Source organism: Paenibacillus sp. 32352 (assembly GCF_002042965.1).
GTDB classification, from domain to species: Bacteria; Bacillota; Bacilli; order Paenibacillales; family NBRC-103111; genus Paenibacillus_S; species Paenibacillus_S vulneris.
Genome location: NZ_MZNT01000004.1, coordinates 461,372 through 502,254 on the forward strand (window position 1 = coordinate 461,372; position 40,883 = coordinate 502,254).

At 50.8% G+C, this 40,883-nt stretch carries 38 protein-coding genes and 1 other annotated feature (1 of these 39 cut by a window edge); of the genes, 5 read left to right on the forward strand and 33 right to left on the reverse strand.

The window, feature by feature from the left end; genetic code table 11:
• Positions 1–160, reverse strand: the 5' portion of a protein-coding gene (locus tag B1728_RS12760) for an RNA polymerase sigma factor (RefSeq protein WP_079910582.1). 398 nt of this gene lie to the left of the window's left edge; the window shows 160 of its 558 coding nt (coding positions 1–160); the start codon lies at positions 158–160; its stop codon lies beyond the left edge, outside the window.
• Between the two features lie 298 nt (positions 161–458).
• Here B1728_RS12760 and B1728_RS12765 point away from each other — a divergent pair, with 298 nt between their 5' ends.
• Entirely contained in the window at positions 459–1,601 is a 1,143-nt protein-coding gene (locus B1728_RS12765; protein ID WP_079910583.1) for a DUF2264 domain-containing protein, read from the forward strand.
• A gap of 176 nt (positions 1,602–1,777) precedes the next feature.
• Here B1728_RS12765 and B1728_RS12770 read toward each other — a convergent pair whose 3' ends face one another.
• Positions 1,778–2,680: an EamA family transporter gene (locus B1728_RS12770; RefSeq protein WP_079910584.1), complete on the reverse strand. Its 903-nt coding sequence runs from the start codon at positions 2,678–2,680 to the stop codon at positions 1,778–1,780.
• A 256-nt stretch (positions 2,681–2,936) separates the two neighbouring features.
• On the opposite strand from B1728_RS12770, the gene B1728_RS12775 reads away from it, so the two are divergent.
• Positions 2,937–3,176: a DUF3951 domain-containing protein gene (locus B1728_RS12775; protein WP_079910585.1), complete on the forward strand. Its 240-nt coding sequence runs from the start codon at positions 2,937–2,939 to the stop codon at positions 3,174–3,176.
• A gap of 24 nt (positions 3,177–3,200) precedes the next feature.
• Here the strand turns inward: B1728_RS12775 and B1728_RS12780 are convergent, their stop codons facing one another.
• The 6 genes from B1728_RS12780 to B1728_RS12805 all read right to left on the reverse strand — a co-directional run bounded on the left by B1728_RS12780 (position 3,201) and on the right by B1728_RS12805 (position 10,627).
• Positions 3,201–3,713, reverse strand: coding sequence for a P-loop nucleotide/nucleoside kinase family protein (locus B1728_RS12780; protein WP_256865340.1), 513 nt, complete (start codon positions 3,711–3,713; stop codon positions 3,201–3,203).
• A gap of 44 nt (positions 3,714–3,757) precedes the next feature.
• Positions 3,758–5,266 carry a pectate lyase gene (gene pelA, locus B1728_RS12785; protein WP_179135991.1) on the reverse strand — a complete coding sequence of 503 codons (1,509 nt, stop codon included), beginning with the start codon at positions 5,264–5,266 and terminating at the stop codon, positions 3,758–3,760.
• 120 nt (positions 5,267–5,386) lie between these two features.
• Positions 5,387–7,984: a ComEC/Rec2 family competence protein gene (locus tag B1728_RS12790; RefSeq protein ID WP_079910588.1), complete on the reverse strand. Its 2,598-nt coding sequence runs from the start codon at positions 7,982–7,984 to the stop codon at positions 5,387–5,389.
• A gap of 90 nt (positions 7,985–8,074) precedes the next feature.
• Positions 8,075–8,587 (reverse strand): deoxycytidylate deaminase, encoded by a 513-nt coding sequence (locus tag B1728_RS12795; protein WP_079910589.1) that lies wholly within the window; start codon positions 8,585–8,587, stop codon positions 8,075–8,077.
• A 16-nt stretch (positions 8,588–8,603) separates the two neighbouring features.
• Positions 8,604–9,896 (reverse strand): homocysteine synthase, encoded by a 1,293-nt coding sequence (locus tag B1728_RS12800; RefSeq protein ID WP_079910590.1) that lies wholly within the window; start codon positions 9,894–9,896, stop codon positions 8,604–8,606.
• An 86-nt stretch (positions 9,897–9,982) separates the two neighbouring features.
• The gene (locus B1728_RS12805; protein ID WP_079910591.1) at positions 9,983–10,627 is read right to left on the reverse strand and encodes a ComEA family DNA-binding protein; all 645 of its coding nucleotides are present in this window, start codon (positions 10,625–10,627) and stop codon (positions 9,983–9,985) included.
• A 146-nt stretch (positions 10,628–10,773) separates the two neighbouring features.
• Between B1728_RS12805 and comER the strand changes: the two genes are divergently transcribed.
• Positions 10,774–11,607: a late competence protein ComER gene (gene comER / locus B1728_RS12810; RefSeq protein ID WP_079910592.1), complete on the forward strand. Its 834-nt coding sequence runs from the start codon at positions 10,774–10,776 to the stop codon at positions 11,605–11,607.
• A 69-nt stretch (positions 11,608–11,676) separates the two neighbouring features.
• Here comER and leuS read toward each other — a convergent pair whose 3' ends face one another.
• From leuS to mntR, 11 genes are all read right to left on the reverse strand, one after another.
• Positions 11,677–14,127: a leucine--tRNA ligase gene (leuS, locus tag B1728_RS12815; protein WP_079910593.1), complete on the reverse strand. Its 2,451-nt coding sequence runs from the start codon at positions 14,125–14,127 to the stop codon at positions 11,677–11,679.
• Positions 14,128–14,190: 63 nt separating this feature from the next.
• Positions 14,191–14,454: a binding site (T-box leader), on the reverse strand.
• A gap of 265 nt (positions 14,455–14,719) precedes the next feature.
• Positions 14,720–15,505: a class I SAM-dependent DNA methyltransferase gene (locus B1728_RS12820; protein ID WP_079910594.1), complete on the reverse strand. Its 786-nt coding sequence runs from the start codon at positions 15,503–15,505 to the stop codon at positions 14,720–14,722.
• 205 nt (positions 15,506–15,710) lie between these two features.
• Positions 15,711–16,604 (reverse strand): CvfB family protein, encoded by an 894-nt coding sequence (locus B1728_RS12825; protein WP_079910595.1) that lies wholly within the window; start codon positions 16,602–16,604, stop codon positions 15,711–15,713.
• A complete protein-coding gene (rsfS, locus tag B1728_RS12830; protein WP_079910596.1) occupies positions 16,601–16,948 on the reverse strand; it encodes a ribosome silencing factor in 348 nt (115 codons plus the stop codon). Before rsfS ends, B1728_RS12825 begins: the two co-directional genes overlap by 4 nt.
• Before the next feature lie 49 nt (positions 16,949–16,997).
• Positions 16,998–17,600 carry a bis(5'-nucleosyl)-tetraphosphatase (symmetrical) YqeK gene (gene yqeK / locus B1728_RS12835; RefSeq protein ID WP_079910597.1) on the reverse strand — a complete coding sequence of 201 codons (603 nt, stop codon included), beginning with the start codon at positions 17,598–17,600 and terminating at the stop codon, positions 16,998–17,000.
• On the reverse strand, positions 17,590–18,177 hold the full coding sequence (locus B1728_RS12840; protein WP_079910598.1) for a nicotinate-nucleotide adenylyltransferase: 588 nt from the start codon (positions 18,175–18,177) through the stop codon (positions 17,590–17,592). Before B1728_RS12840 ends, yqeK begins: the two co-directional genes overlap by 11 nt.
• 75 nt (positions 18,178–18,252) lie before the next feature.
• Positions 18,253–18,543: a ribosome assembly RNA-binding protein YhbY gene (yhbY, locus tag B1728_RS12845; protein WP_079910599.1), complete on the reverse strand. Its 291-nt coding sequence runs from the start codon at positions 18,541–18,543 to the stop codon at positions 18,253–18,255.
• Between the two features lie 88 nt (positions 18,544–18,631).
• Positions 18,632–19,486: a shikimate dehydrogenase gene (locus B1728_RS12850; RefSeq protein WP_079910600.1), complete on the reverse strand. Its 855-nt coding sequence runs from the start codon at positions 19,484–19,486 to the stop codon at positions 18,632–18,634.
• A gap of 25 nt (positions 19,487–19,511) precedes the next feature.
• Positions 19,512–20,633 carry a ribosome biogenesis GTPase YqeH gene (yqeH, locus tag B1728_RS12855; RefSeq protein ID WP_079910601.1) on the reverse strand — a complete coding sequence of 374 codons (1,122 nt, stop codon included), beginning with the start codon at positions 20,631–20,633 and terminating at the stop codon, positions 19,512–19,514.
• A 13-nt stretch (positions 20,634–20,646) separates the two neighbouring features.
• On the reverse strand, positions 20,647–21,144 hold the full coding sequence (locus B1728_RS12860; protein ID WP_079910602.1) for a YqeG family HAD IIIA-type phosphatase: 498 nt from the start codon (positions 21,142–21,144) through the stop codon (positions 20,647–20,649).
• Between the two features lie 138 nt (positions 21,145–21,282).
• Positions 21,283–21,705, reverse strand: coding sequence for a transcriptional regulator MntR (gene mntR / locus B1728_RS12865; RefSeq protein WP_079910603.1), 423 nt, complete (start codon positions 21,703–21,705; stop codon positions 21,283–21,285).
• 228 nt (positions 21,706–21,933) lie between these two features.
• On the opposite strand from mntR, the gene splB reads away from it, so the two are divergent.
• The gene (gene splB, locus B1728_RS12870) at positions 21,934–22,995 is read left to right on the forward strand and encodes a spore photoproduct lyase (RefSeq protein ID WP_079910604.1); all 1,062 of its coding nucleotides are present in this window, start codon (positions 21,934–21,936) and stop codon (positions 22,993–22,995) included.
• On the opposite strand, the gene B1728_RS12875 is transcribed toward splB, so the two are convergent.
• The 14 genes from B1728_RS12875 to B1728_RS12940 form a co-directional block, all read right to left on the reverse strand.
• Positions 22,992–23,699, reverse strand: coding sequence for a cytochrome c biogenesis CcdA family protein (locus tag B1728_RS12875; protein ID WP_079910605.1), 708 nt, complete (start codon positions 23,697–23,699; stop codon positions 22,992–22,994). The two genes, splB and B1728_RS12875, sit on opposite strands and share 4 nt — an antisense overlap.
• Before the next feature lie 81 nt (positions 23,700–23,780).
• A complete protein-coding gene (locus B1728_RS12880) occupies positions 23,781–24,584 on the reverse strand; it encodes a metal ABC transporter permease (RefSeq protein WP_079910606.1) in 804 nt (267 codons plus the stop codon).
• 39 nt (positions 24,585–24,623) lie between these two features.
• Positions 24,624–25,403, reverse strand: a complete 780-nt coding sequence (locus B1728_RS12885; protein ID WP_079910607.1) for a metal ABC transporter ATP-binding protein — start codon at positions 25,401–25,403, stop codon at positions 24,624–24,626.
• 34 nt (positions 25,404–25,437) lie between these two features.
• Positions 25,438–26,400, reverse strand: coding sequence for a metal ABC transporter substrate-binding protein (locus tag B1728_RS12890; protein ID WP_079910608.1), 963 nt, complete (start codon positions 26,398–26,400; stop codon positions 25,438–25,440).
• A gap of 186 nt (positions 26,401–26,586) precedes the next feature.
• Positions 26,587–27,054 carry a hypothetical protein gene (locus tag B1728_RS12895; protein ID WP_306293521.1) on the reverse strand — a complete coding sequence of 156 codons (468 nt, stop codon included), beginning with the start codon at positions 27,052–27,054 and terminating at the stop codon, positions 26,587–26,589.
• Entirely contained in the window at positions 27,032–28,069 is a 1,038-nt protein-coding gene (locus B1728_RS12900) for a DUF3231 family protein (RefSeq protein ID WP_079910610.1), read from the reverse strand. The genes B1728_RS12895 and B1728_RS12900 overlap by 23 nt, the downstream gene beginning before the upstream one ends.
• A 120-nt stretch (positions 28,070–28,189) precedes the next feature.
• Positions 28,190–29,263 carry a Gfo/Idh/MocA family protein gene (locus B1728_RS12905; RefSeq protein WP_079910611.1) on the reverse strand — a complete coding sequence of 358 codons (1,074 nt, stop codon included), beginning with the start codon at positions 29,261–29,263 and terminating at the stop codon, positions 28,190–28,192.
• A 64-nt stretch (positions 29,264–29,327) separates the two neighbouring features.
• The gene (gene metG / locus B1728_RS12910; RefSeq protein ID WP_079910612.1) at positions 29,328–31,319 is read right to left on the reverse strand and encodes a methionine--tRNA ligase; all 1,992 of its coding nucleotides are present in this window, start codon (positions 31,317–31,319) and stop codon (positions 29,328–29,330) included.
• 391 nt (positions 31,320–31,710) lie between these two features.
• Positions 31,711–31,989, reverse strand: coding sequence for a membrane protein insertion efficiency factor YidD (yidD, locus tag B1728_RS12915; RefSeq protein WP_079910613.1), 279 nt, complete (start codon positions 31,987–31,989; stop codon positions 31,711–31,713).
• 158 nt (positions 31,990–32,147) lie between these two features.
• Positions 32,148–33,455: an ABC transporter substrate-binding protein gene (locus tag B1728_RS12920; protein WP_079910614.1), complete on the reverse strand. Its 1,308-nt coding sequence runs from the start codon at positions 33,453–33,455 to the stop codon at positions 32,148–32,150.
• A gap of 110 nt (positions 33,456–33,565) precedes the next feature.
• Positions 33,566–34,945, reverse strand: a complete 1,380-nt coding sequence (locus tag B1728_RS12925; RefSeq protein ID WP_079910615.1) for a sulfatase family protein — start codon at positions 34,943–34,945, stop codon at positions 33,566–33,568.
• Between the two features lie 23 nt (positions 34,946–34,968).
• A complete protein-coding gene (locus B1728_RS12930) occupies positions 34,969–36,630 on the reverse strand; it encodes a DUF4091 domain-containing protein (RefSeq protein ID WP_079910616.1) in 1,662 nt (553 codons plus the stop codon).
• 156 nt (positions 36,631–36,786) lie between these two features.
• Positions 36,787–38,307 (reverse strand): sulfatase family protein, encoded by a 1,521-nt coding sequence (locus B1728_RS12935; protein ID WP_079910617.1) that lies wholly within the window; start codon positions 38,305–38,307, stop codon positions 36,787–36,789.
• A 64-nt stretch (positions 38,308–38,371) separates the two neighbouring features.
• Positions 38,372–39,760 carry a sulfatase family protein gene (locus tag B1728_RS12940; protein WP_079910618.1) on the reverse strand — a complete coding sequence of 463 codons (1,389 nt, stop codon included), beginning with the start codon at positions 39,758–39,760 and terminating at the stop codon, positions 38,372–38,374.
• Positions 39,761–39,914: 154 nt separating this feature from the next.
• Between B1728_RS12940 and B1728_RS12945 the strand changes: the two genes are divergently transcribed.
• Positions 39,915–40,757, forward strand: coding sequence for a helix-turn-helix transcriptional regulator (locus B1728_RS12945; RefSeq protein ID WP_079910619.1), 843 nt, complete (start codon positions 39,915–39,917; stop codon positions 40,755–40,757).
• The last annotated feature ends 126 nt before the right edge of the window (positions 40,758–40,883 follow it).

Genomic DNA, 40,883 nt, shown 5'->3' on the forward strand with positions numbered 1-40,883 from the left:
TCCGTATTAACGCTTCCTGTGCGGCATCCATAGCGTCCTGCTCATTGCCCAGAATATAATAAGCAGTCCGATATACATGATTCTCTATTTCACGCAGTAGGGTAATTAGAGCGTCGCGATCGCCCGACTGGGCAGCCTTTATCAGTTCTGGCGCTACCACTGGGATCCCCCTCTCTTGCAACTATATAAACGAACGCAATGAATAAAATGTTGCACCTCATGAACTCTACTTAGAATATCAAATTTTGGCTTGCAGGTATACTAGGATCACTTCCCTTACGTCCTGCAACAACAGGTCCGATCCTGGCTATTTTTCTAGAAGAACTTATTTCTGCCAAGAACCGCTTTTTCCCACAAAGAATATTGTCAGGTTCACCAATGACCCTTGTCGTAAATTGATGTAAAATGATGTGAAAATGAGATGGATGCTTGTCTTATAAGGAGAGGGGATTGTGGCTATGTCCGTTGGAAGTGAAGACCGCATTTTTTGGCTCGATACTATGAGCAGAATTGCACAGCCTGTGCTTTATCATTTAAATCAACGGCAGTTAAAGGATAAAATGCCAATCGAGCGCAAGGTGGACGACAGACACCTGTTCACTTATTTGGAGGCGCTCGGACGTCTATTAACGGGAATGGCTCCCTGGCTGGAACACGGGGCTCGTACCGGAGAGGAAGGCAGATTGCGTGAGCGTTATGCCGAGCTGGCCCGAGGGGCGATTGAAGCTGCCACGGATCCATCCTCGCCGGATTTCATGAATTTCTCCGAAGGCTATCAACCGATCGTTGATGCGGCTTTCCTGTCGCATGCTTTGCTTCGCGCACCGGAGGAGCTGTGGAACAAGCTGAACCCGGATGTGAAGCAGAATGTTATCCGGGCGCTGCAATCCACACGTACACGTAAACCTTTCTTTAATAATTGGCTGCTGTTCTCCGCCATGATTGAGACGGCATTATATCGTGCCGGGGCGGAGTGGGACCGAATGCGTGTCGATTATGCACTCAAACAGCATGAGCAGTGGTATAAGGGAGACGGCGTCTATGGGGACGGACCGGACTTCCATGCCGATTATTACAACAGCTTCGTTATCCAGCCTATGCTGGTCGATATTATAGCCGCGCTTAAGGGTGAAGACCCGACTTGGGCTGATATGGAAGAGAACGTTATTCGTCGTGCAAGGCGCTATGCCGTTCAACAAGAAAGATCCATCTCGCCGGAAGGAACCTTCCCTGCTATCGGGCGTTCGTTGGCATACCGTTTCGGAGCCTTCCAGCTGCTCAGTCAAATGGCTCTGCAGCATCAGCTGGACCCCAGCCTGGAGCCCGCTCAGGTGCGATGCGCGCTGACAGCCGTTATAAAGCGAATGATTCAAGCGCCAGGGACTTTCGACGAGAATGGGTGGCTTACCATCGGTTTTTGCGGGCATCAGCCTGAGGTCGGGGAAACTTACATTTCTACCGGAAGCCTCTACTTGTGCTCTGCTGTATTTCTGCCGCTGGGCTTGCCCGAGGAGGACCCGTTCTGGCAAGGAGCAGCGGATTGGACGAACAAGAAGGCATGGGGCTCTCAAAGCTTCCCTATTGATAAAGCACTTTATTAATTATGTTGCAACATAACCCCCTGGAAGAATGGGCGTTGGCTTATAAAGCTGAATCCAAATAGTTGGCTGGGTACCCCGAAATATAACAATGTAAAAAAAGCAGCATCCTGTCTATTGTACAGGTGCTGCTTTTTTGTATAAGTCGTTACATCAAAGCCCCTATGAATAGTGGCTAATCAAGCTTTTTCACCGGACGGTGATGCCGTCTTTCGTTCTGAAACGAATACTCCGAGCAGAATGATCGCTATTCCGATCCACTGCAGCAGATATGTCTGCTCATGGAGCAGCAGGGCGGAACAAATTATGACCACAGGCAGCTCAACAGAACCCAGCACGGCCGCTAATCCGGTCTCGATAAAAGGCGCGCCCTTGGCATACAGAAACGGAGGCAGAATCATACCAAACACGGCTAGTAAGATTCCCCATTTCCACAGTCCTTGGGCAAGCGAGCCGTTCCAAAGAAATTGCGGCGGCATCAGGATCAGCACAATCAATGCAGCCCCCGTGATCATCCACGTACTGCGGAACAGTGCCGGCAAATGTGTCGCCACTCTGCCGCTGAAGAAGATAAACATCGTATAGCAGCAGGCCGCCAATAATCCGAGTCCGATCCCGCTGGCGCTTGGACGCGATACCGTACCCGAAACAATACCAGAGGCAAGCACCGTGCCTGCCAAGGTCAGCACCATGGCGATCCATTGAAACAGAGTCGGCAACCTTTTCTCTACCAGCCAATCCAGCAGCATCCCCATCCAGGTAAACTGGAACAAGAGCAATACGGCGAATGATGCATCAAGCACCTGCAGCGATTGGTAGTAAAAATAGCCTGTCAGTCCTGTAAACGTTCCACCTGCCACGAGCTTCAGAATAATCCCTGGTGTAATTCCCTTCATCTGCCGAAGCTTCGTCAGGCTTAAGAGCCAAAGGACGATTAAGCCAATAGAAACCTGGCTGCCGGTAATTTCCGCTGCCGAGAATCCGCTCTGGTAACCGAGCTTCACGAAAGTTGACAACACGCCATAAGAGGCGGCGCCCAACAAGACGAACCAAATGGCTTTCCAACGGTTCTTGGATGTCATGTCTTTTCCTTCTTTTTCAATTCCCTCACCCACCCATGAAGTCTTTTGCAAGACTCACACAATCTTACACTATAAGGGAACGGTCGAAAATATTCAAGCGATTGTTTCATTTTTCAACAACCGCCATATATTGGCCCCCCCGTTTTTTTGAATGACCGGAACGAATTTGCATGCTGTACGTATTATAGAGCATTTTATTTGGTATAGTGATGTGCTAGCTGAGCTCACCCATTTTCTGCCGAAAGGACGTTTTCCTATGGACTTTGCCTTATACGCCACCCTCTCGCTTATCGTGCCCATTCTTGTGTTATTAGGAATCATCACAGCAAAAATAATTTCAGGAAAAGGCATTCCAAACAGTGACTACACCCCTTTCGATGCCATAACAGGGCATACTCCCGTTGAAATTCATGAAGAGAAGCAGGAGAAGGAGGAGCGGGATGATCAAGGGGATGACAAGGATAAACACCTAATCCGCCAAAAAGATAAACCTTGAGAGGAGAAGCCTCCTCTCGGCGAGTTACTGGCCGCGGTTTAGGAAGGTTAAGATCTTTTCCATAATCAGATCCAGAGGTTCGGTGGTGTCTACGACTAGCTCCTCCGGAAGGGGAAGAATGCTCAAATCGCCATAATAAGCTTTCAGCTCGGCAAAATCCGTAATAAGCTGATTCGGCAGCGGACTTCGTTTTCTCTGGTTCAATCGGTCCGCCCAGACCGTTTCATCCCTGCAGACACACAACACACTGAAAAGCAGGTATCCGCGTTCCTCTAACCAAGCGCGGAAGCGCAGTATTTCATCCTGGCGGTTGAATGGGAAATCCAGTATCCAACTGCCATCCGCTTTGCTGTTGGTTTCAAGAAATTGAAACAAAATGCCGTAGCTTATTTTGTTTCTATGCTCATGTTCTTTAACATACAATGCGGCTGCATCGTAGAAATCGTCCTTGCGTAATATCGGAAGATGCAAATGTTTACTTAGCCGGTTCGAGATAGCTGTTTTGCCGACACCAGGCCGTCCTCTAACTAAAATCACCTCAGGCAATAAGCTCTCCTCCTGTCTAGGCTGCATAGTGATAATTATTTCAAATCCGGAGCCGTAACGACCGATAGCTGACCTTGCTGTAAGGTTTGCCCCGTCGGGGACTTGGAATCCGTCTGGACGACCTGCACATAAACATGATTTTCAAAATAACCTGTCGTCCGGGCGGTCTGCAGCAGCTTGTCGGGCCATGTTCCCGCCCATGCGTAGCCATTTCGTCTTTCTTCATCAATCTCATTTAAATCATGCCTGATGACCGAGTCACGACCGGAAAAAATCGGAAGATTAGTGCCGATCTCATAAAAACGGTACCAGGTTGAGCTTTTGGCATCAGGAACAAAGTACACTTTGTTAGGATCACGCGGAACGTATTTAATCCCTTTTAAGCGGACTTCTTCGAACCAGTTCAGAGCACCTTCTATCGCGTCCTTCACTTCCTCCGAAGGCTTCTGCAGCGACATCAAATATTGAACGATTGCAACCGATTCCGACCCTGAAATGGATGGAAATTCATAGGCACGCGCCGGCCTTGGCTCATACGTGACCGGATCATGCTGCGCGCACCAGGCGGTTCTTTTGCCGTCGACTATGATCTGAGACTTCAGAATATATTCCAGCCCCCGGTCAAGCGAATGCTGAATGGCCTGGCTCCTGTCATCGTCAATCAAGTCGGTATCGAAAGGATATTTCTTCTTAACCGCAAGTGCAAGTACATTCATGACTCGCATCATGGCATTGTCATTGAATGTTACATAATCGGAATAATTGCCTCTCGCCGGGTATACCTGCGGCCACCCTCCGCTTGAATACTGCATTTTCAATAAAAAATCGATAGCACGGAGAGCCGATGCTTTGTATTTCGAATCCCCTGTATCCTTATATACCATGGCCATGAAGAGCAGCTCGTTCGTCGTACCTTCGTTATCGATCGTCCCGATATCCTGTCCGTCCTTCGTGCGCCATTCGGAGCGAAGCACTTTCCCGTCCCAAGGCTTTTTGTATTCTTTGGACATGTTTTTAAACCAGCCGCCGTTGTCCATCTGCCAGGAGATCAGGTGATTCGCCTGCTCGATATTTTGCTCCCTGCTCCCCGTATAATAATCTGCTGTGAAATAAGGGGCTTTTCCCGGCAGGATAACCTCCTCTTTGCTAAACGTCGCATCCGGGTTCAACGCTTGTTCCAGCTCCATGACGGCAACCGTTTGGTGGCTTTTATTCTCCTTGGTCGTTACTTTGTTAACCGGGAGACTGGAGCTTAATAGCGGTTCCAGCCCGTACCAGGTTCCCTGGGCTTTTTTGATGGCCAAATCGGAGGCACTGAAAGGGCTGAGCTTACCGCCGAATGTAATCTCTACTGTTGACGGGTTAGTTAATACACTGCTGACGATAGGCAATTCTTGAGTGGACTTGTCCGAACCGGCGGAAGGGAGTGCTGCAGCCGTCTGATCATTCCGGTGCTTATCCATAACGAACAGCAAAGCGGCTATTCCCAGGCAAACAGCAGCTCCCGCCGCAATAAGAGGCTTGCGTCTAAATTGTCTTATCATGCTTCTTCCCTTTACTATGAAATTGTTGTAGCTGGCATGGTCGTAAGTTGCAGATTTTATTGTAAACCCTGCCATTTCCAATTTCTATGCGATTCGATGCTCATTAACAGCAAATATTTGTCATTTTTGCTCTGAGTCTTCAAGAAATCTCGTTCGCATCCGGATAGCGCCATCCTTGATCCGCATTTGAACCTCGCCGTGGCCATCCGTACGCAAAATACGAATGTCCCTCGCTTCTAATCGGCCTAATATAGTTGGATGAGGATGACCGTATACATTATTGGGGCCGACGGAAATAACCGCGTACCTGGGCTGCCATGCATCCAGCCATGCTTCGGTCGTCGAGGTTTTGCTGCCGTGGTGCGCGACCTTCAAAACATCAATCGGACCTATAGATTCCGACTTTTGCCGCCCCCCTGAAGGGATAACGTCCAATCCTGAAGCACTCGCTCCTTCCAGCATTCGAAGCACAGCTGCTTCTGAGGCTTGCTCCATATCCCCCGTAAACAGCCACCTCGTTCCCTGCATGTCCATTAAAAAAACGACAGACTCCGCATTCTGCTCCTTCTCTACCCGAATCCCTGCATTGCCCTGCTGCGAAGGAAGAGGAAATAAAAATTGAAGACGCGTCTCCTCATCGACCTTAAGGACGTCGCCCGCATAAGCTTTAACCAGCTGGACACCGTAATCCAATGCTGTCTGAAATAAAGTCTCGGCCCCGGTTGTCGGCTTAGCCGTTCCGTTAAAAATAAGCTGCTTGACCGGAATTTGCTCCAATACTGCCTGGAGTCCTCCAATATGGTCCGCGTCCTGATGCGTCACGATCAAGTAATCGATCTGCTGAACCCCTCTTTTCTTCAGCATGGGCACCAGCAGCTTGCGTCCTACCTCATACGGATCCGAGCGCTGCTTCCATTCCTCGCCCGGCTTGCGGAAGGTGACCGTCCCACCTCCATCGACTAAAATAATGCTGCCGCTCTGCGGAGAGCGGATCATGATGCTGTCACCCTGCCCCACATCCATAAAGTTGACCTGCCCCTCCCGGCTCCATCGATCCGGCTGATAGGCATAAAGCAGCAGCAGGATGAGACCTGCGGAAGCCGCTGGAAACAGAAGGGCTTTGATTGACTTCACGGCTTTTTCCCTTGAAAAGCGGAAGGACTTGTTCCCTATAGGCACTCCGGTAAGCATGGGTCCGGCCTTCGCCTCTCCCGTCTGGTCAAGCCCGCCCCCCTTTCTATTGAGCCAGCCGTAAATAACCAATGCCCAGGCCGCATAATAAGCGATAATCCATACAATACCCGGAGTAGGCCATATCGTCTGAAATAGATGCCATGGACTCACCGCAGCAACAAGCATAAAAATCCATTCATTTCCTTTGGCAACCAGCCAAGCCAGTGCTTGCCCGACTGTTGAAGACAGAAAGCTGATTAACAAGGCTGCCGTTCCCGCAGGCATCGTAAACATACTAAACACGGGTACCAAGGCGAAGTTAGCTGCGAGGGAAAGCAGAGAAAATTGATTGAAATAATAGATCGAAACCGGAAAAGATATGCACTGGGCCACTATCGTTATGGACAATGCATCCCTCAGGGAGCGTGAACGAATGGGCAGCAGCTTGTTAGCGTACGGAACGCCAAGAATAAGACCGATCGTTACGAGAAAAGAAAGCTGGAAGCTTACATCCAGCAAATAATAAGGCTCCCACAGCAGCATCACCCACCCGACAATCAACACGGTATGAAGCCCGTCCTTCAAAGTATGCCGGTAGGCTGCGTACAACCCCAGCATGGCCATTAGGCCTGCACGGATGATGGAAGGAGATGCTCCGGTGACGGCAATGTAAACGGGCATCATGATCATCCCTGTGATCAGATATGTCTCGCGGGTGAAGCCTAATCGGCGCATAATCCACAATAAACAAGCCAAAAAAATAGCCACATTCAGCCCGGAAATGGCTATGATATGGGTTAGTCCAAGCTGGGAGAACTGCTGGAACTGCTCGGGATCTATATCGTCCGTTAAACCAATCAGCATGCCTTTCATAAACCCTGCCTGCTCCTTCGGAAACAACCGTTCTACCCCATCCCCCAGCATGGAGCGAAACTGGTCATTCCATCGAAGCACCTGAGTCCATGTCCAGGCCTCGGGTTCTGTTCTCTCGACATTGGAGGTCCCTTTGACGGTTACCTGCCAATGAATGTGCTGATAACGCAAGTAATGGCGGTAATCAAATCCGCCAAAATTACGTGCCTCATTCGGAGCCTGCAGAGCTCCCTGCAGCCGGACGTGATCTCCACGCCGCCATGTCATTGCCTCCTGCTGTTCCTGCTTCGAGAGAAGCTTGACGGATACAGCGAACCTCTCCCCAGCCTTATCGTCCATTCGTACGGTAAAAGCGGCTTTATCGCCGTCTACCTCGACTTGATTACTGATAACCCCCTTTAGCTCGAAGCTTGAGCTTGCAATGTTGTTAGGCTCTATGTCCAGCGCGCTCCGATTGCGTCGGTCATAATCCTCGTAATATCCTGCGGAGATCCCTATGACCAGCAGCATACATACGAGTGGAGTCCAGGGACGGCGCGTCATCCATAGGATTATGGCGGCAATGGCTCCAGCAAGGCTGGTATACAATGAAAGCCATGGAATATCCGCCGTATAGCCCACAATATAGCCGAACGTCCAAAGCAGCGTAAAAAGTACAACAGGACGGTTCACACGCTCTTCTCCTTTCCCGATAAATGGCCATAAAAAAAGAAGAACCCCCTTCGATCATCATCGAAAGAGGTTCTTCCCCCTTGTTTCAGCTTATGGCTGAACTTCCGTCATAGTCCCCGTCGGAGGCTCGTAGGCCTCCAATTGTCTCAGTGTGATTCCTTTTTGCGCCATGAGTGACTTTACCTTTTCGCTGTCCTTCGGATAGGAACGATGGTAGACAATTTCACTGATTCCGCTGTTAGCCAGCATGTTGGCGCAGGTCCAGCACGGCTGGTCGGTAACGTACACGGCGGAGCCTTCCCTGTCCTTAGGATCGGTGAATAACAGCAGGTTTTGCTCGGCGTGAATCGTGCGGATGCAGCGCTGTTTTTTGACAACCTGCTCGGCACCGCCCTGTTCTACCATTTCGTACTCTTCAACCAGCATGCATCCGGCCTCCGAGCAGTCTGGAACTCCCATAGGCGCTCCGTTATAGGCGGCACCTAACAGCTTCTTCCCTTGCACGAGCACGGCTCCAACATGCCTGCGGCTGCATTGGGATCGTGTCGATGCCATATACGCCATATCCAAGAAGTAAGTATCCCAATCTTTGCGAGTTGTCATGTCTTATTAACTCCGTTTATTTCTGGCTTGCTTGAATCGCTTGATCCAAGTCATAAATAATATCATCGATGGATTCGGTTCCGATGGACAAGCGGATCATTCCCGGAGTTACGCCTGCAGCCGCCTGTTCCTCCTCGGACAGCTGCTGATGCGTAGTGCTCGCAGGATGGATAATCAACGATTTGGAATCGCCGACATTGGCGAGGTGCGAGAACAGCTTGACGTTGTTAATAACCTCACGTCCGGCTTCAACTCCGCCTTTAATGCCAAAGGTCATGATGGCGCCTTGGCCTCTAGGCATATATTTTTGCGCGAGCTCATAGGAAGGGTGGCTTGGCAGACCAGCGTAGCTTACCCATTCTACCGCTTCATGCTCCTCGAGGAATTGAGCCACCTTCAATGCATTCGAGCTGTGACGCTCCATACGCAGGTGAAGTGTCTCCAGCCCTTGAAGAAGCTGGAAGGAGTTGAATGGAGAGATCGCTGCTCCCATATCTCTCAGCAGCTGCACGCGGGCTTTGATAATGTAGGCGATGGGTCCTACGGCATCGGTATAAACTACGCCGTGATAGCTTGGATCCGGTTCCGTCAAACCCGGGAACTTGCCGCTTGCCTTCCAGTCAAATTTGCCGCCGTCCACGATAATACCGCCGATGGAGGTGCCATGGCCGCCGATAAATTTGGTTGCCGAATGAACTACGATATCCGCTCCGTGCTCAATAGGACGAAGCAGGTACGGGCTTGGGAACGTATTATCGACAATAAGAGGTATTCCGTTCTCATGCGCGATTGCCGCTACGGCTTCGATATCGAGAACGTCTCCTTTGGGATTGCCGATCGTTTCCGCAAACAATGCCTTCGTTTTGGGCGTGATGGCGCTGCGGAAATTTTCCGGATTGGACGGGTCCACGAACTTGACGGTAATGCCAAGCTTCGCCAATGTGGTGGAGAACAAATTGTATGTACCGCCGTACAAGCTGGCTGCAGATACGATCTCATCGCCGGAGCCCGCGATATTCAAAATCGAATAAGTGATCGCAGCTTGTCCGGAAGCTGTTGCCAGAGCAGCAGGAGCACCTTCCAATGCCGCAACCCTTTTCTCAAAAACATCCGTTGTCGGATTCATTAAGCGAGTGTAGATATTGCCGAATTCTTTCAAAGCGAACAAATTAGCCGCATGATCCGTGTCGCGAAAGCCATAGGAAGTCGTTTGATATAATGGCACTGCGCGGGACAGGGTAGCGGGATCAATTTCCTGACCGGCATGAACTGCCAGCGTTTCCAAACCAAGCTTACGTTCATTAGACATTCGTTAAATCCTCCCTAACTAAATAATGTATGAAGTCTATCCTATTTTCTCATATATTGTAAGAAAACAAAAGAGGATTCATAGGACTAAGGCTCTACGGTAATATAAGGCTTCATTTTGGCCAGCATCTTGTCCCCTATCCCTTTGACTTCCTTCAGCTGATCGACCGATTTGAAGCGCCCTCCGATCTTCTCGCGGTAAGCAACGATCGCCTTCGCCTTGCTTTCTCCTATGCCTGGCAGCGCATCAAGCTCCTTCTCTGTAGCATGGTTTATGTTCAACTTGCTTTCTTTGGATGACGATGACCCGCTGCTATTGGCCGCCGCTGCAGGAGCCGGAGCAGGCTGAGCTGCGGAGCCCGACACGTTACCGGGCCGCTCACCACCCTGACCGCCGTTCGTTTGATCCAGGATTCCGGAACCGGGTTGTACGTTTGAATCAGGATTCTTTGATCCCGAACCCGCCTCCTTGCTCTCGGTATTTGCCGGACTACTCTTGGATGGCGATGCGTTGTTCTCCTTGCGTCCGGCATCCCCGTTCGGCAGCTGTCCCTTCTCCGATTGCTCCGTTAGCAGACGCTGCATATCCTCATTCGCCAATCGCCACTGTCCCGCTTCACGGGCCGCTTCCTTCCAAGCGGTATAACCAAACCATCCTCCCAGCGCAACCGTTAATGATACGACTAGGAGAACCGTCCCGGATTTTGTTTTATTCACAAACGGGAGAGCCACTCGCCGTTCCCTCCTTTACGTACTTATTCATAAATTGTTGTTGTACTTTGTTCAAACGAATAGACATCACGATAATCCCGGCAATCATATTTATTGACTACCGTGCATAAGGATTAAGAAGGCTGCACTTTTCAGGGGGGATAGTCATGAAAGTAGGATTCATAGGAACAGGCAGCATGGGCAGTATTCTGATAGAAGCATTTATCCAATCCGGGGCTTTGAATCCGGATCAAATCGTCGCTACTAACCGGACCATTACTAAAGTGGAGCATTTAGCCGCAGCTTATCCGGGTCTTCATGTGGCCCATTCCAATATAGAAGTCGTTACCTCTTCTTCTCTTATTTTCTTATGCGTAAAGCCTGCCGACTACAAGGTGGTTTTGTCAGAAATCAAGGAATCAACCGACCCGGATCGGTTGCTGGTTTCGATCACGAGCCCCGTACAAATACGCCTGCTGGAAGAGCAGCTGCGCTGCAAGGTGGCCAAGATCATCCCAAGCATTACCAATTACGTTTTTAGCGGAGCGACCTTATGTATATTCGGAGACCGTTTGGAAATCGAGGATAAGGAGCTGCTGGAAAATTTGCTGTCCTATATCAGTGCACCGATACGAGTCTCCGAGAATTACACGCGCATTTCCTCGGATTTGTCCAGCTGCGGCCCGGCGTTCCTGGCATATTTCATTCAGAAGTTCATTCAGGCCTCCGTGGAGGAAACCGGAATTTCGGAGGAAGAGGCGACACAGCTGGCCAGCGAAATGACGCTCGGCACAGGCAAACTCCTGACAACCGGCGGCTTTACTCCTGCCTCCCTGCAAAAAAGAGTATCAGTCCCCGGCGGTATTACCGCAGAAGGACTCCGTATAATGGAAAAAGAGCTGCACGGGATGTTCAACAGCCTCATCCGTACAACTCATTCCAAGTACCAAGAAGATCTGGAAAAGGTGGAAGCCCTGTTTCATGAATCGAAGGACGATTAAGAACGTGATGCTTTCACGCTTTTCCCTATGAACCGCCTGCCGCAGCAGAGCGGTTATTTATTTGAATGATTATCCTACTACGATGTTAACCAGCTTGCCTTTGACGGCAATCACTTTGCGAACGGCTTTGCCGCTCATCGCTTCCTGCACCTTGCTCATCCCGAGCGCCAGCTCTTGAAGCTCAGCTTCGTTGGCATCCTTGGAAACCAATGTGCGATCGACGATTTTGCCGTTCACCTGAACGACGATTTCCACCTCGTTATCGACCGTCCAAGCTTCGTCGTATTCAGGCCATTTCGCATAAGTAACCGTATCGGTATGGCCCAGCTTCTCCCACAGCTCCTCAGCCAAATGCGGAGCAATCGGGGACAGCATTTGCACGAAATGCTCCATCGCTTGCTTAGGCAGCGTGTCGGTTTTGTAAGCCTCGTTAACGAAAATCATCAGCTGGCTGATCGCCGTATTGAAGCGCAGCGCCTCGAGGTCTTCCGTAATTTTCTTAATCGTACGGTGCCAGGTCCGTTTGAAGCTGTCACTTCCCAGCGTCTCGTCGGCGCTGATTTTCGGATGAAGCTGACCGTTCTCCCCGACAAACAAACGCCAGATCCGGTTCAAGAAACGGTAGGTTCCTTCAACTCCGTTCACGTTCCAAGGCTTGGTTGCTTCCAAAGGTCCCATGAACATTTCGTACATCCGAAGCGTATCCGCGCCGAATTCATTAACAATGACATCCGGATTGATGACATTGCCGCGGGACTTACTCATTTTCTCATTATTTTCACCCAGGATCATACCCTGGTTTACAAGCTTATAGAACGGCTCCTTCGTCGATACGACGCCCAGATCATACAGCACTTTATGCCAGAAACGCGCATACAGCAGGTGAAGCACCGCATGCTCCGCACCACCGATGTACAGGTCGACAGGAAGCCATTTTTGCTGAAGGTCCTTGGAGCACAGCTCTTTGTCGTTCTTAGGATCGATAAAGCGCAGGTAGTACCAGCAGCTTCCCGCCCATTGCGGCATCGTGTTTGTTTCGCGGCGGGCTTTCATACCGGTCTCCGGATCAACGGTTTCCACCCATTCCGTTACGTTCGCCAGCGGAGATTCGCCTGTGCCCGACGGAGCGATTTGGTCGACATCCGGCAGCAAGAGCGGCAGCTGATCCTCCGGAACAGTTTTCATAGTGCCGTCTTCCAGATGCAGGATCGGGATCGGCTCGCCCCAATAACGCTGACGGCTGAACAGCCAATCGCGCAGACGGTAGGTCACCTTGCCTTGACCCTTACCGTTTGCCTCCAGCCATTCGATCATCGCGGCGATAGCCTGCTCGTTATTCAAGCCGTTCAGCTGCTCGGAGTTCACATGCTCTCCGTCTCCCGCATAGGCTTCCTTCGTCACGTCGCCGCCCTTCACGACTTCGATGATCGGCAGGTCGAATTGCTTCGCGAATTCCCAGTCGCGCTGGTCATGGCCCGGCACGGCCATAATCGCCCCGGTACCGTACCCTGCAAGCACATAGTCGGCAATCCAGATCGGAGTTTTCTTGCCGTTCACCGGATTGATCGCATACGCTCCCGTGAATACCCCGGTCTTATCCTTGGCCAGATCGGTACGCTCCAGATCGCTCTTGCGAGCGGCTTTCTCCTGATATTCCTTCACGGCAGCCGCCTGGTCTGCAGTCGTGATGGCGTCCACCAGCTCATGCTCAGGAGCCATCACGCAGTAGGTTGCGCCGAACAGAGTATCCGGACGTGTCGTAAATACTTTCAGGCTTGCATCCGCATGGCCGTCGATCGCAAATACAACCTCCGCACCCTTGGATTTCCCGATCCAGTTGCGCTGCATATCCTTGATGGATTCGGACCAATCCAGCTCCTCCAAATCTTCAAGCAATCGCTCCGCATATTCCGTAATTTTCAATACCCATTGACGCATAGGCTTACGGATTACCGGATGGTTACCGCGCTCGCTCAAGCCGTCAATGACTTCTTCGTTAGCCAATACCGTGCCTAATGCCGGACACCAGTTCACCGGAACCTCGTCTACATAGGCAAGACCCTTTTTGTACAGCTGGATAAAGATCCATTGCGTCCATTTGTAATATTCGGGATCGGTCGTGCTGATCTCGCGGTCCCAATCGTAGGAGAAGCCCAGAGACTTGATCTGGCGGCGGAAATTATTGATGTTCTTGATCGTAATATCCCGCGGATGCTCTCCGGTATCCAACGCGTGCTGTTCGGCAGGCAGGCCGAATGCGTCCCAACCCATCGGATGAAGCACATTATATCCGCGCATCCGCTTATAGCGGGATACGATATCCGTAGCCGTATAGCCTTCCGGATGTCCTACGTGCAGACCTGCGCCGGATGGATAAGGAAACATATCCAATGCGTAAAATTTAGGCAGACTGTCGTCGTCCAGCACTTTGAACGTTTTATGGTTTTCCCAATATTGTTGCCATTTCGGCTCGATGAAGAGCGGGTTATAGCCCTGCTGTTCTTTTGCTTCCTGTGTCATTCGGTTGTGCCCCCTTCAATAGATCAACATCTCAATATAAAAGCCCCTCATCGCTAGCGCAACGCTAGGGACGAGAGGCATGATTCCCGTGGTACCACCCTAGTTAGCAACAGACATGCTTTGTCTGTGCTCACTCTTCCCCTTAACGCGGGGGCGACGATCCGGCTAAGCTCAGCTGACCGAGTGTGAAAAACCCCGGCTGCTCATGCATGAACTTCACCTTCTGGCTCCAAGACGAGTTCGCTCTTCCCCTACGCCGGCTCTCACCAACCGCCGACTCTCTGAAAAGCAGGGGATGGAGTTACTACTTCTTATCCCAGCCGTTAGCAGCATATAAAGCGATTATATGTAAAAAACGGCAGCGGTGTCAAGTATGCATGCGCTGACCTGACAATCGAGTCCACTGGAGAAGTACTATGATTAAATTACACCGATGCTGGAAATACTAGGTTCATAGAATGCGCCGATGGCAGAGGTGAGAACATGACAGGTCTTTTGAATGGCATTGCATTATCCCTTCCTTTGTGGGGGATTATTTTGGGCGTCGTCCAGATATTGCTCAGGTAGCTTCCTGAACTCTATAACTAGGACATTATTTTCGCGCTACGAAAAAAGCACGCTGCGTCGTATCCGTAACGGATTTCCACATAAAATCCGCATAGCAGTCCACCTCACGGAAGCCCGCCGCCAGCACCTGCTCTTTGATCCACGCCAACGGGTACGCCCGCTGCACGTGCACCTCATCGACTCTTCGAAACCTTTCCGGCGAATCACTGGCGTCTTCCCGTCCGCTCTCACGGACAAATATGGTTAAGGCGTGCTCTATCTCGCACCGGTCCGTATCCAGTTCACTTGTCCAAATATAGGCAATATCGTCTTCATTCAAAAAAAACGGCTGCTCCTCCGCGTAGGACTCCAGCTGATACGGGGTATGAACATCGAATACGAAGATACCCCCTTCTTTTAAACCGCCATAAGCTTGTCCCAGAGCTTCTACAATCTCTTCTTCTTCCAGCAAATAGTTCATACAATCGCAGAGCGAGATCACCGCGTCGACCGGCTGAAGCAGGCCCCAATCCCTAAGATCCTGCTGCATCCAGGTAACGCTCCCTTTGCCTGGAAAAGCAAGGGCGCGTTCCGCTTCATGAGCTTTTTGCTGCGCGACAGCCAGCATATCCTCCGACAGATCGATGCCATACACCTCATAGCCCTGCTGCGCCAGCGGTATGGCTATATTACCGGTCCCGCACCCCAAATCCGCAATCGTTCCCGGCCGTCCATATCGGTCCCAGCATCGATTTAAAAAGTCAAGCCATTCTGCATACGGCATATCTTCCATCAAGCGATCGTAATGATATGCAAACAGCTCGTAAGCCATAACATTCAACCTCCATGTTGAAATAGGTAAGCTCACCGTAAAAGGGAATGCCCCTGGTAAGCCTGTCATCTTCCTCTATGTCTCGCACCCGGGTCAAGCTACCCGCATCACTGTTCCTAAGCGTAAAAAAAGCCGGCATTCCTGCAGCTTGCGGACAGTTGAAGTCTAACCCGCATGGAATGTCCGGCTGCTGCCGGTTGGAGAATTATTCTCCGCCTTTATGTTCTTCCTTCAAGTGAGTCCAGCTGCCTTCCTGGTATACCAGGCCTTCCTTCATCAGCTTGCCGACAGCACGCTTAAAGGCCGATTTGCTTATTTTGAACCTCTGCATAATGACATCCGCCGGAGTTTCATCCGAATACGGCATGGAACCATTGGGTCTTTCGCGTAAAAATTGCAGCAGCTTCTCTGCATCCTCATCGCGTCCTACTTCTTTGGGGGCACGCATCGAGAGATTGACCTTGCCGTCTTCCCGGATAAAGCTCACCCGAACATCTACTTCTTCGCCAAGACGCAGCAATCGGGTCCGCTCGGAAGCATGAATCATGCCGATCACGCCGAAGCCGACTACACCGCCGTCACAGACGACGAAGGTGCCCATTTGCAGCGTTTTGTACACCCTGCCCTTAACCCATTTATTTCTCCAGGCAGCCGGGGCATCGAAGCATAGCGGACCCAGATCCGCCTCTCCAGCAAGCTTGGCCACCAGCCGTCCCTGCCGGTCATGGTCCAGCAGGACGAATACTTTATCCCCAATTTGCGGTCTGAGCTCAGGCAGCTCGGGTAGCTCCCGGAAGGGGAGCAGCAGGTTGCGGCCCAGACCCATTTCTAGAAAGCAGCCGAAGCGGCGATGGATATCCACCACTTCCAGCAGCGCCACCTCGCCAAGCTGAATGAGCGGCTCGCGCATCGTAGCGGCCAGGCGATCCTCCGTATCATAGAACAAAAACACGTCTACACGGTCTCCTGCCTTGATCTCCCCGATCACTTCGCTGTAATGCAGCAGAACATCCTGATGGCCGTCTGTCAGAAAATATCCGTTAGGCGGGACTTCTCTTGCTACCTCCAGATTGATACGCGTTCCCGCTTCAAGCCTCATACCCGCTCAACCACTTTCGCGTCAGACCATAGTCTCTCAATATTGTAATACTCCCGGTCGTCGCGGTGAAATACATGAATAACCACGTCGCCTAAGTCAACTAGTACCCAACGCGCCGTATCCATTCCTTCCATACCGCGAACTCGTATGCCCTTCTCTTCGGCACGCTTGCGAATTTCCGTAGCGATGGACTGTACCTGGGTCTCCGAATTCCCGTGGCAGATCACAAAATAATCGGCGATCAGGGAGATTCCCTGCAGATCCAGCGTCACCACATTCATCGCTTTTTTATCTTCAGCTGCCTCAACAACAAGGGCCATCAATTTATCCGGGGTTAAACTCATTCATTTTCCTCCTCTATATGTGAACCAATAATAGTAGACCAATGTATTCCTACTGTACTTTATCCAAATTTCCGGCAGCTTGCTCCTGCCTTTTGATTTCATCAATAAGACTATTTCTTGAAAGCATGGTTAAAGGATACACCTTTTTCCCCTTTTCCAATAAAAAACGGATCGTACCGTCAAATGCGGCAACTAATGCCTTCTCTACACTATGTTCGGCGATTTCACGGATATTATTCACACCCGGAAAATCGCGTCCCGGCTCGATATAATCGGCGAGACAAACCACCTTCTCCAGCAGGGTCATGCCTGCTCTGCCGGAGGTATGATAGCGGATCGCATCCAGGATTTCCTCGTCGTCGATGCCATAATCTCTCTGGGCGACAAAAGCTCCGGCAAAGGAATGCCACAGCTCTTTATCGTAATCGAGCAGATCGGCGGGCAGGCCGTTGTCCCTGATGATGCTCTCCTGATCCTTGACCGGCCAAAATTTGCATACATCGTGAAGAATGGCCGCTAGATACGCCTTATCGGGATCACATCCGTATTGACGCGCCAGCATCACTGCGGATTCCATTACACCTAGCGTATGCTCCCAACGCTTGGCAGGCATTTGGGCTTTCACCGACTCCATCAGCTGTTTACGATCCATAAATCCCGCTCTCCTCAATATAATCGTATACACGGTCCGGAACCATGTACCTTATTGTTTTTCCTGCCGCCACCCGTTCCCGGATGTAGGTCGAAGACAGCTCCATAAGCGGCATCGTCACAAAGGTAACAGAGCCTTTCACCGGCTCGGGAAGCTCCCCGATATCCAGGGGGTAACCAGGCCGCTGCAATCCGATAAAGGAAATCAGCTGCAGCAGCTCTTCGAATTTATACCATTTGGGCAAAAATTGGACCATATCGGCACCGATAATATAGGAGAAGCGGATGTCCGGATGCTGCTGCTTTAACAGCTTCACCGTATCGATACTGTAGGACACACCGCCCTTTTGCAGCTCTATATCGAGAGGGCGAAAGGAAGGATGTCCTTCAACGGCTCTGCATACCATTTCCCATCGTTGCTCCGGCGTTGCGCCGGGAGCCTGCCGTTTGTGAGGGGGAACGTTGGTCGGCATGAACCAGACCTGATCCAGCCCCCCCTGTTCGAATGCGCATTGCGCGGCAATTAAGTGGCCGATATGAATCGGATCAAAGGTGCCTCCCATGATGCCAACCTTCATGCTTCCACCTCGTTTTCGCTCCATTTATGAAAAATGCAAGAAAGCCCCTGGCAGCGAGGCTTCATGTCTGCCGATCTACGGCAGCTCGATCGTTTTGTTATCCCTGGATTCCTTATACAACACGATAATTTTACCGATAACCTGTACCAGCTCGGCTCCCGATTGTTCCGCCAGCTGCTCGGCAACCTCGCCGCGATCCTCCATACAGTTGTTCAAAACCGTAACCTTAATCAATTCGCGGACCTCTAGAGCTTCCTCGATATGACGGATCAGATGATCATTGACGCCGCCTTTTCCCACTTGGAAGATAGGGTTTAAATGATGCGCCAAAGAGCGCAAATACCGTTTCTGTTTGCCTGTTAACATATGCTTGCCTCAATTCTAGTGTAATGCGTGCTGAGCGATGGTTTGAACATAGAAAGGAAAAAATCAAAACAATCGCTCAACCCGTGTGTTATTTAAAAGATTGTTCGACCACCTGACGCATAGCGGTAATCGGCGCAGGAGCTCCTGTCCAGTATTCAAACGCGTAAGCTCCCTGGTAGATGAACATGCCTAGACCGCAATGAATCTTCGCACCTCTGGCCTCCGATTCGCGCAGGAACCTGGTTACTAATGGAGTATAGACCGTATCGCTGACGACGAGCCAATCGTGAATCAAAGAAGTATCCATCGGCACCGTATCTACATTGGGATGCATGCCGGCAGGCGTTATATTGACCACAAGGCTAACATCGCCGATCACATCCGGAATCGCGTCCGTTCCCATACCCGTCGTTTCGGTAAATTGGGACAGCGAATGCGCCAAATCCACCGCCTTCTCCGGGTTCCGGTTGGAAATATATATGTGGGAAGCGCCCTCCTTGGCCAAAGCGTAGCCTACGCCGCGCGCGGCACCCCCTGCGCCCAGTATAAGCACCTTTTTCCCCTTCAAATCCAGTCCGGTCTCTTCCTTTAAGGAACGAACATAGCCGATGCCGTCCGTGTTATACCCCGTGAGGCGTCCGTTATCATTGACTATGGTATTGACGGCGCCGATAACACGAGCCCCTTCGTCAATAACGTCCATGTAATCCATGACTTCCACTTTATGAGGAATCGTCACGTTGACGCCCCGGAACTGCAAAGCTCTGATGCCCGCCACGGCGTCCTTCAGCTGACCGGGCAAAATGTGAAACGCCGCATAAGCAGCGTTAATTCCAGCCACTTCAAAAGCACGGTTCAGCATAATCGGCGATTTGGAATGACGAATCGGATCACCGAAAACCCCGTACATGATCGTGTGACTGTCCAAATGACTGTTCCCCATGCTCTCTTACTCCCCGTCCCCCAGATTATATCATCGACTCGCGTACGGCTACTTTAACGCCCTTGGGCACATGAATCATAAGATCGGCCCCAACGTCGCTGTTCACTTTCACCCATCCCAGCCCGGAAATCGAAACATCATAATGTTTCCCTTTGGCAATCCTTACAGGATGCTTGGACAGCTTCGGCAGCAATTCCAGCTCTTCGAGGCTAGGCGGAGCCAAGAGCTCTCCCTTATGCTCCTCATACAGCTCATCGGCGCGCTCCAGCTTGGTACGGTGCGGCGATAGCGCGTTGGAGACATAGAAGGTGAACGATTGACGCTGCCCCTGAACGAAATCAAACCGGACATAGCCGCCAAAAAAGATCGTCTGCCCCTCGTTCAACTGAAAGACCAAAGGCTTGACCGGCTTCTCCGGCATAAGCTTCTGCAAATCCTTCTTGCTGACCAGCTCCGTCAGGCGATGCGAATAAACAATCCCTGGCGTATCAATAATGAACGTGCCATCATCCAGCGGAATTTTCACCAAGTCGAGCGTGGTTCCCGGATATTGGGAAGTCGTAAGCTCGGCGTCAAGGTCGCTGTAGTCGCGGATGAGCCGGTTGATCAGCGTCGATTTGCCGACGTTGGTCGCCCCGACGACATAAATATCGCGTCCGTCGCGATGCTTGTCCAACGACTCGATAACCCGGTCAAATCCCATATTCTGCTTAGCCGAGCATAGCACGACGTCAACAACCTTAAGTCCAAACTCCTTGGCCTGCCGCTGGACCCAGTTGACAATTCTATTGAAATTCGTCACCTTCGGCAGCAGGTCGATTTTGTTCACGACTAGCACTACAGGATTGTTTCCTATAAAACGGGGAAGTCCGCTGATCAGCGTCCCTTCGAAATCAAATATATCGACGATATTGACGACCAGGGATTTCGTGCTTCCAACGTGGCCCAGAAGCTTCAAGAAATCGTCCTGATTGAGCGTAATCCCCGCCATATCGTTATAGTGCTTGATCCGGAAGCAGCGCTGGCATATGACCGGCGTGCGCTTTAGCGCCTGGTCCGGGACGTACCCCAGCTTATCGGCACTCTCGGTTTGAAGCTTTACTCCGCAGCCTGCACAGGCTTCTTGTTCCAAATGCAATTCTGTCATCTTGTGTGTGTACCTACTTTCTCATCCAGGTTAAAGCGGCCTTTTCCAACGAACGGTTGACCACTTTGGTAAACAAGCCTTCATCCCGCCGTTCGATCGGCAATACCAAGATCGTATACAAGCCCATCCGGTTCCCGCCAAGAACATCGGTCATCATTTGATCCCCGATCACGACCGTTTCCTCCGGCCCGAGCTTCATGAGATGCATGGCTTTATGAAATGCAGCTCTGGTCGGTTTCTTGGCCCGGTAAATAAAAGGCAGCGATAACGGCTCGGCAAATTTGCTTACGCGCAGCTTATTGTTGTTGGATACAATGACAACTTGAAAGCCGATTTGTCCAACTACCTTCAGCCAGTCGATTAACTCAGGCGTTGCCAGCGGCGCCTTGGCTCCGACCAGCGTGTTGTCCAGATCCGTAATGATGCCGCGTTTGCCTTCATTCCATAATTTCTGCAGATCAATATCGTAAATGGTATTCACTTGTAACCGTGGAACCAGCTTCTTCAGCAACCATATTCACCTCAAAACAAGCATATATACGCAAACTATACCATAATTGACCTTTTTGTTGCAAAAAGATTAACGGCTGTCCTGCCATCATTTCCTGAACAAAAAAAGCACCCGATTCTATTCGTCGGATGCCCGCTTTTACGATTCGTCCATTTCCTGCTTCAGCTTCATCAGCTCTTCCTTACGAGAAGGGTCTTTTCTGAAATATTCAATTAGAGTCTCGATACATGTGATGGAATCCCAGCTCAAGTGATGTTCAATACCCTCTACATCTTTATAAATGGTATCCTCCGAAACGCCGATTAACGTTAAAAACTCTTCGAGCAATTGATGCCGGTCGACAAGTCGTTTTCCCATCTTCTGGCCCTTGGAAGTCAATACGAGACCGCGGTATTTTTCATAAACCAAATAATTGTCTTTATCCAATTTCTGGATCATTTTCGTAACGGAAGAAGGATGCACTTCCAGGCCTTCGGCGATATCGGACACACGAGCATATCCCTTCTCGTCGATCAGCTTGTAGATCCTCTCCAGATAGTCCTCCATACTTGGTGTAGCCATTTGCTTTCCTCCCGTACCTCTTAAACCATACGTATGCAGCCCGGTAAAGATGGGTCACCATTGCAAAAAGCGCTCATCGATTCTGTTATTTCCCACGAGTGAGCGTCAACGTTCAGGTTCAAACTATGGTCATTATAAGCGCCTTTTACTATATCACAGCCGGATGTCCGAAGCAAGTTAAGGTTGGAAAATGAAACCGATCTTTGCCACCTGAAAAGGAGAACTGGTATGACATTAGAAACATTAACGCCCCCTCTTCGGCAGACCGAGGTGTTCGTCCCGGAGCTTGTATATTTTGAGCCGGACGCATTGCAGTATCCGAAAGGCCAGAAAATTATGGAATGGGCCAAGCAGCAGGGGCTGCCGATCCGAATGACGACTTCCCACAACCGGATAACGAATCTGCCCGGAGACAGCGATCTGGAGAAGTACCGCATAGCCAAACGAACGCTCGTTGTCGGAATCCGCAAGACATTAAAGTTCGATACATCCAAGCCCTCGGCCGAGTATGCAATCCCGATAGCGACGGGGTGCATGGCACATTGCCATTACTGCTACCTGCAAACGACACTTGGAGCAAAGCCCTATATTCGAGTGTATGTCAATACCGATGATATATTGAAAGCAGCCAAGCAATATATTGAAGAACGGGCTCCGGAGATCACCCGGTTTGAGGCAGCATGTACATCGGATCCGGTCGGTTTGGAGCACATAAGCGGTTCTTTGAAGGAGCTTATTGAGTTTATGGGGAAAGAGCCACTCGGACGGCTGCGTTTTGTGACCAAATTCCATCATGTAGAGCCGCTGCTGGATGCCAAGCATAATAAGCATACCCGATTCCGCTTCAGCGTCAACGCCGATTATGTCATCAAAAACTTCGAGCCTGCAACCTCCAGCTTCTACGAGCGGATTACCGCGGCAGGTAAAGTGGCCAAAGCGGGATATCCTTTAGGATTCATTATCGCTCCTATCATATGGCATGAGGGCTGGGAGGACGGGTACCGGGAGCTTCTGGAAAAATTAAAAGAGGCGCTTCCCGAAGAAGCTGCCTCTGATTTGACCTTTGAGCTTATTCAGCACCGCTTCACCAAAACAGCCAAGAACGTCATTCAGCAAAGATACCCGAAGACGAAGCTGGAGCTAGACGAAACGAAGCGCAAATATAAATGGGGCCGCTGGGGCCAAGGCAAATATGTATATCCTGATGAACAGGCAACGGCGCTGCGTGAATTTATAACCGAACAAATTTTCGAGAAATTCCCTACATCCAGCATCGACTATTTCACTTAAAATTTCAGATAATCGGGGGTAATGGAGTTCAGCCAGATCGTGATCCGGGTCATCTGATCCGTGTATAACAGAACGGCCATGACAATCATCAGGCCCCCGCCTATCTTCATAATCTTTGAGGAGTACCGAAGAATCCATTTGGTGCTGCCAATGAAAAAGGCAAGGATAAAAAACGGAATGGCAAAGCCCAAGGAATATGCCGTAATTAATGGCAGCCACGAATCCGGACTGGTCGCAGCCAAAGCCAAAATAGCCGACAGGATCGGACCGATACAGGGACTCCAGCCTGCTGCAAAGCCCATGCCGATCAGGACGGACCCCAAATACCCCGCAGGCTTAAACTTCCACTGCAGCTTGCGTTCCTTCATCAGCCATTGCGGCTGAAATATCCCTACCAAAAACAATCCCATCGCAAAAATTAAAATCGCTGCAATCTGACGAAGCAGATCTTTATAATCGATGAATAGATTGGATACGAGTCCGGCACCCCAGCCGAGGCTGTAAAAGATAATGGAGAAGCCCACAATAAAGCATAGGGTGTGAAGAACGGTTCTTTTGCGGACGCCGGCATCCGAGCCTTCCTTCAGCTGGCTGACGGAGATTCCGGTTATATAGGATAAATAAGATGGATACAAGGGTAAGCAGCAGGGCGATATAAACGATGCCACGCCAGCCCATAGCGCGATCCATAGATTAACTTCCATGATGACTCCCTTCTTACGGCTTTCTATGTACTAGGTCCTTTTTACAAGGCATCCATTAGACAAGCTCTGGCGGAATCGCGCTTACATACGAAAGCCGCGCTTGATGAACATACTGATAATCAGCAGTACAATAAGGCACAAGACAATAGTGGCGCCCGGCGCCGTGCTCCAGATCCCTGCGGCAACCAGGCCTCCGACCACGGCAATCTCAGAGAACAGTACGGACCAGAACAGCGAGTTGCGAAAGCTTTTGGCTACAAGCAGGCTGCAGGCGACCGGTATCGTCAATAACGAGGATACAAGAAGCGCGCCGACGATCTTGATAGCCACCGTTATGACCAGCGCCGTCAATATGGTAATCATCATGTTGTAGAAGCGAAGCGGCAAACCGCTGACTCCTGCAGCGTCCTCATCAAAGAACATCAGGAACAGCTCCTTGTAGTTTGCCAAAATGACAGCTACTACGATAACCGTTACCCCTAGAACGACCCATAAATCCATCGAGTCCAAAGTATAAATGCTCCCGAAAAAGTAACTCATAACGTTGATATTAAAGCCCTTCCCCAATGTGAACAACAGGGTGGCCAAGGCAACGCCGCCGGACATGATGATAGCAATGGAAAGCTCCGCATAAGTCTTATAAGCCTTGCGGAGCCATTCGATCGCGAAGGATGCTAGTACAGCGAATAAAAGCCCTACGCCGATCGGATATACATTGATCAGGAAGCCCAGAGCAATCCCTGCTATAGATACGTGCGCAAGGGTGTCTCCGATCATCGAGAGCCTTCTCAGCACCAGAAAGACTCCCATCATAGGGGCCGCAAGTCCGATGAGCAGACCGCCCAATAAAGCGCGTTGAAAAAAATATTCCGTAAAAATATCCACCTGTTTCTCTCCTAGCTTCAGCTTCCGTGCATGTCTTTCTTACGATAATACCTCAATTTGCTCCCTTAGCTGCTGGATGGAATGAGTCAAATTCGTCTCCTTGCAATTTTCGGGCTCGTGAGTATGCTTTACATAGAATGAAAGCGAGCCGTTTTTTTGAATCGGCTCCTTACCAATATAAGATTGTACCATATCCATATCGTGGGATACCATAATAAACGTAATATGGTGATGCTCATGCATGTGACGGATCATTTTGAAAAAGCCGGCCTGCGTCTCCGCATCAATCCCCACTGTAGGCTCGTCTAGGATAAGAAGCTCCGGATTGTTGATCAGCGCCCGCGCCAAAAACACACGCTGCTGCTGTCCTCCTGACAGCTGGCCGATACGCCGGTCGGCCAAATCCTCGATCCGCATGACGTACAGCGCATCCTCGCATTTCTGGTAATCCTCTTTGGTCAAGCGGCGGAACATTTTCTTTTTCCCGTACAAGCCGGAAAGGACGACCTCGCGCACGGTGGCCGGGAACAGCGGATTGAACGCATTTTTCTGCGGCACATATCCGATTCTCTCCCAATCCCGAAAGGTGGAGAGGGGCTCCCCGAACAACCGGATTTCGCCTTGTGTAGGCTTCAACAATCCGACAATCATTTTGAGCAAAGTGGTTTTCCCAGCTCCGTTCGATCCGATCAAGCCGATAAAATCACGCTCCAGGATGGTAAAACTGAGGTTTTCAATCACCTTTTTATTTTCGTAGAAAAAAAAGACGTCATCCATCGAGACAATGCTCTGATGACATCCTGCATTCACTGGCTTCATAGCGTAAGCTCCTTCTTTTTGCAGGTTCCTACTTCTATTGTAATGCTTTTATTAAATTATTCAAATTGGCTTCCATCAGCGAAATATAGTCCGCTCCGGATTTCAGCTGCTCTTCCGTCAAGCCCTCTATCGGATTCAGCACCATTGTCTCTACTTTGGCATCTTTCGCTAATGTCTTGGCCAACCTGTCGGAGACAAGCTCCTCGAAGAAAATGTATTTAATGTTGTTCGCTCGAATAAATTCGTTAATTTCTTTCAAGTCCTTGGAGGTCGGCTCGGAGTCTGGAGATAAACCCATGATCGCCTTTTGCGTCAAGCCGTACTCATTCGCCAAATATGCGAAGGACTGGTGTGTGACAACGATATCTTTCTTCGATGCTTTGGATAGTGCGTCTTTATATTTGTTATGAAGCTGATCGAGATTGTCTGCGAGCTTCTTGAAGTTAGCCTCGTAGTCCGCTTGGTTGGCAGGATCGACCTTTACCAGCTGATCCTTGATGTTCTGGGCCATGATTTTCGCATTAACCGGGCTCAGCCACACATGAGGATCGTAATGAGCATCGTGTTTGTGATCGTGATCGTCTTGCTTGCCCTGCTCTACATGGTCATCTTCGGTTGAAGCGATCAGCTGAATCCCTTTGCTGGCTTCTACTACGGAAACTTTGGAATCCTTAGGCAAGCTGTCCAGCGTGTCCTGAACCCAGCCCTCGAATCCGGCGCCAAGATAAACAAACATCTGAGCCTTGGACAAGTTCTGCATATCCCGGCTTTTTGGCGACCAATCGTGGGGCTCTACGCCTGCGGGTACCAGGTTGATGGCGTTGACATGGTCGCCGCCTATTTTTTTCGCAAAATCATATAACGGATAAAAGCTGGCTACGACATTCACCTTACCGTTGACCAGCGTCGCCTGCGACTTGCCGCAGCCTGCGAGAACGACTGAAATCAGTAATGTAAGAAAAAAAGGAATCATAACACTTTTCTTGCGTAACGACATGGAAAAACGCTCCCCCTGAAATGTAAATCGTAAAGTTTTTTATTAGTCGTTAACGATTATACGTCCGCCCCTTGCCCATGTCAACAGTTAATAATATTTACGATTAACGAGGTTCATTAACTGCACTTGCCTGATTCATTGCATCAATTAAAAAAGCAGACCGCCGCGGCAGTCTGCTCGTTATAACTATGTTTGTTGTACAAGAATCAAGCGGAGGCCCATGCCGATCAAGAAGCCGACACATAGCCCGAATATTCCAAGCCAAATCGCCCCTAAGAAGTCACTTGAATAAACAACCCCGATCGTCCCGAAAAAAGCCCCGAAGGTAAAGGGCACTACCGCATACGGCTTCGTGCCTCCCCCAGCATCCTTATAAGCGTCCCAAATTCCGAACATATAGACACAAGGGTAGAACATGAACCAATGGTAATTCGTCTGGTCGATCGTCGCCTGGATATCCCCATGGAAGCTGGAGATGATGATCATATTCAAGTTGGACTTCAGGTTAATGAAAAACTCCAAAACGATGAGCAAAATACCCTTGATATATTTGCCGTTAAGAAGCTGACCGAATCCCGGGAGAGCGATGCTCCATAATATCGCCTCAACGCGTGACGCTTTGGCCATGGCCTTAATGTGCAGACAATGCGTCACGATCCGCCGCTTGCGGAGGTTGTTCCATCCAGCCTAAATCGATCAAAATATTGGCTCCGTCTTCCGCGTAATTGCCCACCTCCGCTATAAACCTCGCGTAAGTGGCCGCCACGTCATGTCTGCTGCCGAAGGCCAGAGCATTGCCGTATGTCCGGACTCGCATTGAAAACATATCAAGTTTATGGGAAAACATCAATTTATCGGAAAACGGCGACACTGTGGAATCCGTAACCAAATGGTCCAGAAGGGTGTGAGACGGCAAATCTTCTTTGAGCAGCATTTTGCTTAAGATATCGAATTGCTTGGAAGCAATATCCTTCCCTCTTCGGAAAAAATCCCGTGCCTGATCTAGCCTTGCTGATTGACAGAAGCCAACCAATACGGCTCTGCTGACCGCATTGTTCTGAACGTTATCATAGAGATGAGTAATTTCCAACGCATTGAGCGGACGGACATCTCCGAAGAACCCGTTCAAATACCCCTGCTTTTTCACGATATCGATTTTTTTGGGGACGGGAAGATACGGAGATTTGATCAAAAAACCTTTTGTGTACAACAAATCATTGACGTCGTTCATCAATTTGATCGTCGTCACAAGGCAATCGGTAAAAAATTCACGTACATCCGGACGGCTCATCAACGGCACGGCGATTCCGTAAATGTTAATCCCCGCTTTGCCGGTATATTTCAAGTAATGCAAGTAGAACTCATCTGCAAACAACCGGGGCGCCCCCAAATTGACGTCATCTTCGGTGAAGCCGACGGGCATCGGATGCTGCTCCTTAGTAAAGATATCTGTGACGGTTTGCGCGAACCGGTTAGCTAATTGAAGCGCCTCCTCCAGGACGTGTCGGATTTCTGTGTCATCCACATGCTGAAGAAAATAGCGCAGCACGCATCGAGCCATACTATTACCCGAATAGGTCACCCACAATTTACCAATCTCAGCAGAAGTCAAATTATCGGACAGATCTCCTTGCTTAACGCTTGTGTTCTCGAGTTCGGTTTTCATCATAAGAAGCTAGCCACCTTTTTTTTCTTTAAGATACCATTGTGGCGTTTTATTTATTCAGATGAAAGACAAAAAAGTCCCCATTCCCGAAAAATCGGGAGGATGGGGACTTCCATTCGTTCACTACTCTACGCGCACGGCTTGCATTTGCGCCTTGATGCACAGCTCCGCCGCTTTGAAGGCGTGCTCCTGGGTCATTGCATTCTCCGTACGGTTAATGCAGTCCAGGATCAGCTGGCCGAAGAACGGATAGCCTACTTGGCCTTTCAGCGAATAGTGCTTCTCGCCTTCCTGGTTGACCAAATACAGATGGTCGCCTTTCGGGTCGCGGGCGATGTCGATGTACTTACGGATTTCAATATATCCCTCCGTACCCAGGATCGTCATACGTCCGTCGCCCCAAGTGCCGAGGCCGTCCGGAGTCAACCAGTCGACACGGAAGTAGTTGGTCGCGCCGTTATCGGCAACCAGGGTAGCGTCGCCGAAATCTTCAAGCTCAGGATAATCCTTGTTGTTATAATTAGCCACTTTACTGTGAAGCACCTTCGCATCCTTCGCACCGGTGAAGAACAGGAACTGCTCGATTTGATGGCTGCCGATATCGCACAAGATGCCGCCATATTTTTCATGCTGGAAGAACCATTCCGGTCTGGACGGCGCATTCAAGCGATGAGGACCAAAGCCGATAACCTGGACTACGCGGCCGATAGCACCCTGCTCGATCAATTGACCTGCAAAGACAGCACTCTCTACGTGAAGACGTTCACTGTAGTAGACCATGTACTTTTTGCCGGTTTCCTTCACCTTGGCTTTAGCTTGCTCAATCTGCTCCAAGGTGGTGAAAGGCGTTTTATCCGTGAAGTAGTCTTTTCCGTGATCCATAGCGCGAAGACCTAGCGCAGCGCGTTCCGAAGGCACAGCAGCGCCGGCGATCAGCTTGATGGATGGATCGTTCAAAATTTCAGCCTCGGAAGAAGCTGCCTTGGCTTGCGGAAATTTCTTGATAAATGCTTCCACCTTGGCAGGATCGGGGTCATACACGGCAACAAGATCGGCTCCCGCTTCGATCAAGCCGTTGCACATGCCATATATGTGGCCGTGATCCAGTGCGATTGCGGCGAATGCAAATTCTCCCTTAGCTACAACCGGATTCGGTTTGCCTTGCGGCGCGTAATTCATTCCGTCTTTGGTTTGCATAATGGTTAGGCCTCCTGGTAAGAGTCATAGATTATTCATAGTTCATTGTTAACGTGAACAATCCTCATTTTACCACAGATCCGTTAGGAAGTGCATCAGAAATTGTAGCTAAAGTTAATTGATCTCCATGGGAAGCTGCCAGAATCATGCCTTGCGATAATTCGCCCCGCAATTTCACCGGCTTCAGGTTCGTTACGCAGATGACCTTACGGCCGACCATTTGCTCCGGTGTGTAAAATTTGGCGATACCCGATACAACCTGACGCTGCTCGGTCCCCAGATCCAACTGAAGCTTCAGCAGCTTGTCTGCCCCTTTGACCGGCTCAGCGGCGATGACTTCCGCGACGCGAAGCTCCACCTTGAAGAAGTCGTCGATCGAGATTTCCTGAACCCCTTCAACAGCTTCTTTCTTCTCGGCCGCTTTAGCCGGCTTCTCCTCCGTCTTCACCGCTGCAGGCTCCGCTTCAGCTCCGCCGCCCATAGCCTGAACAATGTAGGACACCTCTTTGTCTACCTCCAGACGAGGGAACATCACTTCCCCTTTCTCTACGCGGATACCGCTCGGGAGAGATCCGAATTGGTGAATCGTATCCCAAGCCGTCAGCGGACCTTCCTGGATGCCGAGCTGCTGCCACATTTTGCGTGGAGTCTGCGTCAGGAACGGCTGCAGCATCACCGATGCGATGCGAAGCGATTCCGCCAGGCAATAGAGCACGGAGCCGAGCGTCGGGCGCTTGCTCTCATCCTTCACCAGCGCCCATGGCTGGGTCTCATCAATATATTTGTTCGTCCGGCTGACCATCTGCCAGATCGCGCCCAGAGCAACGGAAAACTCCATGTTTTCCATAGCTTCCTCCACCTTGCGGGCGGTCGAACGAATCGTATCGAGAAGCGCTGCGTCAAATTCCGTTGCGTTCTCGATATATTCCGGTACGGTGCCGCCAAAGTATTTGTCGATCATGACGACCGTCCGGCTGAGCAGGTTACCCAAATCGTTCGCCAGATCAAAGTTGATCCGTTCCACGAAGCTTTCGGGCGTAAACGTACCGTCGGAACCGAACGGAACCTCACGAAGCAAGTAGTAGCGAAGCGCATCCAGGCCGTAGCGGTCAATCAGCGTTACCGGGTCTACGACGTTGCCTTTGGATTTGGACATCTTGCCGTCCTTCATTAAGAGCCAGCCGTGTCCGAATACCTTTTTAGGCAGAGGCAGATCCAAAGCCATCAGCATAATAGGCCAATAGATTGTATGGAAGCGGACAATTTCTTTGCCTACCAGATGCACATCGGCAGGCCAATACTTCTTGTATTTGCTGTCGTTCTCGCTGCCGTAACCAAGCGCCGTAATATAGTTGGACAGCGCGTCGATCCAGACATAGATGACATGCTTCGGATCCTTCGGCACCTTAATACCCCAATCAAATGTCGTGCGGGATACTGCCAGGTCCTCAAGACCCGGTTTGATGAAGTTGTTGATCATCTCGTTCTTACGCGATTCCGGCTGGATGAAGTCAGGGTTTTCCTCGTAATATTTCAGCAGGCGGTCAGCGTATTTGCTCATGCGGAAGAAATAGCTTTCTTCCTTGATGAGCTCTACAGGACGTCCGCAGTCCGGACAGTTGCCGTTAACCAGCTTGTTTTCCAGGAAAAAGGATTCGCAAGGCGTACAGTACCAGCCTTCGTAGGTCCCTAGATAAATATCGTCCTGCTCGATCAGGCGGGCGAAAATGCTCTCAACGGAAAGCTTGTGCCGCGGTTCCGTCGTGCGGATAAAATCGTCGTAGGAGATGTCAAGCTTGCTCCACAGCTCCTTGATCCCGGCAACGATGCCGTCGACAAATTGCTGAGGCGTAACGCCCTTCTCCTGCGCCTTGCGCTCAATCTTTTGACCGTGCTCATCCGTACCTGTCAGGTACATCACGTCATAACCGCGAAGCCGCTTATAACGCGACATGGCATCGCCGGCCACGGTCGTGTAGGCATGTCCGATATGAAGCTTATCGCTCGGATAGTAAATCGGGGTCGTAATGTAAAACGTTTTGTTCTGTTCTGGCATCGTAATCGCTCCTTCGATTCTTTTTGAAAACAAAAAAAGCCCTGTCCAGCTTGGGACGAGAGCTTGTGCTCACGCGGTACCACCCAACTTCCCCCGCTAACAGCTTGGCTGCCGGCAAGGCTCAGTAGTCATATGCGACCTTCCGTTAACGCCGGAACTACGACGATGGCTTACGGCTTACGCACGACGCTCACCATCATTACCTCCCGGACCATCTTCCCCTGCTTCCGTCAACCGGCTCTCAGCCAACCCGGCTCTCTGTGTGACATCCGCAAGCTACTTATCCGTTCATAGGCTATATGCAAATATAGGGTTAAGGCAAATATAGCGATAAAGAAGACCCGTGTCAAGTGAGGGCTTACGTATTAGTGCTGCCGCTTCATCCTGGTTTCTAAACGTGGTCCTCCGCTTGACTAGCCGGGCCGCTATCCGCCGCAGCATCAGCCTCCTGCTTCCGGGCAGGCGGAACATAATCAATCCCTCCGGGATGAAACGGATGACATTTGCAAATCCGTTTGACCGCAAGCCAGCTTCCCTTCGCGGCACCGTGGATTTCCAGAGCTTCGAGCGCATACTGGGAGCAAGTAGGGTAGAAGCGGCATGTCGGCGGCTTCAAAGGTGAAATGAATTTGCGGTAAAAGCGGACTCCGCCCTGAAGCAGTTTTTTCATAAGAAGCGCCTCCCGATCGTTAGCAGACTCTGTTCGCCATCCAAACACGGCCAGAATATGCCCCTTCAGATGTCAGCGAAGTCTTTAAAAGTATCATGCCCGATCATTCTTCCCGCGTCAAGGTGACCGCACCGGACTGAAGCCGCCGTCAATATACACTACTTTTTCATAGAGGCAATGTCCTTGGACGCACCTTCCTGAGCCTCGCGCAGCGCGCTGATGGAGTCTTTTTCTCCGGATACAATGGCGTTGAATGCGGCCGTCATCCGCTTGGCGATGATATCGTCATATTTGGTCACGAAGGAAGGCTTGGCCCTTTCTTTGGCGAAGAAGGCTCCGACATGTTTCCCTTTGAAATTTCTTCCATTAGATCCATCCGCCGATTGACCGAACGCTTTGATAACCTCCGGCGTCGTAACGATGGGCAGGGTGCCGGCTTTGGATATTTTCATTTGATACTCGTCGGACGTCAATGCCCTCAATATCTCAAAGGCAAGATCCTTATTCTTGCTTGTGCTCGCTATGTTCATATAGGTCGCATAATCCTGGGGCCCGATCCCCGGCGCTTCCTTAAACGTTGGCATACTGACCATATCCCAGCTGTCAAAGTCCCATCGGCCGATCTGGTAAGCCATCATCGCGACGTTCTTCTCTTTGCCGAACATGTCCGTATTCGCCTTCTCGTTGCCTGGAATTTGACTGAACCTCGTGAAATTTTCCATAAACAGCCTGAACTTATCATCCGTAACCTGCACGCTTTGCGTTGTCGGGTTGTAGTAAGAGAGCGACAGCTGGTTCGTGTTATACATGAAAGGATAGCGGGTAGCAAAGCCGTAGTAATTGGTTCCCGCATCGGTTCGCGTCATCTTTTTGGCCAGCTCGTACGTCTCATCCCAGGTCATGCCGTCCTTCGGGTACGGAACCCCGAATTTATCGAAGATATCCTTATTATAAAAGAGAGCTGTTGGCGCGCTTGCGACAGGAAAGCCATATATGCCGCCGCCGAACTGCTTCTGAAACTCAACCGTATTCGGTCCCAAGCGATTCAGATCGTAGCTGTTCTTCTTTATCAGCTCGCTTATATCATACAATAGCTGGGTATCGGCAAGAGACGGGAACGAGAAAATGGAGCATAGGATCAAGTCGACCGGCTGTCCGGATACGATCAGCTCGTTAGGCGTCGTTCCTTTCCCCGTTGCGATGAATTTGATCGTGACCTGTGGAAATTTGGCTTTAATCTCCTTCCCGATATCGCTGTCCATGAACGCTTCAGCCGTTGCCGTCGAATTGGAAGCATTATAAACAACAAGCTCAACGGGCTCCTGGCTGTTCTTCACGGCGGGTGTCTCTTCCTTGGAGGTTGATGCCGCTGGGTTGGCTCCGGAGCTGCAAGCGGTTACAACTAGAGTTAGAGCCATAGCCATAAAAGCCGCTGTACTAAATTCATGTAAACGTTTTCTTTTCATCGTGCACTCCCCCTTATTTTAAAGGACCTGATACAGCAGGGATTTGCTGAAGAGCAGAAGTACCGCATCGTACTCTCCAGCAAAATTTTTGCCTTAATCCAAATGGCTTGCTAGGATTCCAGGCTAAAAGGATCCTGAAGTTTTGTGAGCCAAGCCTTTAATTCAAGCTCAAGCTCAGCCGCCGCCCCCTCATTAGGTACACTATCCAGCATAACGGGATTCAGCTGATACGGATCATTTTCGTTGTCATAGCATAGTCTGAGGACCTTACTCTCGCCAAAATGACGTCGGGCTACATAGGTATAGCGGTTCGTTCGAACTCCTCGCCAGCCGTAGGCATTAATGTCCAACCCCATAGCATGCGCTTGCTCATGCTCCCCGATGGCTCCGGGGTAATGGCAAATAAAGGCGGAGGTCGGCTTCGCTCCCCCTTGGCCGAGAAGGACGGAGGATAAGTTGCTTCCCTGAATAGGGTCCGGAATCGGAAGGTTCATCAACCCTAGCAGCGTCGGCACGAGATCGGAGCTGTTAAATAAACAGTCCTCCGTACCGGATGCGACGCGTCCCGGATATCGTATGAAGCACGGAACCCCGATGGCTTCCTCGTACCAAATATTTTTGTGCTCAAGCCATCCGTGAGAGCCCATCATCTCCCCATGGTCGGAGGTAAGCACGACGATCGTGTCTTCCGCAAGCCCCTCCTCCTCCAGCACTTGCAGCAGGCGCCCGAACTGATCATCCGTTGCGGTCACAGCCGCATAATAATTACGAAGATGCTGCTCGGCTTGTTCAAGCCCTTTGCCTTGAACATTGGGCCGGTAGGTAATCGGCTTATCAGCATACAGAAGCTTATACATATCCGGCACCTGGTCGAAAGGCTGATGAGGCGGATTCCAGGATACATACAGGCAGAACGGCTGGTCCTGGTTCCGGTTGCGGATGAAATCGATCGCTACGTCCGTCTCATGCCGGGTGGACCATTCTTCTGGTTCGATCATCTGCTGCGTATCCTTCCAGTAGTGGGGCCGCATATGGTGATCGTAGGCGTTGTACGAGTACCAGAAATCGAAGCCAAACCGTCTCGGACCCGGCGGAATGTACGCGTCCCAGTGTCTCGCGCCCGACTCCGGCTCATCCACATAAGACTGCTCCGGCAAGTCAAGATGCCATTTCCCAATGTATCCGGTCTGGTAGCCTTCCTCCTTCAAAATATTTCCTATCGTAAGCTCCCCGTCGTTCATTTTCACAGGAAGACCCAGCTTGCAGTTCGTCGTCACGCCCGTCGACAGCGGATATCTCCCGGTCAGCATCACCGAACGATTCGGCGAGCATAGGGGAAAACAGCTGACCGCCTGATTCAGGATCAGACTTTCCCGTGCAAAACGATCGATATGCGGCGTATACACTTCGTCTTCCTTGCGGTAACCTACCGCCTGCCTTCTCCATTGATCCGGGAAAACAAACAGCAGGTTCGGTTTCTTAGGACTCATGTTTCCTCTTCCCCTATCAGCTTCTAGATGGTTTCCTTGGCAGCATACTGCTTGATGGCCTGATTAATCTGCTCTCTTTTGTCCAAAAGCCATTCCATGGAGCGAGGGTATTCGCTAAAGGTAATCGGCTGCTCCAAGCCTTCTTCGAGCAAAGCGACAACCCTGTCTTTTCCTATATAGCTTTCCAGCAGTTGGAGTGCCCGTAAATCCTGCAGTGCTTCGTAAAACACTTCCATTCGAATCGATTCAATCGGTCCCTCGTGTCCCGGGTATACAAGAAACGCGTCTCCCGAAGGGAAGGAATGATCGGCGTCCGTATTCTGGAACGGGTTGATCGATTTCCTCGAGTATTGGGAGAACCAGAAGTTATAGCCCCAGTGAAGGAAGCCTTCCGCATCAAATTTATACAATTGCATCCCGATAATCCGGTTACGGGCCGAAGGCATGTTGAAGAAGCGATTGGACACGAGCCTTCTTTGGGAAACGCAGTAATAGGTCCAGAGAGGCTTCACCCCATTCTCAATAAACGGCTCGATATGATTGTTGGCAGGTATCGGTCTTTCCACGATCCCCTTCTCATAGAAGGCGTAGTCGGAGAGCGCATCGATAATCGGATAATCAGCCAAATGCGTTTTCGTAAATTCGCTGATTCGCTTGTACTGCTCCATATCCTCCATTCTCGGTTCATCCGAGTTATGGAAATAGCTTCTTTGCTGCAGGCCATTATCCTCGATGAAAGCCACAAGCTCCTGCAAAAATTGCGCGAGGAAGCTGCGGTACGCATCGCTGTTGGCATCAGTCTCCCACCCGAAAATCTTCCGGCGCTCCCCGTTTTCTACAGCAACGATTTTGGGTGCATGCTTGGCACCCCATTGGGTAAACAGGTGAGAAAATTCGAAGTAACGTATGCCCCGGGCGGTACACAGGTCCACCCAGCGCTTCAGCTTGTCAAAATTAAACCGGTACGTCTCCCCTGCTTTCTCCACGTCCACCAGCTGGACCGTCGGTCTCTCGGCACCTACGGCCGTGTCCAGAGGAGGGGTAAAAATCGGTGTTAACATCATATTCATCCCATGCTGAACGGCCGTATGCACATATTGATCGATCAGCTCCCAATGACGCTCCGAGAATACATCCACCCCGTAATGCACAGCCAGACAATCGACGTGGAACCACTCGGTATGGATGAGCTTTTGCTCCGGCAAACAGGCATTTATCACTTCAAGCTCCAGCTTCCCTGCACCCAGCTCCGTTCCTTGCTCCTGTTCAAAAACAACCTCGATTTCATAAACCCCCGGTTTTACACGTCCTTCCAGGGGAACAGTGATCCAGACGGATCGCCACTGCTCCGGAAACAGCGTCAGCCCTTCCTGGGAATCCATTGGATAGAGCGGGTCCGGGTAGAGGCCAGGCGTTGTGCGAAGAACATGCAAATCGGCATCATGCAGCCATGGAAGCTCCGAAGGAACCAGGCCGACCTTTCGTATGACAGCCGCTTCGGCCAGTTCTCCAAGCACCTTCACTTGGATGGACTTCATAAGCACAGGAGCTCGAACCGCCACTTGAAAGGAAAAGGTTTCATTCATGAATGCGCTTGCTTTTTTCAGCAGCGGTTCGGATAAAGCTTCGTCTGCAAACACCTTGGACAATGAGCTCAGCACTTGGGTTTTCAATAAGATGGTCATTGGACTTACCTCCTCTTAGGTCCCGGCAAGCGCCGACCCTGTGTCTTAACACCTTCCTTGGTCGGCTCTTTGCCAGAATAATAAAATGGAATTCTATTTGTATATAAGCCATTTTTTACGGCATATGCCAAATTTGCACTGCGGCCCGAAAGCCTTCTACGCGTGGGAAATTCTCGGCATTGGCATCGGTTCCTTGCCGAGCTCCGCCCATATATATTTCATTAAGAGCTCCAGCTTAAGCTCCTTGTACCTCTCTTCATTCCACAAATTATGAACCTCACCGGGGTCCTCCGCCAGATCAAACAACTCGCCGTAGGTTTGGTTGTAGTACACCGTTATTTTATATCTTGCATCGACGTAGGTTTTCTGGTGAATCGTGGTCGGTTCATGACGAAATTCACATATCGCATGATCCCGTACCCGGGTTGCGGGATCTTTCCACACAGGGGCCTGATTCACTCCGGTCATCGTTGGAGGAATTGGAACACCCGCGAAAGACAGGAAGGTCGGCGCCAGATCCACCAAGGATTGCAGTGAATCCGATTGCCGGCCAGCCGGCACTACACCAGGATACCTGACAATGAACGGCACCCGAATCAAATCCTCGTAATGGAAGCCGCCTTTGGCCTGCAGCCCATGATGCCCGAAGAAGTGACCATGATCGGTCGTAAAAATAACGATGGTGTCCTCGGCAAGGCCGAGCTCATCCAGTTTATCCAGAATGGAGCCGATATAGTTGTCCATGAAGCTGATCATGCCGTAATAGACAGCGACCGCCTTTTTATGCTCCGCTTCCGTCATTTTGACGTGGGAATGATAACCGTGAATGCCGAAGCCCGTTTCCTTGTAGGCCGAAAAGTCGGGATCGTGCTCTTGCGTCATCCCGAAATGAGGCGGATTACCGTCATGCTCTCCCGGTGTTATTCCGGGGATCGTCAAACTCTCCGGGTCATACATACTGGCCCACGGCTCCGGAGCCAGATACGGAGGATGGGGGTCCGGGAAGCTCGCCCATAGAAAGAAAGCCTCATCCGCCTGCCGGTACTGCTGCAGCAGATTGTTCGTCCTTTCCGCAATCCAGGTATTGTAATGATATTTCTCGGGAATCGGCCAGTGAAACTGCGCGCTCGCATCCATGGTTCCGATTGGAGGAGTGAAGTAATCCCGCCAGTTCGTGCAGCCCTTCTCCTCCATCCATAAGGCGTAATGCTGTCCCACAAGCCACTCATTCGTATGATTGCGGAGCAGCTCGGCACGTTCGAAGCCATAGTATGGGCCGGTAAACGATCTCCAGAAATCAAAATCATGCAGCCGCTCCCTGCCCTCCAGTGACGAGAATTGCCCGGTCGACCCGATAGGCTGAAAGTGGGCCTTCCCGATTAACGCGGTTCTATAGCTCCCTTCGCTGCTGAGCAATTCCCCTACCGTTTCTCTATCCTCCAGCAGCTTGGTGCCCAACGTCCACGCCCCGTGCTGACTCGGATACATTCCCGTTACAATGGATGCTCTAGTCGGAGTGCAAGTCGGATTCGGACAGTACGCTCTCTCGAACGTAGTGCCTTCACGGACGAGACGGTCCAAATTCGGCGTCTGAAGCTCGCTGTTGAAAGCCCCGATCGTATTCCAATGCTGCTGATCGCTTGTAATAAGAAGGATATTCGGTTTTTTACGCTTCATTGCTTTTGCTACCTCCGTTTGTTCTGGATGTACTTGGTCCGTTGGAGGAACCCCTCCCGGCGTCCTAGGAAAATGCCTTCCTGCCTTTCCCTGCCGTGCCTGCCAGCGTCAGCTGTCCTCCCCCGCTTACAGGCTCGCGGACGCCATCCAGCTCAGGGTTCACATAGCGCACGAACCATTCATCCAGCTCGGCCTTCAGCCGGACCGCATGCTCGTTATCCTCGCCGGCAAGCATCAGATTATCGCGCTCATCCGGGTCGTTCTTCAGGTCGTAAAGCTCATGAGGTCCATAAGGGTAGCGGTGAATGTATTTCCAGTCGCGGCTGCGTATCATGCGCACCGGACCGTACTCGTCGAAAACAAAGATATGTTCCCGCTCCTCCGCCGGCTTGCCCAAGAGCAATGATGCAAAGCTATGACCGGGAAGCTGAATCCCATCAGCCTTCCCCTCAGGATTCCTGACATGAAGATAGTCCAGCAGGGTCGGCATAAAGTCGTACCCGCTCAGCATGGAGGAGGAGACGATTCCTTCGGGAATGGTTCCCGGTTGGCTGAATAGAGCCGGGACCTTCACGGAGGTATCGTACATATTTTGCGGGAAGGTTCCGTTACCTTTACCCCAAAATCCGTGATGGCCGCAGTTGAATCCGTTATCTCCCATTAATACGATGAGCGTGTGCTCACGCATGCCCTTTTCCTCCAGTTTATCGATCAGCCGCCCTATTTGGATGTCCATCGCAGTAACAGCGGCGAAGTATCCCTTCAAATTGGCTTTCCAGTCATCGCCCCACGGCGCATCGGGAATCGTCCATGGATGAGCGGGCTCTTGGGGACAAGATTCAAATTCGCAATCATCATAGAGTGCAACGATGTCTTCCGGATGATTACCGATCCAGGGACTGTGCGGCGCCGTATAATGAACGCTTAAATAGAACGGCTGCTCCCCCGTCTGTCTATCCAGAAATTGTAGAGCATCCTCTGTAATCACGTCGGTTACATAACCGGGCTCCTTGCCGGGCTTGCCGGCCCGAATCATTGGAGCGTCATAATAAGGGCTCCCTCCAGATTGATGCACGAACCAGTGGGAAAAGCCGTGCTGCGGCGTCAAGCTGTCGCCCAAATGCCACTTGCCGCTGATTCCGCAGCAGTACCCTTCAGCGGACAAAATATCCGTATAGGTCGTCTGCCCCTCCAGATACGCTAGAGCGTTCGGCCCCATGCTGCCTTCCTTAATCCAGTCATGCACGCCATGCTGTGACGGGATACGTCCCGTCAGCAAGGTGGCCCGGGCTGGAGAACAGACCGGGGAGGTGCAGAAAAAGTTATCGAAGCGGATACCTGTAGCTGCAAGCCGGTCCAGATTGGGCGTACGTATTTCTTTGTTGCCTGCGCAGCCCATTGCCCAGGCTCCTTGATCATCTGAAAGAATGAATAAGACATTCGTGCGAGTCATTGGCCGGTAATCCTCTCATGTTCGTAATGGTTGCGTCCTAGCACCACTATATCGCCATCCTGCGGACCATTACAATGACATAATGTCCTTTTGACTTTGCATTTTGTCAGGTTGTGAGTATACTGAAAAGAAACAGCAAAAGCGGGGATTCAGCATGCAGGAATTCGCTCAGGAATTTGCAGATACGATGTATTTCACTCCAGATGAGACAGATAAAGCGCTGGGGCTCTGGCTGGTTCGGTCGGGACGCAACAAAGCGAAGCCCAACTACAACGCCGGCCCTCGCGCCTCCGGGCATTACAGCATGCATTTTGTCAGGTCTGGAACCGTTCGCCTGCAATATGACGATACGACGGTCATTTTAAATAAAGGCGATATGTTTTGCTTATTTCCGGATTTGATCTATTCTTACCGTCCTGCGAATCTGGACGTCGTCCTGGAGATGACCTGGCTTGGCATCCATGGGCCGCAGGCTCCGATATTGCTTTCGCTGGCACGCATCTCCCCGGACAAGCCCTATGCAAGAGGCGTCGTTACTTCGGAGGTTGAATTAACGCTGCAGCATTTCTGGTCCGCCGGCGCGCTTCATCCGGGGCGTACGCGATTCATGTTTTTAAGCTTGCTGTACCAGCTATTTGACCAAATGCAGCGTCAAACGAACCCGGCAGCAGAAACACACAGGGACAGTCAGAAGGAATGGATTCAAAAAAGCCTCGATTATATGAACACGCATTACTGCGAGCCCATCGACGTTCATCATGTTGCCCAGCACGTCGGTATACATCGCTCGTATTTTTCCAAAGTGTTTACGGAGCACCTTGGCTTAACTCCGGTTAAGTATTTAATAAAGCTTAGAATGAATAAAGCCATGGAGCTTCTGAAGGAAACGCCGCTTACCGTAGCGGAGATCGCCTATACCCTTCACTACTCCGATGCGGCGTCCTTTTCGCGCTCGTTCAGCCTCTATTTCGGCGCACCGCCAAGCCGCTTCCGTTAAAACGGCAAGGTGCATGCGTGGCTGCCCCAGCAATCGAGTAGGAGGGGGTGATTAACCCCCGTCCTCTCACACCACCGTACATGCGGGTCCGCATACGGCGGTTCCAAAAGGTTAACAAAGCTCCAA

Bases quoted from the DNA above. Each gene is read 5' to 3' on its own strand.
- yqeK (WP_079910597.1), bottom strand. From the start codon at position 17,600: ATGGATCGTAAACAGCTGATGGAGTCGGTGAAAGCCCAAATGCCTGCC.
- B1728_RS12840 (WP_079910598.1), bottom strand. From the start codon at position 18,177: ATGAAGGTTGGCATCATGGGAGGCACCTTTGATCCGATTCATATCGGC.
- B1728_RS12930 (WP_079910616.1), bottom strand. From the start codon at position 36,630: ATGACCATCTTATTGAAAACCCAAGTGCTGAGCTCATTGTCCAAGGTG.
- B1728_RS12925 (WP_079910615.1), bottom strand. From the start codon at position 34,945: ATGAGTCCTAAGAAACCGAACCTGCTGTTTGTTTTCCCGGATCAATGG.
- rsfS (WP_079910596.1), bottom strand. From the start codon at position 16,948: ATGAGTTTAACCCCGGATAAATTGATGGCCCTTGTTGTTGAGGCAGCT.
- B1728_RS12770 (WP_079910584.1), bottom strand. From the start codon at position 2,680: ATGACATCCAAGAACCGTTGGAAAGCCATTTGGTTCGTCTTGTTGGGC.
- B1728_RS12885 (WP_079910607.1), bottom strand. From the start codon at position 25,403: ATGAAGCCAGTGAATGCAGGATGTCATCAGAGCATTGTCTCGATGGAT.
- B1728_RS12940 (WP_079910618.1), bottom strand. From the start codon at position 39,760: ATGACTCGCACGAATGTCTTATTCATTCTTTCAGATGATCAAGGAGCC.
- B1728_RS12875 (WP_079910605.1), bottom strand. From the start codon at position 23,699: ATGGAAGTTAATCTATGGATCGCGCTATGGGCTGGCGTGGCATCGTTT.
- yqeH (WP_079910601.1), bottom strand. From the start codon at position 20,633: ATGACAGAATTGCATTTGGAACAAGAAGCCTGTGCAGGCTGCGGAGTA.
- B1728_RS12905 (WP_079910611.1), bottom strand. From the start codon at position 29,263: ATGCAAACCAAAGACGGAATGAATTACGCGCCGCAAGGCAAACCGAAT.
- B1728_RS12775 (WP_079910585.1), top strand. From the start codon at position 2,937: ATGGACTTTGCCTTATACGCCACCCTCTCGCTTATCGTGCCCATTCTT.
- metG (WP_079910612.1), bottom strand. From the start codon at position 31,319: ATGCCAGAACAGAACAAAACGTTTTACATTACGACCCCGATTTACTAT.
- B1728_RS12765 (WP_079910583.1), top strand. From the start codon at position 459: ATGTCCGTTGGAAGTGAAGACCGCATTTTTTGGCTCGATACTATGAGC.
- B1728_RS12900 (WP_079910610.1), bottom strand. From the start codon at position 28,069: ATGATGAAAACCGAACTCGAGAACACAAGCGTTAAGCAAGGAGATCTG.
- pelA (WP_179135991.1), bottom strand. From the start codon at position 5,266: ATGATAAGACAATTTAGACGCAAGCCTCTTATTGCGGCGGGAGCTGCT.
- comER (WP_079910592.1), top strand. From the start codon at position 10,774: ATGAAAGTAGGATTCATAGGAACAGGCAGCATGGGCAGTATTCTGATA.
- B1728_RS12920 (WP_079910614.1), bottom strand. From the start codon at position 33,455: ATGAAAAGAAAACGTTTACATGAATTTAGTACAGCGGCTTTTATGGCT.
- B1728_RS12945 (WP_079910619.1), top strand. From the start codon at position 39,915: ATGCAGGAATTCGCTCAGGAATTTGCAGATACGATGTATTTCACTCCA.
- mntR (WP_079910603.1), bottom strand. From the start codon at position 21,705: ATGGCTACACCAAGTATGGAGGACTATCTGGAGAGGATCTACAAGCTG.
- B1728_RS12935 (WP_079910617.1), bottom strand. From the start codon at position 38,307: ATGAAGCGTAAAAAACCGAATATCCTTCTTATTACAAGCGATCAGCAG.
- B1728_RS12850 (WP_079910600.1), bottom strand. From the start codon at position 19,486: ATGGGGAACAGTCATTTGGACAGTCACACGATCATGTACGGGGTTTTC.
- yhbY (WP_079910599.1), bottom strand. From the start codon at position 18,543: ATGTTAACAGGCAAACAGAAACGGTATTTGCGCTCTTTGGCGCATCAT.
- B1728_RS12820 (WP_079910594.1), bottom strand. From the start codon at position 15,505: ATGGCTTACGAGCTGTTTGCATATCATTACGATCGCTTGATGGAAGAT.
- leuS (WP_079910593.1), bottom strand. From the start codon at position 14,127: ATGACACAGGAAGCAAAAGAACAGCAGGGCTATAACCCGCTCTTCATC.
- B1728_RS12800 (WP_079910590.1), bottom strand. From the start codon at position 9,896: ATGTCTAATGAACGTAAGCTTGGTTTGGAAACGCTGGCAGTTCATGCC.
- splB (WP_079910604.1), top strand. From the start codon at position 21,934: ATGACATTAGAAACATTAACGCCCCCTCTTCGGCAGACCGAGGTGTTC.
- B1728_RS12890 (WP_079910608.1), bottom strand. From the start codon at position 26,400: ATGTCGTTACGCAAGAAAAGTGTTATGATTCCTTTTTTTCTTACATTA.
- yidD (WP_079910613.1), bottom strand. From the start codon at position 31,989: ATGAAAAAACTGCTTCAGGGCGGAGTCCGCTTTTACCGCAAATTCATT.
- B1728_RS12825 (WP_079910595.1), bottom strand. From the start codon at position 16,604: ATGAGGCTTGAAGCGGGAACGCGTATCAATCTGGAGGTAGCAAGAGAA.
- B1728_RS12795 (WP_079910589.1), bottom strand. From the start codon at position 8,587: ATGACAACTCGCAAAGATTGGGATACTTACTTCTTGGATATGGCGTAT.